General features: G+C 47.4%; 57 protein-coding genes (1 of these 57 cut by a window edge). 30 read left to right on the top strand and 27 right to left on the bottom strand.

All coding sequences use genetic code 11. The annotated features are described in order from the left end of the window. The first annotated feature begins 57 nt into the window (after positions 1-57). Positions 58-1,863, top strand: coding sequence for an acyl-CoA dehydrogenase (locus tag IC230_RS06090; protein WP_191038091.1), 1,806 nt, complete (start codon positions 58-60; stop codon positions 1,861-1,863). A 59-nt stretch (positions 1,864-1,922) separates the two neighbouring features. Here the strand turns inward: IC230_RS06090 and IC230_RS06085 are convergent, their stop codons facing one another. Then, a complete protein-coding gene (locus tag IC230_RS06085; protein WP_191038090.1) occupies positions 1,923-2,135 on the bottom strand; it encodes a hypothetical protein in 213 nt (70 codons plus the stop codon). Beyond that, complete coding sequence (locus IC230_RS06080) at positions 2,132-2,611, bottom strand: DUF6932 family protein (RefSeq protein ID WP_191038089.1); 480 nt, start codon at positions 2,609-2,611, stop codon at positions 2,132-2,134. Before IC230_RS06080 ends, IC230_RS06085 begins: the two co-directional genes overlap by 4 nt. 100 nt (positions 2,612-2,711) lie before the next feature. Between IC230_RS06080 and IC230_RS06075 the strand changes: the two genes are divergently transcribed. The 4 genes from IC230_RS06075 (at position 2,712) to IC230_RS06060 (ending at position 7,703) form a co-directional block, all read left to right on the top strand. Further along, on the top strand, positions 2,712-3,749 hold the full coding sequence (locus tag IC230_RS06075) for a YheT family hydrolase (RefSeq protein ID WP_191038088.1): 1,038 nt from the start codon (positions 2,712-2,714) through the stop codon (positions 3,747-3,749). Between the two features lie 39 nt (positions 3,750-3,788). Then, the gene (gene serA / locus IC230_RS06070; protein WP_191038087.1) at positions 3,789-5,693 is read left to right on the top strand and encodes a phosphoglycerate dehydrogenase; all 1,905 of its coding nucleotides are present in this window, start codon (positions 3,789-3,791) and stop codon (positions 5,691-5,693) included. A gap of 99 nt (positions 5,694-5,792) precedes the next feature. Continuing rightward, positions 5,793-6,869, top strand: coding sequence for an aminotransferase class V-fold PLP-dependent enzyme (locus IC230_RS06065; protein WP_191038086.1), 1,077 nt, complete (start codon positions 5,793-5,795; stop codon positions 6,867-6,869). Positions 6,870-7,022: 153 nt separating this feature from the next. Continuing rightward, positions 7,023-7,703: a porin family protein gene (locus tag IC230_RS06060; RefSeq protein ID WP_191038085.1), complete on the top strand. Its 681-nt coding sequence runs from the start codon at positions 7,023-7,025 to the stop codon at positions 7,701-7,703. Positions 7,704-7,766: 63 nt separating this feature from the next. Here IC230_RS06060 and IC230_RS06055 read toward each other — a convergent pair whose 3' ends face one another. Then, complete coding sequence (locus tag IC230_RS06055) at positions 7,767-8,294, bottom strand: DinB family protein (RefSeq protein ID WP_191038084.1); 528 nt, start codon at positions 8,292-8,294, stop codon at positions 7,767-7,769. A 53-nt stretch (positions 8,295-8,347) separates the two neighbouring features. Continuing rightward, positions 8,348-8,773, bottom strand: a complete 426-nt coding sequence (locus IC230_RS06050) for a lasso peptide biosynthesis B2 protein (protein ID WP_191038083.1) — start codon at positions 8,771-8,773, stop codon at positions 8,348-8,350. A 319-nt stretch (positions 8,774-9,092) separates the two neighbouring features. Here IC230_RS06050 and IC230_RS06045 point away from each other — a divergent pair, with 319 nt between their 5' ends. The 4 genes from IC230_RS06045 to IC230_RS06030 all read left to right on the top strand — a co-directional run bounded on the left by IC230_RS06045 (position 9,093) and on the right by IC230_RS06030 (position 13,216). Beyond that, positions 9,093-9,257: a lasso RiPP family leader peptide-containing protein gene (locus IC230_RS06045; RefSeq protein WP_191038082.1), complete on the top strand. Its 165-nt coding sequence runs from the start codon at positions 9,093-9,095 to the stop codon at positions 9,255-9,257. A gap of 28 nt (positions 9,258-9,285) precedes the next feature. Next, on the top strand, positions 9,286-11,190 hold the full coding sequence (locus IC230_RS06040; protein ID WP_191038081.1) for an asparagine synthase-related protein: 1,905 nt from the start codon (positions 9,286-9,288) through the stop codon (positions 11,188-11,190). A 197-nt stretch (positions 11,191-11,387) separates the two neighbouring features. Further along, complete coding sequence (locus IC230_RS06035; RefSeq protein ID WP_191038080.1) at positions 11,388-11,843, top strand: DUF4920 domain-containing protein; 456 nt, start codon at positions 11,388-11,390, stop codon at positions 11,841-11,843. 95 nt (positions 11,844-11,938) lie between these two features. Next, positions 11,939-13,216 (top strand): metal-dependent hydrolase family protein, encoded by a 1,278-nt coding sequence (locus tag IC230_RS06030; protein ID WP_191038079.1) that lies wholly within the window; start codon positions 11,939-11,941, stop codon positions 13,214-13,216. A 52-nt stretch (positions 13,217-13,268) separates the two neighbouring features. Here the strand turns inward: IC230_RS06030 and IC230_RS06025 are convergent, their stop codons facing one another. The 4 genes from IC230_RS06025 to uxuA form a co-directional block, all read right to left on the bottom strand. Beyond that, entirely contained in the window at positions 13,269-14,138 is an 870-nt protein-coding gene (locus IC230_RS06025; protein ID WP_191038078.1) for an alpha/beta fold hydrolase, read from the bottom strand. A gap of 9 nt (positions 14,139-14,147) precedes the next feature. Further along, positions 14,148-15,575, bottom strand: coding sequence for a glucuronate isomerase (uxaC, locus tag IC230_RS06020; protein ID WP_191038077.1), 1,428 nt, complete (start codon positions 15,573-15,575; stop codon positions 14,148-14,150). A gap of 226 nt (positions 15,576-15,801) precedes the next feature. Further along, the gene (locus tag IC230_RS06015; protein ID WP_223860363.1) at positions 15,802-16,254 is read right to left on the bottom strand and encodes a Uma2 family endonuclease; all 453 of its coding nucleotides are present in this window, start codon (positions 16,252-16,254) and stop codon (positions 15,802-15,804) included. A 58-nt stretch (positions 16,255-16,312) separates the two neighbouring features. Then, positions 16,313-17,512: a mannonate dehydratase gene (gene uxuA, locus IC230_RS06010; protein ID WP_191038076.1), complete on the bottom strand. Its 1,200-nt coding sequence runs from the start codon at positions 17,510-17,512 to the stop codon at positions 16,313-16,315. A gap of 137 nt (positions 17,513-17,649) precedes the next feature. Here uxuA and IC230_RS06005 point away from each other — a divergent pair, with 137 nt between their 5' ends. The 3 genes from IC230_RS06005 to IC230_RS05995 all read left to right on the top strand — a co-directional run bounded on the left by IC230_RS06005 (position 17,650) and on the right by IC230_RS05995 (position 21,881). Further along, a complete protein-coding gene (locus IC230_RS06005; protein WP_191038075.1) occupies positions 17,650-18,996 on the top strand; it encodes an MFS transporter in 1,347 nt (448 codons plus the stop codon). A gap of 154 nt (positions 18,997-19,150) precedes the next feature. Then, on the top strand, positions 19,151-20,143 hold the full coding sequence (locus IC230_RS06000) for a sugar kinase (RefSeq protein WP_191038074.1): 993 nt from the start codon (positions 19,151-19,153) through the stop codon (positions 20,141-20,143). Positions 20,144-20,372: 229 nt separating this feature from the next. After that, on the top strand, positions 20,373-21,881 hold the full coding sequence (locus IC230_RS05995; RefSeq protein WP_191038073.1) for a tagaturonate reductase: 1,509 nt from the start codon (positions 20,373-20,375) through the stop codon (positions 21,879-21,881). A gap of 70 nt (positions 21,882-21,951) precedes the next feature. On the opposite strand, the gene IC230_RS05990 is transcribed toward IC230_RS05995, so the two are convergent. From IC230_RS05990 to greA, 3 genes are all read right to left on the bottom strand, one after another. Continuing rightward, positions 21,952-25,659, bottom strand: a complete 3,708-nt coding sequence (locus IC230_RS05990; RefSeq protein WP_317171766.1) for a zinc-dependent metalloprotease — start codon at positions 25,657-25,659, stop codon at positions 21,952-21,954. Between the two features lie 138 nt (positions 25,660-25,797). After that, the gene (locus IC230_RS05985) at positions 25,798-26,187 is read right to left on the bottom strand and encodes an HIT family protein (protein WP_191038072.1); all 390 of its coding nucleotides are present in this window, start codon (positions 26,185-26,187) and stop codon (positions 25,798-25,800) included. A gap of 126 nt (positions 26,188-26,313) precedes the next feature. Further along, positions 26,314-26,787, bottom strand: coding sequence for a transcription elongation factor GreA (greA, locus tag IC230_RS05980; protein WP_191038071.1), 474 nt, complete (start codon positions 26,785-26,787; stop codon positions 26,314-26,316). A 389-nt stretch (positions 26,788-27,176) separates the two neighbouring features. On the opposite strand from greA, the gene fmt reads away from it, so the two are divergent. From fmt to IC230_RS05960, 4 genes are all read left to right on the top strand, one after another. After that, complete coding sequence (fmt, locus tag IC230_RS05975) at positions 27,177-28,100, top strand: methionyl-tRNA formyltransferase (protein WP_223860361.1); 924 nt, start codon at positions 27,177-27,179, stop codon at positions 28,098-28,100. Between the two features lie 78 nt (positions 28,101-28,178). Beyond that, positions 28,179-29,165 carry a polysaccharide deacetylase family protein gene (locus IC230_RS05970; protein ID WP_191038070.1) on the top strand — a complete coding sequence of 329 codons (987 nt, stop codon included), beginning with the start codon at positions 28,179-28,181 and terminating at the stop codon, positions 29,163-29,165. Positions 29,166-29,180: 15 nt separating this feature from the next. Continuing rightward, positions 29,181-29,687, top strand: a complete 507-nt coding sequence (locus IC230_RS05965; RefSeq protein ID WP_191038069.1) for a dihydrofolate reductase — start codon at positions 29,181-29,183, stop codon at positions 29,685-29,687. Between the two features lie 169 nt (positions 29,688-29,856). Continuing rightward, positions 29,857-30,375, top strand: coding sequence for a hypothetical protein (locus tag IC230_RS05960; protein WP_191038068.1), 519 nt, complete (start codon positions 29,857-29,859; stop codon positions 30,373-30,375). Between the two features lie 71 nt (positions 30,376-30,446). Here the strand turns inward: IC230_RS05960 and IC230_RS05955 are convergent, their stop codons facing one another. After that, positions 30,447-31,514, bottom strand: coding sequence for a DNA/RNA non-specific endonuclease (locus IC230_RS05955; protein ID WP_191038067.1), 1,068 nt, complete (start codon positions 31,512-31,514; stop codon positions 30,447-30,449). 157 nt (positions 31,515-31,671) lie between these two features. Between IC230_RS05955 and IC230_RS05950 the strand changes: the two genes are divergently transcribed. Then, a complete protein-coding gene (locus IC230_RS05950; RefSeq protein WP_191038066.1) occupies positions 31,672-32,910 on the top strand; it encodes a BaiN/RdsA family NAD(P)/FAD-dependent oxidoreductase in 1,239 nt (412 codons plus the stop codon). On the opposite strand, the gene IC230_RS05945 is transcribed toward IC230_RS05950, so the two are convergent. The 11 genes from IC230_RS05945 to uvrB form a co-directional block, all read right to left on the bottom strand. Beyond that, positions 32,907-33,392: a MarR family winged helix-turn-helix transcriptional regulator gene (locus IC230_RS05945; RefSeq protein ID WP_191038065.1), complete on the bottom strand. Its 486-nt coding sequence runs from the start codon at positions 33,390-33,392 to the stop codon at positions 32,907-32,909. The two genes, IC230_RS05950 and IC230_RS05945, sit on opposite strands and share 4 nt — an antisense overlap. 210 nt (positions 33,393-33,602) lie before the next feature. Then, positions 33,603-34,022, bottom strand: a complete 420-nt coding sequence (locus IC230_RS05940) for an SRPBCC family protein (protein ID WP_191038064.1) — start codon at positions 34,020-34,022, stop codon at positions 33,603-33,605. 150 nt (positions 34,023-34,172) lie between these two features. Then, entirely contained in the window at positions 34,173-35,027 is an 855-nt protein-coding gene (locus IC230_RS05935) for an IS982 family transposase (RefSeq protein ID WP_191038604.1), read from the bottom strand. Between the two features lie 143 nt (positions 35,028-35,170). Continuing rightward, positions 35,171-36,106: a bifunctional riboflavin kinase/FAD synthetase gene (locus tag IC230_RS05930; protein ID WP_191038063.1), complete on the bottom strand. Its 936-nt coding sequence runs from the start codon at positions 36,104-36,106 to the stop codon at positions 35,171-35,173. A 39-nt stretch (positions 36,107-36,145) separates the two neighbouring features. Beyond that, positions 36,146-36,871 (bottom strand): tRNA pseudouridine(55) synthase TruB, encoded by a 726-nt coding sequence (gene truB, locus IC230_RS05925; RefSeq protein WP_191038062.1) that lies wholly within the window; start codon positions 36,869-36,871, stop codon positions 36,146-36,148. Position 36,872: 1 nt separating this feature from the next. Beyond that, positions 36,873-37,715 (bottom strand): undecaprenyl-diphosphate phosphatase, encoded by an 843-nt coding sequence (locus IC230_RS05920; protein ID WP_191038061.1) that lies wholly within the window; start codon positions 37,713-37,715, stop codon positions 36,873-36,875. A 119-nt stretch (positions 37,716-37,834) separates the two neighbouring features. Continuing rightward, positions 37,835-38,173: a DUF3098 domain-containing protein gene (locus IC230_RS05915; protein WP_191038060.1), complete on the bottom strand. Its 339-nt coding sequence runs from the start codon at positions 38,171-38,173 to the stop codon at positions 37,835-37,837. A 108-nt stretch (positions 38,174-38,281) separates the two neighbouring features. After that, the gene (locus tag IC230_RS05910; RefSeq protein WP_191038059.1) at positions 38,282-39,163 is read right to left on the bottom strand and encodes a cell division protein FtsX; all 882 of its coding nucleotides are present in this window, start codon (positions 39,161-39,163) and stop codon (positions 38,282-38,284) included. A 131-nt stretch (positions 39,164-39,294) separates the two neighbouring features. Next, entirely contained in the window at positions 39,295-40,074 is a 780-nt protein-coding gene (gene truA / locus IC230_RS05905; RefSeq protein WP_191038058.1) for a tRNA pseudouridine(38-40) synthase TruA, read from the bottom strand. Positions 40,075-40,189: 115 nt separating this feature from the next. After that, entirely contained in the window at positions 40,190-41,260 is a 1,071-nt protein-coding gene (locus tag IC230_RS05900) for a hypothetical protein (protein ID WP_191038057.1), read from the bottom strand. Between the two features lie 245 nt (positions 41,261-41,505). Then, entirely contained in the window at positions 41,506-43,527 is a 2,022-nt protein-coding gene (uvrB, locus tag IC230_RS05895; protein WP_191038056.1) for an excinuclease ABC subunit UvrB, read from the bottom strand. A 164-nt stretch (positions 43,528-43,691) separates the two neighbouring features. On the opposite strand from uvrB, the gene IC230_RS05890 reads away from it, so the two are divergent. After that, positions 43,692-44,216: a hypothetical protein gene (locus IC230_RS05890; protein ID WP_191038055.1), complete on the top strand. Its 525-nt coding sequence runs from the start codon at positions 43,692-43,694 to the stop codon at positions 44,214-44,216. Between the two features lie 10 nt (positions 44,217-44,226). On the opposite strand, the gene IC230_RS05885 is transcribed toward IC230_RS05890, so the two are convergent. Beyond that, positions 44,227-45,303, bottom strand: coding sequence for a LuxE/PaaK family acyltransferase (locus IC230_RS05885; protein WP_191038054.1), 1,077 nt, complete (start codon positions 45,301-45,303; stop codon positions 44,227-44,229). Positions 45,304-45,341: 38 nt separating this feature from the next. On the opposite strand from IC230_RS05885, the gene IC230_RS05880 reads away from it, so the two are divergent. Next, positions 45,342-45,887 (top strand): hypothetical protein, encoded by a 546-nt coding sequence (locus tag IC230_RS05880; RefSeq protein WP_191038053.1) that lies wholly within the window; start codon positions 45,342-45,344, stop codon positions 45,885-45,887. A gap of 12 nt (positions 45,888-45,899) precedes the next feature. Here IC230_RS05880 and IC230_RS05875 read toward each other — a convergent pair whose 3' ends face one another. Continuing rightward, complete coding sequence (locus tag IC230_RS05875; protein ID WP_191038052.1) at positions 45,900-47,093, bottom strand: sensor histidine kinase; 1,194 nt, start codon at positions 47,091-47,093, stop codon at positions 45,900-45,902. A 345-nt stretch (positions 47,094-47,438) separates the two neighbouring features. Here IC230_RS05875 and hemA point away from each other — a divergent pair, with 345 nt between their 5' ends. After that, on the top strand, positions 47,439-48,737 hold the full coding sequence (hemA, locus tag IC230_RS05870) for a glutamyl-tRNA reductase (RefSeq protein WP_191038051.1): 1,299 nt from the start codon (positions 47,439-47,441) through the stop codon (positions 48,735-48,737). Between the two features lie 145 nt (positions 48,738-48,882). Then, positions 48,883-49,476 carry a DUF4230 domain-containing protein gene (locus IC230_RS05865; protein WP_191038050.1) on the top strand — a complete coding sequence of 198 codons (594 nt, stop codon included), beginning with the start codon at positions 48,883-48,885 and terminating at the stop codon, positions 49,474-49,476. 103 nt (positions 49,477-49,579) lie between these two features. Here IC230_RS05865 and IC230_RS05860 read toward each other — a convergent pair whose 3' ends face one another. Both IC230_RS05860 and IC230_RS05855 read right to left on the bottom strand, forming a co-directional pair. Beyond that, positions 49,580-49,984 (bottom strand): hypothetical protein, encoded by a 405-nt coding sequence (locus tag IC230_RS05860; RefSeq protein WP_191038049.1) that lies wholly within the window; start codon positions 49,982-49,984, stop codon positions 49,580-49,582. A 22-nt stretch (positions 49,985-50,006) separates the two neighbouring features. Beyond that, positions 50,007-51,242, bottom strand: a complete 1,236-nt coding sequence (locus tag IC230_RS05855; protein WP_191038048.1) for a sulfite oxidase — start codon at positions 51,240-51,242, stop codon at positions 50,007-50,009. A gap of 265 nt (positions 51,243-51,507) precedes the next feature. On the opposite strand from IC230_RS05855, the gene IC230_RS05850 reads away from it, so the two are divergent. The 9 genes from IC230_RS05850 to IC230_RS05810 form a co-directional block, all read left to right on the top strand. After that, positions 51,508-52,068 (top strand): YqgE/AlgH family protein, encoded by a 561-nt coding sequence (locus tag IC230_RS05850; RefSeq protein ID WP_191038047.1) that lies wholly within the window; start codon positions 51,508-51,510, stop codon positions 52,066-52,068. 133 nt (positions 52,069-52,201) lie between these two features. After that, positions 52,202-52,822 (top strand): porin family protein, encoded by a 621-nt coding sequence (locus IC230_RS05845; RefSeq protein ID WP_191038046.1) that lies wholly within the window; start codon positions 52,202-52,204, stop codon positions 52,820-52,822. 34 nt (positions 52,823-52,856) lie between these two features. Next, a complete protein-coding gene (locus tag IC230_RS05840) occupies positions 52,857-53,324 on the top strand; it encodes an NADH-quinone oxidoreductase subunit A (RefSeq protein ID WP_191038045.1) in 468 nt (155 codons plus the stop codon). 65 nt (positions 53,325-53,389) lie between these two features. Next, positions 53,390-53,887 (top strand): hypothetical protein, encoded by a 498-nt coding sequence (locus tag IC230_RS05835; protein ID WP_223860357.1) that lies wholly within the window; start codon positions 53,390-53,392, stop codon positions 53,885-53,887. 1 nt (position 53,888) lies between these two features. Next, the gene (locus tag IC230_RS05830) at positions 53,889-54,479 is read left to right on the top strand and encodes an NADH-quinone oxidoreductase subunit B (RefSeq protein WP_191038044.1); all 591 of its coding nucleotides are present in this window, start codon (positions 53,889-53,891) and stop codon (positions 54,477-54,479) included. Further along, on the top strand, positions 54,479-55,438 hold the full coding sequence (locus IC230_RS05825) for a hypothetical protein (RefSeq protein ID WP_191038043.1): 960 nt from the start codon (positions 54,479-54,481) through the stop codon (positions 55,436-55,438). Before IC230_RS05830 ends, IC230_RS05825 begins: the two co-directional genes overlap by 1 nt. A gap of 291 nt (positions 55,439-55,729) precedes the next feature. Continuing rightward, positions 55,730-56,305, top strand: coding sequence for a dihydrofolate reductase family protein (locus IC230_RS05820; protein ID WP_191038042.1), 576 nt, complete (start codon positions 55,730-55,732; stop codon positions 56,303-56,305). A 308-nt stretch (positions 56,306-56,613) separates the two neighbouring features. Continuing rightward, the gene (locus IC230_RS05815; RefSeq protein WP_191038041.1) at positions 56,614-57,297 is read left to right on the top strand and encodes an RNA polymerase sigma-70 factor; all 684 of its coding nucleotides are present in this window, start codon (positions 56,614-56,616) and stop codon (positions 57,295-57,297) included. A 46-nt stretch (positions 57,298-57,343) separates the two neighbouring features. Further along, positions 57,344-57,671, top strand: the 5' portion of a protein-coding gene (locus IC230_RS05810) for a FecR family protein (RefSeq protein ID WP_191038040.1). 677 nt of this gene lie beyond the right edge of the window; only the first 328 of its 1,005 coding nucleotides appear in the window; it begins with the start codon at positions 57,344-57,346; its stop codon lies off the right edge, out of view.

Here is a 57,671-nt window from a genome sequence, read left to right as displayed (position 1 = left end):
ATTTTTACTTACTCAACGGTATTCGTACCAACCAAATTCCTAACCAGATCGTCCTATATGGCCACTACGTATTTCAGCAAACGTAATCTGCAATTTCTGCTGCACGAAGTCTTTAAGGCAGAAGAATTAACCAAATACGAATACTTCAGCGCCCACGACCGGGAGACGTTCAACCTCGTGCTCGACTCGGCTACCTATATTGCGGATACGCTGATGCATCCTTACCTGAAGGAAGTTGATCGGAATCAGCCTGAACTTAAAAATGGGCAGGTCACGGTGCATCCAAAAATCAAAGAGTACCTGAAAGCCATGGGCGAAGCGGGCCTGATTGGCGCAGGCTTTTCCTTTGAACACGGTGGTCAGCAGTTACCCGAGATGATCAGTTCATGCGTCGGTTTTATTGTGATGGCTGCCAATAACGGTATGATGTACACGGGTTTGACTTCGGGAGCGGCTCACCTCATTACGTCGTTCGGCTCACCGGAACTGAGCCAGACTTACGTACCAAATATGCTGGATGGAACCTGGCAGGGGACCATGGCTCTGACCGAACCGCAGGCCGGTTCATCACTCTCCGACGTAACAACTTCGGCAACTCCCCAGTCCGATGGAAGCTATAAGATTAAAGGCCAGAAAGTATTCATCTCAGCAGGTGACCACGATGCGGCAGAAAACATCATTCACCTGATGCTGGCCCGTATTGACGGTGCCCCGAAAGGAACGAAAGGCATTTCGCTGTTTGTGGTACCGAAATACCGCAAAGATGAGCAAGGCAGTCTGGTTGATAACGACGTAACGTCAACGGGTGTGTACCACAAAATGGGACAGAAAGGCGTACCGGCCATGCACCTGACGATGGGCTCGAACGACAACACGATTGGCTACCTCGTTGGGGAACCGCATCAGGGTTTGCCCTATATGTTCCAGATGATGAACGAGGCCCGTATTGGCGTAGGTATGACGGCAGCGGCCATCGCGACAGCTGCTTATTATGCCGCACTTCAGTACGCGAAGGAACGTCCGCAAAGCCGCCGGTTAAATCAAAAAGGTCAGTTGGATTCGCCACAAACGCCGATCATCAACCATCCCGACGTGCGAAGAATGCTCTTGTTCCAGAAAGCCGTAACGGAAGGTTCGTTATCTTTATTAATCGAAGCAGCCCGGCTTTATGACATTAGTGAAGTAGCGGAAGGCCAAGAAAAAGAAAATGCGTTTCTGCTGCTTGATTTGCTGATGCCCGTAGCAAAATCCTATCCTTCCGAAATGGGCGTTCAGTCGGTGAGCCAGAGCGTACAAACGTTTGGTGGCTACGGTTTCACGGAAGACTTTCCAGTTGAACAACTGTATCGCGACATTCGGATTACGCCGATCTATGAAGGCACAACGGGCATCCAGGCGCAGGATTTATTAGGACGTAAGATGACGATGAAAGGCGGCAGAGCGCCCCAGTTGCTATTCGCCGAGATGAGCAAGATCATCGCCGAAGCCAGTACCTTTGATGACCTGAAACCATACGCAGACAAACTCAAGGCCGAAATCAAGCGGACGCAGGAAGTCGTCACGAGTCTGATGCCCCACGCTCAGAAAGGCGATATTGAGCGCTATTTGGCCGACGCTACGTTGTTTCTGGAAATGTTCGGGATCGTTGTTATTGCCTGGCAGTGGCTCAAGCAGGCAGTTGTCGCTAAGCAAACGTTGCTAACACAGAATCCAGAGAGTGACGAGCTGGCGTTTTACGAAGGGAAAATTCACACAATGAAATTCTATTTCCACTACGAAGTTCCGAAAACATTGGGGTTGGCGCAACGGCTTACGGATATGGAAGTTCTGACGATCGTGACAGAGAAAGAACTGGCACTGTAAAATGGGTAATGAAAACGACTGGAACGACTTTTTTGAAAAACACGTCGTTCCAGTCGTTTTCATTCCTGATGAACGATAACTTCATGTTTAGAACGCTCCGGAGCCATTGTTATCAGCTCATCTAACTCCTCAAAAAGCTTTCCGATTAAATGCTTATACTGTCTCACACCTAAGTCCGTACCGTGTGCCTGCTGATCAGCCAGCGATCGCTTGAAACCGGCGATCATATCCAACTGATGGCTTAGAGCCTGTGCATATTGTTGTTCATTCATTCGATATCAAGAATTAAAAATCCTTTAGAAATACCCGCAGACTTACTGCTCGCTTTGGTTCTTGTGTATAGTTTCTCCCAATTTTCAACTTGCACAATGTAATCGCTATAACGAGAATGATACGTAGCAAGTTGTTCAACCAAGTATGCATCGACGCCTTCTCGCTCCCAGTTGTCCGTCCAGTAGTAATCCAGGCGCTTCTCAAATTTACGAAAAAGATGAGACGGAATAAAACTCACAATATCAATATCTTTCGGGTTCATTTTATGCGTTACAAAGCTTCCGTCGATCCACTGCGTAAAGCCTTCACCGATTTCCTGTCGCAACATCCGGTTGTACTCTACCCATTCTTGAAAAAGTCGTTTACGCGTTTCTGACGTGGCGAATGGTTGAACAAATACAGCATAGAAATCATCAATCGTAACAAGAATTCCTTCGGCTGGCGTTAACAGCTCATTTTCATCAAAAATCAGCATAGGCTATATAATGGAGGACAAAACTATGATTTTTGGGATTTACTAAGCTTCTAAGTCTCAGAACCCTTACCTTTGCGGCTTCAATCGCCCGCGCCTGGTAATGCCGCTGATTGCCCCATCGAGTTATGTGCCGCCCGCCCGTTTGTGGAACGGCCACCTGCAAACCATTATCCCCTCGCTGTTTCGCAAGGTAGCGGTCGATTACGTCCGCGAACGTATCGAAACCCCGGATGATGATTTTTTAGACCTGGACTGGGGCATGGGGCAAGGGGCAGAGGGCAGAGGGAAAAATACAGATATCTCATGCCCCATGCCCCATGCCCCATGCCCTATCCTTACCATCCTTTCACACGGGCTGGAAGGCAGTTCATCGAGTCAGTATCTGGCGGGAATGGTGCGGCATCTAACGCAAAACGGGTTCGATTGTCTGGCCTGGCATTATCGCTCGTGCAGTGGCGAACTGAATCGGCAGGAACGTTTTTACCACATTGGCGAAACGGGCGATCTTCACTTTGTCATTCAATACGCATTGTCAAAAGGTTATTCTACGATTTACTTGATTGGTTTTAGCGCGGGAGGCAACGTAACGCTGAAATACCTTGGAGAACAGGGAAAAACGATTGAGCCAGCGATCAAAAAAGCGGTTGTATTTTCGGTTCCCCTAGATTTGATGGGGTCAGCCCGGCGGCTCGAACAGTGGGATAGTCTGGTTTACAACCATCGCTTCAACCGAACACTGAAGCGTAAAGTCATGCAGAAAGCGGCTGTCATGCCGGGCGTATTCCCGATGGACGCAGTACGTAATGCTCGCAGTATCCGCGAATTCGATAATCTGTTTACAGCGCCCATGAACGGCTTTCGGGACGTAACGGATTATTATACCCGAAGCAGTTCTTTACAGTTTATACCAACCATTGCCATTCCTACACTAATCGTCAACGCTAAAAATGATCCGTTTTTATCACCCGAATGCTTCCCGGCTACGTTAGCAAGGGAACTCCCCAACGTCTGGATGGAGTTTCCTGAACAAGGAGGTCATTGTGGATTCCCGTCAAAAAACGGCGGTACTCAGAGCACATCCTGGTCAGAAGAACGGGCGTTATCGTTTTTAACAGATTCTACTTTGACACGACAATAAGACGATTCAACAAATCGCTGAAACGGCGATTTTTTAACTATGCTTACCAAACCGCTCGAACAAACGTATTACATCATTGATTTCGACAGCACCTTTACGAAGGTTGAAGCCCTCGACGTACTAGGTGAAATTTCACTCGTTGGTCGCCCCGACCGCGATGACGCACTGGATCAGATTAAAACCATTACCGACCGGGGCATGTCAGGCGAGATTTCGTTTACCGAATCACTGAACCTGCGATTGGGTCTGCTGAAAGCCCACCGCGATCAACTACCCGCTCTCGTCGAAAACCTGATGGGTAAAATCTCCGACTCCTTTACACGGAACAAACAATTCCTGGCTGAGAACGCAGAGCACATCTACGTTGTCTCGAACGGTTTTAAAGAGTTTATCATCCCAATCGTTACGTCGCTTGGAGTTCGGGCGGAGAATGTCTTTGCCAATACGTTCGTATTTGATACCGGTGGGGCCATTATTGGTTTCGATCCTAAAAATCCACTGTCAGCCAATGGTGGTAAATCGCAGGTGATTCGGGATCTGAATCTCGACGGCGAAGTTTACGTTATTGGCGACGGCTATACCGATTATGAAATCAAAGCATCAGGTCTGGCCAATCGATTCTATGCTTTTACGGAGAATGTGATGCGTCCTCGGGTTGTGGAGAAAGCCGACCACGTAGCGCCCTCGCTCGATGAATTTTTATACCACAATAACTTGAGCCGCAGTCAGTCATATCCAAAAAGCCGGATTAAGGTTCTGCTTCTGGAAAATGTTCATCCCGTAGCTGTTCAACTCTTTGAACAGGAAGGGTTTAACGTTGAAATCCGAAAAGGTGCGCTGGATGAAGATGAGCTGATCGAAGCCATTCGGGACGTATCGATTCTGGGTATCCGCTCGAAAACAAACGTAACGGCGCGGGTACTGGAGCATGCCAACAAACTGATGACCGTAGGCGCGTTCTGCATCGGTACGAACCAGATTGACCTGGATGCCTGTACGCAAAAAGGTATCGCCGTTTTTAACGCACCGTATAGCAACACCCGCTCCGTAGTCGAATTGGCCATTGGCGAGATCATCATGCTGATTCGAAGCATTGTGCCGAAGAGTAATCTGATGCACAAAGGCGGCTGGGATAAGTCAGCGAAGAACAGTTTCGAAGTGCGTGGCAAAAAACTGGGTCTGGTTGGTTACGGCAACATCGGTACGCAACTGTCGGTCGTCGCTGAAGCCCTTGGGATGGAAGTTTATTTCTACGACGTAGTGGATAAACTCGCGCTCGGTAATGCCCGCAAATGCAAGTCACTAGACGAACTTCTGGCTGTAGCGGACATCATTAGTTTGCACACCGACGGCCGGAAGGAAAACAAGAATCTGATCAGCTACCGCGAGTTCTCCCTGATGAAAAATGGGGTTATTTTCCTGAATCTCTCACGCGGTCATATTGTCGATATTCCAGCGTTAGTAGATGCGCTCGAGCGCGGTAAAGTGTATGGAGCCGGTGTCGACGTGTTTCCCTACGAGCCAAAAACCAACAACGAGGAGTTCGTAAACGCGTTACGCAACCAGCCTAACGTTATTCTGACACCCCACATTGGCGGCAGCACCGAAGAAGCGCAGGAGAATATCGGCAATTTCGTACCGGGTAAACTCCTCGAATACATCAATAACGGCAGTACGTATGGTAGTGTGAATTTCCCTGAACTTCAATTACCACTGCTAAAGGGCGCACACCGATTGCTGCATATTCACGCCAACGTACCGGGTATTCTGGCTCAGATGAACAGCATTTTTGCCAAGTACCATATCAATATTCATGGTCAATATCTGAAAACCAATGAGCAGATTGGCTATGTAATCACCGACGTTGCTAAAGAATACGCCGATGAAGTGGTGCAGGAACTGAAAGGTATTGATAACACGATTAAGTTTAGACTTTTGTATTAAGGAGGAAAGGGAGGACGGAAAAGAGGGATGAAAGGGAATCAAACGATCCAGCTTTTCTCCCCTTCTTCCTATTCCTTCCTCTCTTCCTTCCTCCCTTCTATGAAAAACACCTACTTCACTCCCGGTCCCGCCGAACTTTATCCGTCTTTTTATCAGCATTTGCAAAAGGCTATGGATGAGCAGATTGGCTCAATCTCTCACCGTAGTCAACGCTTCCAGGATATTTACAAATTTGCCGACGATCAGCTCCGTACGTTGCTGAACATTCCGGACACGCACGGCATTTTTTTTACGGGATCAGCTTCAGAGGTGTGGGAACGCGTCTTACTGAACTGTGTCGAACACGAAAGTTTTCACCTGGTCAATGGATCATTCTCGCAGAAATTTTACGATTACGCCAACGCCTTACACAAGCATACCAACGTACTCGAAAAACCATTTGGTGAAGGTTTCGACGCGGCCGATATAGAGGTACCAGAGTATGCAGAATTAGTTTGTCTGACGCATAACGAAACATCGTCGGGTGTACAGATGCGGCCCGCCGAAATGCACAAGCTGAAACGGAAATATCCGAAAAAACTATTCTGTGTCGACACGGTTTCATCCTCCCCTTACCCCGACCTTGACTTCGGTTTGATCGATTCAGCGTTCTTCTCCGTTCAGAAAGCCTTTGGCATGCCGGCTGGTCTGGGTGTCTGGATTGCGAATCAAAGCTGCCTTGAAAAAGCGGAATACTTACAACAAAATGATACGTTGACAATTGGTGCTCATCATACACTCCCAGTGCTCTGGAAGCACTACAAAACGTATGAAACGCCCGCCACGCCGAACGTATTGTACATTTATTTGCTCGGGAAAATTGCGGAAGATTTTAACCGAACTGGTATTGATACAATTCGCAGGCAGACCGAAGAGAAAGGGCGAATGCTATATAAATTTCTGGATGCTTCAGATGCCTATGAGCCATTCGTGAAACAGGATCGGCATCGGTCGCAGACCGTTATTGTGGCAACGACCAAACAGCCGTCAGCCGACGTAATTACAGCCGCAAAAACGGCCAATATGGTAGTGGGTAGCGGTTATGGTAAGTTTAAGGAGTCACAAATCCGAATCGCCAATTTCCCGGCCGTATCTACTGAACAGATAGCGTCCTTGATTGATCAGTTGAAAAAGTAGCCGTCTAGCATACCTGTTCTTCTGATTGAGCCTTCTTGTTTAGCTGGAAGGCTTTTTTTATGGCTTAACACGACCTGTACCTCAGCAGTTACAAACCTTATTTTGGCTTTATAGTTAATAGAACAAAGCTTTTAGGGCATTAACTCAACAGTCATGAAGAAATTACTTACAACTATAACATTGCTAACCTGTTTATCGGGGGTTAGCTTAGCACAAAACCGATCGGATTCGACAGGCCGATCGAAACCACTCATCAGCGAGGAAACTAAAGACGACGTTCGTCAGAAAGCAAGCCAGACCGCCGAGAAACTGGAAGAGGAAGTCGACAAATCCCGGAGCTACCAGCAACGAAATCAACTCAGCTGGTTTGAACCGAACAACCTGTTTGTAGGAGGGGGCCTGGGTATGGGAGCTACCGACGGACAGGTTTATCTGGGCGTTAACACACGCGTTGGCTATTTTTTCCAGCCTGGTTTTGCAGCGGGATTACGATATGATTTCGACCGGCTCGTTGGCAACAAGTACCATTCCCGACAAATTGGGGCGTTTGCTCGCTACTATCCTTTTCGTACCCGTATCAGCAGTTTCATAGGAGCCAGTCTGAATAGCGGTCGTGAATTCTCCGAAAACACCGCAGCCGACACGAAGTTTAAATACACGAGCGTCGGCTTAGAAATAGGCGTAATGGCGTGGATACTTCACCGGCTGGGAGCAGAAGTAGCGTTCGAGAACAGCTTTTATAACAAGATTGATCCAACCGTAAGCCGGGGCAAAGGAGGCAGACTAAAGCTTGGTGTCAACTATTACTTTGGGACGGTAGGAAAACGTCGGTAACGTATAGACGCTATCCCAGACAAGAAATTTCAGGAAAAGGTGGTTTGAACAACCACCTTTTTTTTATGCTTTCGGCAATAATCGCAAATGATGCTGAGTATGGGCGCTCGTAAAATGAATCATCTCCCGCACGGTTAATTTGCCTAAGGCAGGATGTGGAATGATATATCCATCCAATTCACGATCAGTCCAGTTACCAAGGGCATCAAGTAGGTCTTGATAAACACTTAAAAACCGCTCCACAATTGTGCTCTTATCAACATCCATGTCTTCTGGGCGGGGAGTAAACACAGCTGGAGCTTTAACGGTCGTTTGTAAGATCTGCTGATACGTAGACGATATGGTATCGTACGTTCTTGACGAGGCATCTGATTTCCCCCATTGCAGCAACACCTCGCGGGGTCCAGTCATCAGACGGGCTATAGGTCGCGCCGATAAATAGAGATGCTGCATCACGTCTGCCACCGACCATTTCCCGTCTGCCTGTTTATACGTAAACTGATCTTCAGAAAGTCTATTCACTACGTCAACAAACGATTGACAATCAGGCAATAAACGCAGTTGCTCCTCCGTCAAGCGTACGTTTTCCATAGGGTTTTATATTAGTAACGTAGTGGGATCATTGTATCAGTTTCCTGTTCGGCTTACTGCCATCTCCAGATAGGCTGAAAACTTATCTGGGGGGTATCACCTATTAAGATTTTACCGTTTTTTTCCACCCAGGCATGCGCACTGAACCCGCTTTTTTTATCAACTCCAATAACGATTTCGGTTCCTTTATCTCTCCTCAAGAAAAATTTCAGGGCTAGCGCCTGCGGCAAACAAACAGCTAATAGTGAACCACTTACGCGCTCTATTGCCCATACGTATCGTTCAATACGCTCATTAGGTACATCTTGGATCAACGCAGGCTTTAACAGAGATGCATACAACGCTCTAAAGCGCTGAAAAGACAAAAGCTTCAAAGCTAATCGAACTGACAAAACAACCCAGAAAGCGTTAACAATCAATAGTTGTTCGGTAAAAGAATAAGAAAAGAATTTTTCAGCTCGTCTCAACCAGTTTTTCATTCGCTTTTTCAACCTGCATTTCTACCTCAAACGCATTTTATCTTAATAGCGTTCTGACAGCTAATTGCACTTGCAGTCGTTTAATGTAAACCTGTCGCAGTAATTTTTATTATATATTTTTACAAACAATAGTTACATATTTTATTTTACAATAATACAATTATAAAAATGTTCATATTATAAAAATCATTACTTTAGCTATTAACATACATAGATATGAATACTTTTAAAGTAATTCAATAATTTATATAAAAAATCTATGTGGCCACTACTATTTTCTGAATTTAATTAGACCTCAATTTTCGCAATTAGTAAAATTATGAAAGGATACAACACGGATCAGAGCAAGTACGCCAACGATGATACGTCTAAAAAAACGTATATCACTCCGCAACTCACTAAACACGGTAACGTGAAGGAAATAACCCTAGGAGAAGGTAGCCTTAATTATGATGAAGGCTCTTTAGTACAAGACCTTGAATAAGGATAAACCAGTAACTGGGTATTCTTATATGAAGCACGAAGTACAGCTATTTACCAGTCAACATAAGTCCTTTACTTTTTGTGATTTTGACTGGAAGCCAACTTCCTTTTTATCGGATCAGCCAGATAGTGAGAAAAGGGACATTTTTTTTCTGAAGTATAACCAAATTTACGTTTGGGAATGCGGTTTACACTCGGGCAAAAAAATAATTGAATCTTATCTCTATTATAAAGAAGAATTTACTGAACACATTACGTTCAGAGATTCTTCTTTTATTTTATATGACTCTGCCAATGACACAATCATAGCTGCGCGTGACTTCATGGGTAATTACCCTCTGTATTATTTTGCCTTACCAGAAGAAAACGTTTTTACGTTCAGCTTCTCCATGAATGCACTACTGGCTTCCAGGCTTTTTATTCCTGCCATTAATTACTCAAAAATTATCGAATATATAGCTTGTAATATTCATGCACTGCCTAACAATCAAACCTTTTATCAGCACGTTTATCGCCTTCTTCCTGCTTATGTACTTTGTATAAAACAAGATACGATTAATGACTTTAAACGATACGGAAAATTTGATCTGACAAAATATCAGTCCTTTACGGACACTGAGTATATCGAACGTTTTCAGCAGCTTTTTATAGAATCTGTTCAAAAAAATACAGATTCGTTCAAGAAGATAGCCGCTACGCTAAGCGGTGGTCTTGATTCTTCAGCTGTTTGCAGCGTAGCACAGTCGCTAAGAAATGAGCCTATTCATACGTTTAATTTTGCCACACAGACAGCCAAAGCTCACGAGAACGAGTTTATAGAAGCTGTAGTAAATCAGTGGCATACTATTCATCAGACAGTTGAACCAGGTTGTTCAAATTATGAAGCTATCAGGAAGTTGACGGAACTGAATGGCCAACCGTGCTTTGTATTTAATTATACGATTCAATTAGATTTAATTGAAGCAGCCAAACAAAATAACTGTGATATATTTCTGTCGGGACATTGGGGTGATCAGGTAGTGAATTACGGCACTCAATATATTCAAGAACTAGTCGATAAAGAAGAATGGGCTAAGGCGAAAATGGCAATTAAACAATCGTTTGACTATTCGTTGTCGGTCGTTAAATCTGCTGGATCAAATTCTAAAAAAGACAAGAAGAAATCAGCTAGATTATATGCGCTACGTTTACTACTGGGCAAAGAAAAAAGAAAGCAAAGCTGGTCTAACATACCACAAACACTGTGGATTCTATACAAAGAATTTGATTGCAGGCTTGAGGATTTATTTACAATTTTTAGTCAAAAAATAAGACATACGAAACAGATTACACCTCCCAAAATTGACAAACTAATTCGACCCGAAACACTAGCGGAGTGTACTAGAATGAAAGCGTTATATCCACCAGAAACACTGGATATCTCAACTACTATTAACGCTCCGATCAGCAATGCTCAAAAGCAACATTTGAACGTTATTTTTAAAGGGAATCAAACTTACGGTCAGGAGGAATATTTCGAAATATATCGACAAAATTCATTACGTTCCGCCCAGCCATTTTTCGACGCTGACTTAATAGAGCTTAGTTTGAGTATACCGTTACGTATCAAATTCGATGACGGTAGGAAGCGTGGCACACTTCGTAAAGCCCTCACCGATTACTTACCTGAAAAGATCGTTAATCGTACCACAAAAGCAATCTTTACAGACCACTACCTTCATTTATTTATAAGTCTATATGCAGATTTCGAGGCCCATACACCATCTGATCATCCGATCTGGCAGATAGTTAATAGAACAACCTTCGAGGAAAACGTAAAAATTGTACTTAACGATCAGCACCACGTACACCAGAAGCAGGTAGTTATGCCTCCGCTGGTACGTATCATTCATCTGGCTGTATGGCTAGACTACACTGAACAGCAGAAAAAATAACATCGACTTTCTACCAGCCGACTACTCGGTCTTTTAGTATCAAGTTTCTAGCGTATAAATTTCATTTTCTGATTTGTTTTAAGAATTCGTCTAAATAGGTATTTTTGGGGTAGCATCGCGTAAGGATGATCGCTAAACATAGTTATTAAAGAACTATCTGTTGACTAGGAGTACACATACTAATTAGTATAAATCTCATGAAAACATTTCTGATTACTACTTTACTGGTAGCGGTTTCGTTCGGTGTTTTTGCTCAGCAGGACATCAGCTACCACGGTAAAAAAATTACCGAAACTGGCGCCATTCCAGCTACGCAGTTAGCTACTAAAATGGGCGATAAGACGGCTATGCCTGCCAAAGTAGAAGGTACGGTGGAGTCAGTTTGCAAAGTGAAAGGCTGCTGGATGAAGGTCAAAACCGGCGATGGCCAAACCATGCGTGTTACGTTTAAAGACTATGGCTTTTTCGTTCCGAAAGACATTGTTGGTAAAACAGTTGTGGTTGAAGGAACCGCTGAAACGTCCACAACACCTGTAGCTGATCTGCGTCATTATGCTCAGGACGCGGGAAAATCGAAGGAAGAAATTGAGAAAATTACCGAACCCGAGAAGGCGCTGACCTTCGTGGCTGATGGGGCTATTGTGAAACGATGAATTATCGCTTGTGCTGGTAAAGCAAGCAGAAAAATGTATTTTGAAGGCCGTAACTACTTGTTATGGCCTTTTTTGTACCCAACCAATAACCATTTATGAGAAAACTATACCTATTGGCAGGATTATCGCTGCTGGCCTCTCCTCTCTTTGCTCAAAAAACCATTATTCACTGCGGCAATTTATTTGATGGGCTTGGGACTACCCTTCAGCCTCGGATGACAATAGTCGTTGAAGGAAACAAAATTACGGCTGTCCAGAAAGGCTATTCTGCTCCTTCTGGTAAGGATCAGGTCATTGATATGAAATCGAAAACGGTTTTGCCAGGTCTGATCGATATGCATGTCCACCTAGAAAGCCAGACGCGCCGGGGTGGGGCTATTGATGGCTTTACCAGCAATCCAGCCGACGTAGCGTACCGGGCAGCCCGCTATGCCAAAACAACTTTACTGGCAGGGTTCACAACCGTTCGTGACCTCGGTGGATCGGGTATAAACGTATCGCTACGTAACGCTATCAATGCCGGGTTGGTAGATGGGCCACGCGTACTAACTGTAGGCAAATCGATTGCCACAACCGGTGGACACGCCGACCCGACGAATGGTTATCGTAAGGATTTAATGGGTGACCCCGGTCCAGAAGATGGCGTTATCAATGGGCCGGAAGATGCCCGGAAGGCCGTTCGGCAGCGCTACAAAGATGGCTCGGACCTGATTAAAATTACAGCCACGGGTGGTGTACTAAGCAATGCGAAAGACGGCTCCGGCCCTCAGTTCACCGAAGAAGAAGTTAAAGCGGTGGTCGATGCGGGCAAAGACTACGGTTTTCCCGTAGCCGCTCACGCACACGGCGCGGAAGGGATGAAACGGGCAATTCGGGCGGGGGTGCAGACCATCGAGCACGGTACGTTGATGGACGATGAGGCCATCGAATTATTCAAAAAACACGGTACCTATTACGTCCCGACAATCATCGCGGGCAAGACAGCTGCCGATTCGGCTCGACATTTTGGGTATTACCCGCCTTTAGTAGTTCCCAAAGCGTTAGCCATTGGCCCAAAAATTCAGGCAACGTTTGGTAAAGCCTATAAAGCAGGCGTAAAAATTGCATTTGGGACTGATGCGGGCGTATTTATCCATGGCTACAATGCTAAAGAATTCGAATACATGGTTGAAGCGGGTATGCCACCGGTCGAAGCGATCAAAGCAGCCCTGATGACCAATGCTAAACTGCTGGGTATGGATACGCAGATCGGCTCAATTGAAGCAGGTAAATTTGCGGATATTATTGCTGTTGGCGAGAATCCGATCCAGAATATTAAAACGTTACAAACGGTTCAGTTTGTGATGAAAGACGGGAAGGTATATAAACAATAAAAGGAGAGAAAGGAGGAGGGGGACGAAGGGGAGAAAAGGGATATTTTTGTCCTTACTTCCTTTCGTCCCCCTCCTCCCTTTCCTCCCCCTTTATCAGCTCATTCACTCGTTTTGCTTCTTCGTGTTGAACCCAGTGGGTAGCATCCTCAAAAAAGACGACCCGGCCGTTGTCACAAAGGTCGATACTAAGCGGAGCCATCTCACGCTTTAGAAACTGATCGCGAGTGCCCCAGATCAATAAGGCTGGAACAGTGACGCGGATTGATGCTTGACGGACTGGCAGTTTTTGCAGTGCCGCCCGATACCAGTTGACCATCGCTATGAACGCTCCCGGCTTTGACCAGGCCGTTCGATAATGTTGTAGATCAGCATCGGTAAACGTACCTGATTGGCTGCTGCTACGTAGCGTTCGGGCGAGTAAAGCCCAGTTGCTTAACCGAAATATCCTTTCGGGCAAGCAGGGAATCTGAAAAAAACCAATGTACCAGCTACGTAGCATTTGCCCCAGATCGCGCCGGGCAAACCGCTGCATCACAGTCGGATGCGGAACGTTCAGAACGACCAGCCGTTCGATACGTTCCGGGTAAACAACGGCAGTCCACCAGGCGACGGCTGCGCCCCAGTCATGCCCCACGATCACCGCTTTTTGTCGGCCAGCCGCATCGATCAACCCAATAACATCAGCAACTAACGTATCAATGGAATAAACCGCAATGCCCGTTGGCTTATCACTGAGATTGTAGCCCCGCTGATCAGGAACCCAAACCCAAAAACCTGCTTCAGCTAATGTATCGATCTGGTGTCGCCATCCATACCAAAACTCTGGAAATCCATGCAACAGAATCATCAACGGCCCGTCACTCGGACCCGCCTGAACGACATGCAATTGGACACCGTTCGTTTCGATAAACGTATGTGTCATGGATCGGGACTAAAACCCAAAATACCGCTCGGCATTTCGGTAGCAGATATCCTGCACGATCTGACCAACCCAGTCAACGTCGTTCGGGAGTTCGCCATTCTCAATTTCGTTACCGAAAATGTTACACAGAATGCGCCGGAAGTATTCGTGACGTGGGTATGAGACAAAGCTGCGCGAGTCGGTCAGCATCCCGACAAAGGCACTCAACAGCCCCATGTTGGAAAGCGCATTGATTTGTTTTTCCATCCCGTCTTTCTGATCCAGAAACCACCAACCTGAGCCAAACTGGATTTTACCCCGTACTGAGCCATCGTTAAAGTTGCCGATCATCGTCGCCATGACTTCGTTGTCAGCTGGATTCAGGTTGTAGAGAATCGTTTTCGCCAGTTTATTACGATCGTCCAGCCCTCCCAAAAAGCGGGATAACGAAGCTGCTTGTGGGAAATCGCCGATGCTATCCCAACCCGTATCGGGACCGAGTTCGCGGAGTCGACGGCGGTTGTTGTTACGTAGTGCACCGAGGTGAAATTGCTGGGTCCATCCTTTTTCGTGATCCCACTCGGCAAACTGCACCAGCATGAACGATTTGAATTTCTGGATGTCGGCAGGGCTTAGTACGCTCACCCCTTTCTGCCAACCCAGAAGCAGATTCGTAAAAATGGTCTCGATTTCACTTTCGGTGTATGAGTCCGCATAGATCATTTCCAGCCCATGATCCGAGAGTCGGCATCCCATTTCGGCGAAGTAATCGTGCCGGGATTTGAGCGCGTCCAGATAGTGCGTCAGTGTCCGGATTTCGCGGTTTGTCACCTCGCCTACTTTCTGCACATAAGCCCGAAACGACACCGGATCATCGGCCGCCATGGCCTTATCCGGCCGGAAGGCAGGCAGCACTTTTACCTTAAAATTACTTTTCGCAATAGCTCGATGATGTTCCAGTGAATCCAGCGGATCATCCGTAGTGCAAACTACGCGAACGTCGAAGTGCTGAAGTAAACTACGGGCCGATAGATTTGGCAGTTGCGCGTTGCAGCTATCGTAAATCGACCGGGCTGTAGCTGGGCTCAATACGTCCGTAATGCCAAATGGATTTTTCAGCTCCAGATGCGTCCAGTGATAGAGCGGATTCCGTAGTGTGTATGGAACGGTTTCGGCCCATTTTTCGAACTTTTCCCAGTCGGATGCGTCGCCCGTACAGTAACGCTCATCGATACCGTGCGTTCGCATCGCCCGCCATTTGTAATGATCGCCGTAGAGCCAGAGTTGGGTAATATTTTCGAACGTCTTATCGGCTGCAATCTGATCAGGTGGCAGATGGCAGTGATAATCAATAATCGGCATGGGCCGGGCGTAATCATGATAAAGCCGACGGGCGGTTTCGGTTTGTAGCAGAAAATCGTCGGATAAGAATGTCGGAGCGGGCGCAGTTGTGATCATACTATCTAAAAGCAAAAGCCGGGTCGTATCTCCCGGCTTTTCGTTATTTTTTTGATGTTTTAATTAGATCGTCAGGCACAAATTGACAACCCGGCAGCACCTCAACCGGATGTGTCCAGTCCCGAATAAGCCAGTCTTTACCCGATTCGGCAATCCAGACCTTACGGGATTTGGTAAACAGCCAGACAACTTTTTCGACACCGAATTCAAGTAGTTTGGTCGTCTTCTATTCATAATAATCAAACTCAGAATCTACATGACTTAGGTTAGCTTTCGTATCAATTTCGATGGCCACTCTAGGAGGTACCCAGGCGTATTTTGTTTCATCCTGTCCCTCTAACGTCTTCAACTCAAAAACAGCTACGTCGCAGGCACGCCAATCACCTTTTTTAAACTGAACACCAATCTCGTTGCCTAAGACATCGTATATGTTTAAATCTAGAACCGACAACAAATAGGCAGATAGCCGAACGGCTAACCGACTCTGCAAAATACTCGAACTCATAAGCTGTTCAACCGTTTTAGTACCCTTCAGGACGTCTTCATAACCCGCGTAGTACACGGGTTTGCCGTCCCACATTTCATACACAAGTGATTTGAGTAATCGGGCACGCTCGGCACGACGCTGTTTCTGTTCAGGAGTAAGAGGAGGTCGCTTTGGCTTATTAATCGCTTCCATAACCACGCGGTTTAGCTACCGCAAGATAACTAATTTATCATAAATCGTTACGTAGCATTTACCGCTCGGTCGACAATCCCAGCATCAGACCACGTAGCTCGGCCAGACCGCGCAGTCGGCCGATGGCCGTATAACCGGGATTGGTACGTTTACCCGAAGTCAAATCATCGAGCATACGATGACCGTGGTCGGGCCGGAAAGGCATTTGCAGATCCGCGCGCCCTTCAGCCTGACGTCGTTTCTGCTCAGTCAATAGCGCCAGCATTACGTTAGCCATCGGTACGTCGCCTTCGAGGTGGTTGGCTTCCTGAAAACTTCCCCGCTCAAAATAGTCGTTGGCATCGCGTTGGGTGCTACGCAGGTGAATGAAGTGAATTTTTGAACCAAGTCGTTCAGCCATACCGGCCAGATCATTATCCGCCCGAACACCGTAAGAACCGGTACAAAAGCAGATTCCATTCGCAGGTGAATCGGCAGCCGCCAATAACGCCCGTGCGTCGGCTTCAGTACTGACTACGCGGGGTAAACCCAGAATCGGATATGGTGGATCGTCGGGGTGGATGGCTAAGCGAACACCTACTGACTCGGCTACGGGCACAATTTCGCGCAGGAAAGCGTACAGGTTCTGGCGCAACTCGCGATCACCTACGTCCGCATACGTAGCGAGCGCGTCGCGGAATCGCTCAACCGTATAACTTTCTTCAGAACCGGGTAACCCGGCAATGATGGTTCGAGTCAGGCGCTTCACTTCCGCATCCGTCATCGAATCGAGTCGAGCCCTCGCCCGGCGTTTCTGCTCATCGTTATAGAGGTATTCGGCGCCAACCCGCTGAAGAATATAGAGCTCAAAAGCGGCAAATTCAGTTGCGTCGAAACGTAGACCAGTCGAGCCATCGGGCATAGGATAGTCGAGATCCGTACGGGTCCAGTCAAGCACAGGCATGAAATTGTAACAGACCGTATCGATCCCTTCTTCGGCCAGGTTGACAATGGACTCTTTATAGTTGTTAATGTACCGCTGAAAATCGCCTGTACGTGTCTTAATGCCTTCGTGTACGGGGATACTTTCAACAACAGACCACGTTAGCTGGTGGTTTTCGATGACGGATTTCCGCGTTGCGATTTCGTTGCGGGACCAGACTTCGCCATTGGGGATGTGGTGTAAAGCGGTTACGATACCGGTGGCACCTGCCTGCCGTACATCATTGAGCGATACGGGGTCGTTTGGACCGAACCACCGCCAGGTTTGTTCAAGCATAAAGGAATCAGTGAGTTAATTGGTTCGTGAGTTGGTCAGCCGATCCGTTACTTTCTAAAGCACGAGCGGATCGGCTGACCAACTTATTGAGATATAAGCTATCTTTCCGCCTTTTCTCCCCTAAACCTTGATTTGTTTTGCAAACGCCGACCACTTCGGGCAGCTTTCGATGGCGCATCGTTGCCTTGCTGTTTCTGGCAACGACAATCAATTATATAGATCGGCAAGTACTCTCCTTCACGATGACCGATGAAGTATTTCGCAAAGAAATGCTCGATATAGCGCCCGATGCTACGCTCACCAAAGAAGCTACGGACCGGTTTAAAGTATTGTATGGGGATGTCGATGCGGCTTTCAAATTCGCGTATGCCATTGGTTTTCTGCTGGTTGGCTGGCTGATCGATCGCATCGGCACGAAGCGGGGATTCTCGTTGGGTATTCTGGTCTGGAGTATTGCCGCCGTACTGACGACGTTTGTTGGCAACATGACCGGTCTGCGCTGGACGCGGGCTTTTCTGGGTTTGGGAGAAGCGGCTAATTTTCCTGCGGCTATAAAAACCATAGCCGAATGGTTTCCCCGGCGCGAGCGCTCTTTTGCGAGTGGCCTTTTCAATGCCGGAACAAATGTGGGCATCATTCTGACAGCCCTTGTCATCCCGTACGTAATTCTGCAATTTGGCTGGCGGAGTTCATTTCTGGTAACGGGCCTCCTCGGTTTTGGTCTCCTGATTTTCTGGTGGTTTACCTATAGCAAACCCGAACGGAACCCGAAACTCTCCCCTGACGAGCTGGCTTATATACGTAGCGATAGCGAAAAGGTACCCCGCGCGAACGTATCGTGGGCTCGTTTACTGGGCTACAAACAGACCTGGGCGTTTGCCATCGGGAAGTTCATGGCTGACCCGATCTGGTGGTTTTTCATGTCGTGGCTACCCGATTTTTTCAATTCAAACGACGCCCTCGATCAGAAGCTTGACCTCAAAAGTTTCGGGGTTCCGTTTCTGATTATTTACGTTGTTTCAGACGCTGGCAGTATTTTCTTCGGTTGGCTCAGTACGCAGTTTATGCGGTGGGGCTGGTCAGCGAATCGGGCTCGCAAAACAACCCTGTTAATCTGCGCCTTATGCGTAGTACCGATTTTCTTTGCTGCGCAGACAAGTAGTCTGACCGTTGCCATTGCCTTAATCTCCCTGGCGACAGCCGCCCACCAGGGATGGGCCGCGAATATGTACACCTTCGCGTCTGATCTGTTTCCAAAAAATGTAGTTGCATCCGTAACGGGGATTGGGGGTATGTTTGGCGCTGTAGGTGGTATTTTGCTTGCCCTGCTGGCCGGACGTATCATTACGGCTTTTGGGTATTTACCGATGTTTATCATCGCCAGTTGCACGTACCTGCTGGCGTTAATTATTATTCATTTGGTCTTACCTAAGCTGGAGCCTGTCAAGGCCGAAGAATTAGAGAAAAGTAATCAGTTTATTTAACGAGTGACGCTCTGATAAAGGGGTTGTTTGAACTTTCTAAAATTGAACCCTAATCGTTTTTCTATCATCCCGATGGCAGAAACGCTACTAATGCAAAAAGTTAAACAGCTTCAAAACCAGATACAGTACCTCCACTCTTACGTATTGATTTGATATGAAAATTGTCACTTTTGGTGAAGTCATGCTCCGGCTCAGTCCACCGGGCGTTGAGCGGTTCACGCAGACCGACTCGTTGGGGATGCATTTCGGTGGTACGGAAGCAAACGTAGCCGTATCCTTAGCTCAATTTGGTTTACAGGCAGCCCACGTGACACGATTTCCTGACCATTCGCTCGGTCGGGCGGCAGCAGGTTACCTTCGAAAATACGATGTCAGTACCGAATACATCCGTTACGGTGACGGTCGACTGGGACTTTACTTTCTGGAAACGGGTGCTGGCAGCCGGGCCAGTCAAATTATTTATGACCGGGTCGATTCCGCTTTTGCGCGAATTCGTCCGGATGAGATCGACTGGGAAACCGTTCTGGCCGGAGCCTCCTGGTTTCACTGGACGGGTATCACCCCTGCCCTCTCGCAAGGTGCGGCAGATTGTTTATTAGCAGGTATTCAAACAGCGAATCGATTGGGCGTTCCGGTTTCAGGCGATATTGTTTATCGCAGTAATCTGTGGCAGTATGGCCGTACTCCGCAGGAGATTATGCCCGCCATAACCGAAGGTTGTACGCTTATTTTGGGAAGCAAAGGGCTTTTTTCAGAATTGTATGGCGTGATTGGTAGTTCGTTTCAGGAAGCGGGTCATGCCATGATGAAGCGGTTTCCCAATATCCGGTACATAACCGACACAAAACGGAACTCGATCAGTGCGTCGCACAATCAACTGTCGGCTAAACTATTCGATGGAAAAGAGGTTTACAAATCCCGCGTTTACGATATCCGACCCATCACTGACCGGATCGGCACGGGCGACGCGTACATCGCAGGACTTATTTATGGCTTACTGACCTTCGGCGATCTGCACCGAGCCGTTGAGTTTGGCGCAGCCGCTTCCGCCCTCAAACACACCATTCCCGGCGATGTGAATCTGGCCACTGTGTCGGAGGTGGAAACACTGGAAAAGGGCGATAGCTCAGGGAAACTCAAACGATAACTGTTAGGCATCGATCCAGGTTATTAAAAAGAACATAGCGGGCAGGGATCAACACCTTTTTTTGAAAGAAAGACCGCTTACTATGAATTTCCACCCCAGACGATAGGGTTAACGATTTGAGTTCGTAATATTGCTAAATTATAAGAATTCCAACACTAACTTTCAGTTTTAGCTATTCGTTAAGTCAACACGACTAATGCTTACTGAGCAGACTGTCTTTCGTCCAACTATGGCCAAGCTTACTCGTTCAACCCACCCCGCTCCCTCTTTTCCTGAAAAAATTCTTCAATTCGGCACCGGTGTTTTACTACGTGGTTTGCCGGATTATTTAGTACAGCAAGCTAACGCCCAGGGACGATTCGAGGGCTCTATCGTTGTTGTTAAATCGACCGATAGTCAAACAGATGAATTCTCCGATCAGGACAACTTATATACCGTGGCTGTTCGTGGAGTGCAGCAGGGTCAGGACGTAGCCGAAACAAGCGTGGTCTCGGCTATTAGTCGCGTATTAGCCGCCAAAACGCAGTGGAGCCAGGTATTGATGCTGGCCCGTAACCCAAAGTTGCAGATCATCATTTCCAATACCACTGAAGTTGGACTGGATTATGTGGAAGAAAGTATTTTTCAGAGTCCGCCCCAGTCATTTCCAGCTAAGCTAACGGCCTTTCTGTACGAGCGTTTCCGGAGCGTGGGTGGTTCGAAAGCGAAGGGATTGGTGGTCATTCCAACTGAGCTGGTTACCGACAACGGACTGAAACTTCGGGAAGCGGTTGAAAAACTGGCCCAATTCAACGAGCTGGGTAAACTGTTCACTAAGTGGCTTAAGTTTCACGTTCGTTTCTGCAATTCGCTCGTCGATCGGATTGTAACGCGTCCTACCGACGAAGCGAAGCAGGCTATCCAGCAGGAAGTGGGTTACGACGATGAGCTGCTAACCATGACCGAACCGTATCATCTGTGGGCCATTGAAGGTGACGACCGTGTTCGACAAATGCTCAGTTTTGCGGATGCCAGTACGCCCCAAATCATTATCGATGAAGACATTAATTTTTATCGGGAACGCAAACTGCGGGTGCTAAACGGTACGCATACACTCACGATGCCTTTGGGTTATCTGCTGGGCCTGGAAACCGTAGCTGATGAGATGAACCACCCAACCATGAGCAAGTTCGTAGAGTCGCTCATGCTGGATGAAATCGTTCCGACGGTGCCTGATTATGACACACCCGGTATGGATAAAGCAGCCGTTAAACAGTTCGCCCATGACGTACTGGATCGGTTCCGCAACCCGCACCTCGATCATTTACTGCTCAATATCTCATTACAGGAAACGGCCAAAATGCAGGCCCGGAACGTAGCGACTATTCAACGATATTATGAGAAATTTAATGCCGCCCCAAAACATATAGCCCTGGGGTTTGCCGCCTATTTGCTGTTTATGAAAGCAGTAAAGGAAAAAGACGGTCAGTTTTTTGGAGAGATCGCCGTAGCCAACGACGGAAAGATTACGTACCCCATTCGCGACGACAAAGCCGGTTATTTTTACGGCGACTGGAAAATTGTGAAAGCCAGTTCGCCCGCGACGGTAGAGAAATTTGTGAAAAGCGTTTTATCAGACCCAGCACTCTGGCAAACTGATCTGACGGCTTTGCCTGGCTTTGTCAGCGCTGTTACCCAGCACCTGAACGCCTTGCTCTCGAACGGTGCCGAGAAGACGTTGGCAAAGGCCGTTTCGTAAAGCGGATGATCTATAGTCTCTTTCTCAGCCCCGCCAGCACAGGTGGGGCTTTTTTATGACCAACATTTTTTTACTGCTTGATTACTTTCCAGTTAGCGACTCCGCCATCCTGCGTTTCGATACGTAGGATGTACTGTCCGGCTGGCAGTCCGCTCATATCCCACTCGTCTTGGCGCGGCCGATTCGATAAGCGCTTCTGACCAACGGCGCGTCCCTGGCTGTCCCACAAACCGAGCCCTGACAAAGGAGCAGTACCCGGTTTTAACTCAATCAGCAGCTGATTGCTCGTCGGATTCGGATAAACCATAATCCCATCCCTTACCAGCGGTTCGCTGGCTAAAAGCATGGCACTGACCACTAACGAATTTTTAACCGTTCCAACGCTACAGTTTGCGTCACTCAACGTACTGATGAACAGATTATAGTTGATAGGCTGAGTGGCTTTCAATACGTAGGCATACGGCGAAACAGCAGTCTGAATTACCTGATTATCCCAACGGACGAACCGCCAGGGAGCCAGTCCTGACAGGGTTATCGACACGCGGGCGCTATCGCCGGGAACAAGGGTTACTTTATCACTGCTCAGTTCAGCTGTAGGCGCAGCCAGGACCGTTAGTTGCAATGAGTCGCGACTACGCACCGTCGGCTCGGTAGTCTGTGCGTAAACGACGTACTGGCCGGCAGCCAGCGAAACCGGTAGTTTTGCGACCAGACCTGAACTACGTATCGAAGCGGGAAGAAGGGTTGTCTGCGTTCCCGTTTTTACAACGAATGAAAACTGGTTGGTAGCGGCCACTTCGCCATCCAGCGTAAATGCAGCCTTTAGTGAATCTCCCTGGCAGCTTGTGTTTTTAGTCAAATTATACAGGGCCAGTTTCGGTAATAGGGTTACGTCGAGCGTTGTAGCCTCGCCAGCACACCCATCTTCATAACACCGACTGCGGTACGTCGTATTGACCAATGGATTTACAACAAGCGGGTTAGCTCCCGGCAACAACTGATCATTAACAGAACCATTTTTATCACGCCAGGACCAAAGCAAATTTGAGCAGCCCGTTGCCTGCAAGGTCACGCTCTGGCCAGCTTCAATCAATTGCTTTGTGGCCGTTACGGTAGGTTTAGCCGGTTTAGTCATACAGGAAGCATATCGTATCAGTTGAAAATCGCCGTTGAACCAAACATTGCCCCGTGCATCAACCGCCATAGAACCGATTGAGCTACTGAAAGGCATATCCGTCAGCTTCTGCCAGGTTTTGCCATTGAATTTGTAGAGACCAGGCGTACCATTCGTACCGCTGACGACATACAGGATACCGGCAGGGTCACTGGCTAGAGAAAAAACAAATGAATTGACATCTCTTGGGCCGCTATAACTCGTCCAACTCTGTCCATCGAATTTCGCTAGTACCAGAGCGGGAGAAGCCGTGTTGATTTGTGAAACCCATACGTTGCCGGAGCCATCTATTGTCAGATTATCCAGAAATTTACCTAACTGGGGCGTGTTATTCATCGAAAAGACGTCCGCCGTGCGAGTTATCGTATTGTAACGTAGCAGTTCGTTGGTGGACGTAGTGTAGTCACGGAACAATACCCAGATTACGCCAGCACGTCCCACTAACTTCCTGAACTCTTTTCCTGGAAAATTATATACTTCCGTTATGTTGTCACCTGAACGCTGATACAGCCCTGTTTGTGAGTAAAAAAGACGATTGTTAGCCTCATAGCCTAAAAAATACAGGACCTGCTTGTTGGTTTGGCGTTCCACAAGACTACGTGTTTTTTCGACCCATTTACCCACCTGAAAGTAAGGGACCGGGTACCCGTTTTCATAGACATTGACGGACAGCCTGTTTGAACTCCATAGGTTGCCAGCCTGATCCATATCGACCAGTTGATCCATGTTCCCCAGTTGTCCATTCGTTGCGTCACGACTAAGCGGCTGCCAGGTAAGACTGTCCTGACTGATACGTACCAGACCATCGGCATTCGTTACGTAAGCCGCATCGGCGGTGGTGGCTACTTTCATATAACTTCCCCGGGACACTAATCCCTGAGGCCACTTAGCATCTGTTCCGCTGTTGATGAATGTCCACTGGGATGACAGCTCATTCGTGCCTGTCCTGAACGGTTGAATGCGTCGTGACACTACACCTGCCGGATGCTCAGGTGACAGCTGGTCGTTGATTTCTTCAACTTTCAGATAATACTGTGTGTTGGGTAAGAGCTTGTCAATCATCCCATTGATCGCCCATCCGTTGTGACGAACGGTTTTGGTAAACGTAGGCTTTGTAAACAGCGTATCGGTCGCTACGGTAGTCTGAATCGTCAGATTATAAATACCAGACGTATAATTGCTGATGGTGTATTGATAAGGAAATTTTAAAGGAGTCGGCTGGGTGATGTCAAACGGAACAATAACAGCATAGGGCTTATTGATCACAAATCGTCCTGTTGATGACCAGGGGCCTTTTTGTCCGGCAACAACAGCCCGAACCCGCCAGAGAACAGTGCCGGTCAACCAGGCAGGAATCGTGAAAGAAGTTTCCGAATACGTACCCTGATTAACCGGCGTTATAAACTGATCATCAATTGGGCGCACAAACTGCACCTCGTAGGCTGTGGCGCTGGCTACCGGTACTATAGATACTCGCTGATTAACTGACGTAGTAACCGTAAGCCACTGATCCTGAACGGGCGAAAATAATGTCGGAGCGGGGATGGCCCCTGGCTGTCCTATCCGAAGCTGGCAGGAAGCTGACCAGCCAGACAAGCCAAATCGGTTAACAGCCCGAACCCTGACGTAATACGTTTGGCCAACATTGAATCGACTCATGTCGTATCCATTAACCTGAGTCGTATCGCTAACCTTATTCTGAGTAGATCCGGCATCAGAAGCGATATCAAGATCATACCGCTCCGCCATCGGCTGCCCATTCCAGTATAAATAAGGGTTACCGGACAAAGTCAGCTGATCAGGCAACACCGGTACCTGACTGGGAGCCACCAGCTTCGGTAAAGTCTTAACAGCATGGTTTGTCATCAGGGCCTGACACAAGGGATGAAAGCTGAGCAAATGATTGTACCCATAGCTCATGATCGTGCCCAGCGAATTTTGTAATGATCCGGAATAGCAGTCTCCCTCGATGGTAGAGAAATAATCGATTGGACCACCGGGCCAGTAACAGCTATGGGTATGGGGTGAATCGAAACAATGCCCCAGTTCGTGGGCGATAATATGCGTATTTAGCTGTGATATGGCTTGAACACCTCCGCCGACGCCCGAAGCGCCACTTGTGTATTTCGTGAAGAGGTAGATTCGTTTGTCATACGTTATCTGCTTGAAACCGGCTTCCCACGTACTCCAAAAGAGTGAGAACAGCTTAAACGCATCAAACTCGCCCCGGTAAGGGTCTGGCTCGGTATCTTTCCAGATGTGGATATTTACCACGACCAACTGCGTATTGATCTCGCGTTCAAAAACCTTCGAGACGCGCGAAACCTGACTTAGAACGTAACGGCGAATACGGTTTGTATCCTTTTCGAACTCCCGATACGTATCAGAATCGATCTCAACGGCTAACCGGCATGTGTTACGTTCGCCCGCGGCTTCACGAGCGCGTTGGTCAGCTATCAATCGAGGCAACTGCCCCATTAATCGAACAGTACTGTCGGGTAAGTGTCGACCGTCTACACCACAGGGCAGTAGTGTTTGAGCAGATGCGTGAATGCAGGAAAGTAGCAGTAAGACGAATAAACCAAGCGTATAATTTTTTCTCACTAAAGCGGGAAGCGTCTAGAATTCGTTCAACCTTTTCTATTACGGTAAATTCATTATTGATTAAAATTTACTATCGATTCAATAAAAATGGGGCAGAAAAGTATATTTTCTGCCCCATCAACTAACAACTAATGTTTACTAAAGAAACGACCGGATTTTTTCTGCTGTTGCCGCCAGTTCTTCCTGACTCAGCTTCAGTTTGTTATGAAAATTCATGTCCGCCATTGAATTCAACGGAATCAGATGGACGTGGGCGTGAGGTACTTCCAGCCCAACAACAGCTACACCGATACGTTTGCAGGGAACAGCTTTCTCTATAGCAGGGGCAATTTTTTTGGCAAAGGCCATCAGACCCGTATACAAGTCATCATCCAGGTCAAAAATATAATCTACCTCTTTTTTGGGAATGACGAGTGTGTGGCCCACAGCCGTCGGCATTACGTCCAGGAAAGCGAGGTAGTCATCCGTTTCGGCAATCTTGTGCGACGGAATTTCCCCAGTAACGATACGTGAGAAGATAGAAGCCATGAAGGTAATGATGAATTATGAATGATAAATTATGACCGGGTCGCCGTCAGACCGCCGAAGCAAAGCGATAATTCCGCCTGATGAGATACTACGTTACCGTTCATAATTTATCATTCTTCCTTTGTTTTAACGGGCGATGTCAATGACTTCAAACTCCAGCACACCAGCTGGTACTTTGATTTCAGCCATGTCACCAACGCGCTTTCCTAACAAACCTTTGCCGATAGGTGAACCCACCGAGATCCGGCCTGCTTTCAGATCCGCTTCCTCTTCCGAAACTAACGTGTACGTCATTTCAGCACCGTTCTTCTTATTCTTGATTTTCACTTTCGACAGCACGGAAACCTGCGAAGCATCAATCGTCGATTCGTCCAGAATACGAGCGTTGGATAGTACTTCTTCAAGTTTCGATATTTTTAGTTCATGAAGCCCCTGGGCATCTTTAGCAGCGTCATATTCAGCATTTTCACTAAGATCTCCTTTATCGCGCGCTTCGGCAATCTGGTGTGCTATGGCGGTACGGCCTTTGGTTTTCAGATCATTCAACTCTGCTTTGAGCCGATTGAGTCCTTCTTCGGTATAATATGAAATTTTTCCCATGATACTTAACTCTATTACCCTTGTTTATTCATATTGATTTGGATCACTCCGTAAAAACAAAAAGAACGGTACACCGACCGTTCTGCAACCAAATTGGTTTTCTTTGCAGTCGCGTCAGCGTCGCCGTCGGATTTCCGAAGCGAGCGGTTCAGGAAAATAATAAATAGTTCGTCGCATAAACGAATTCATTTATTGCCCGGTCAGAGTCTGACGCGGTGCCTTTGACAGGCAAAAGTAAAAATACTTCCCGGCTATATCAACACCTGTCGGGCAGGTTCAATAAAAACCGAGTATACGTCTATCTATGAATTTTGAATGACGTTTACGGCTTCGATCAGCCCAGGCCCCGATCGCTCATCAATCGTCATTTACATTTATTAGTCTCAATTATGTCTCAGCCACTCCGCATCGTGTTCATGGGTACGCCCGATTTTGCCGTCACCAGCCTCCAGCGTCTCCTCGGCGCAGGTTGCCAGGTTGTTGCTGTCGTTACGGCCCCCGACCGACCATCGGGTCGTGGTTTACAGCTGACGCCTTCACCCGTTAAGAAAGCGGCTGAAGCGGCTAATTTACCCATTCTTCAACCCGAAAAACTACGCGATCCAGCCTTCCTGGAACAGTTGGCCAGTTACCAGGCTGATCTGCAAGTGGTTGTCGCTTTCCGAATGCTGCCCGAGGTAGTCTGGGCCATGCCGACCATCGGTACGTTCAATTTACATGGCTCGCTGTTACCCTATTATCGGGGTGCTGCACCGATCAACTGGGCGATCATCAACGGGGAGACCGAAACTGGTGTCACGACGTTCTTCATCGAAAAAGAAATTGATACGGGCCAGATGATTTTTCAGGATACCGAACCCATTTATCCGGATGACAGCGCCGGAACGTTGCATGACCGACTGATGGAACGAGGAGCTAATCTGGTTCTGAAAACCGTTAGAGCCATCGAAGCAGGTGAATACCCACGTACTCCCCAGCCCGCTGTCGCCGAGCAGAAACCAGCTCCGAAACTGAGCCGCGAAACAACGGAAATCAACTGGAACCAGTCGGTTCTTCAGGTTCGGAACTTCGTGCGGGGGTTGTCGCCTTACCCATCGGCCTGGACGCAGATCAACGGAAAGCAGTTTAAGATCTATGAGGTTTCCCTGGCTAATGAGTCGCCATTTGCGGCTGAGCCAGGGCAGGCTTACACGGATACTAAAAAAACGTTTTTGGTTCGGGCAGCCGACGGTTGGTTGCAGATCGATACGTTGCAGGCAGAGGGTAAACGACGTATGAGTGCCGAGGAGTTTTTGCGGGGGAATAAACTTTAGAAAGTAGCCTGGACGGCCACGTTCGGGTTCGGAAAAACGTTTGCTTGACCCGGACGTGGCCGTCCAGACTACATCTTCATGAAACTAGTTCTGATTCTTTTCTTCTTTACCGCTATCGGACACGCAACAGTCAATGCGCAACCGGAGACCTACGCAGAAAAGCTGGGGTTTCCGAAAGGTAAAAAGGTAGTCATTCTGCACGTCGATGATGCCGGCATGAGTTATGAATCGAACGTCGGAACGATAAATGCGATTGACAAAGGGATAGCCAGTTCAACTAGCGTTATGATGCCCTGTGGCTGGGTACCGCATTTTTTCGATTACCTCAGAACACATCCGAAGGTCGATGCGGGCGTTCACCTGACACTCACCTCCGAATGGAAGAATTACCGATGGTTTCCGCTGGTCGGCAAAGATAAAGCTCCGGGTTTGTGTGATGAACAAGGGGCATTCTGGCACACTGTGGCACAGGTGGTTGAACACGCATCGGCCGATGAAGTTGAAGCCGAAATTCGGGCACAGTTAGCTCGATACCGCTCGTTTGGTATTCAGCCTACGCACATGGATTCACACATGGGTACGTTATTCGAGCCAAAATTTCTGCCACGATACGTCAAACTGGCGATGGAAGAGAAAATTCCAATTCTATTTCCGGGCGGCCATGCTTCGCTGATTATCAAAGCCAATAACGTACCGGCTGATCGGCAGCAATTAATTAAACAAGTTGGCAAACAACTCTGGGACGCGGGCCTGCCCGTTCTGGACGATCTGGATGGCAGTATTACCAGCCACAATTTACCAGCGGGTGCAACAAACGAAGCTTTACAGAAATTTAAAACGCAGAAATTCATTGAGCTTCTTAATTCAATAAAGCCAGGATTAACGTATCTGATCATGCACTGCACAGATCCTACGCCAACGTTCGATCAAATCAGCAGTTCAGGTCAATCCCGCAAAGGCGACATGTTGACCATGATGGACCCGGCTCTGAAAGCGTTTATCGACAAAGAAGGCATCATCGTGACAACCTGGCGCGAGTTAATGGAACGACGTAGTAAATTGTGAATGAGTGAATTACATATGAAAATAAGTCTCATTGCTGCTGTAGCAAAGAACGGAATTATTGGTCGCGATAACGACATGCCCTGGCATTTGCCGGATGATTTTGCGTTTTTCAAACAGAAAACCAGTCATCATGCCATCATTATGGGACGTAAATCGCTGGAAGCGCTTGGAAAACCGCTACGTAACCGCACCAGTATTGTTATTACTCGGAATCCAGCCTTTACGGCTGAAGGCGTAACCATTGTTCATACGCTGGACGAAGCGATTGTCGAAGCCCAAAAGGTGGATGAACAACGCTACCAGTCCAACGAAATCTTTGTGATTGGTGGCGCTGAAATTTATAAAATGGCTATGCCTATTGCCACTACGCTCTACCTGACCGAAATTCACCAGACGTACGAAGGCGATACGTATTTCCCGTCGTTTGATAAACATGAATGGCGGGAAATCAGTCGTCAACATCACCCTACCGATGGTCGACACGCGGCTTCGTTTGATTTTGTGGAGTATGAGCGAATATGAGTTTTTTCACAGGATTTAAAGAATTAGCGCATGGTTGCTGCCGAACATTGGGCATGCTTGGATCGATAAAGGCAAATGTAGGTCGTGTAGTTATCTCGATTTTTGTTATGCGGAACAGGCTAATGAATAACACCTGGATATATTCGCTGATTCGCTAGCGCTATAAATCATGAAATACCCACGTCAATTATCGGCGGGAGCCAACAATGCCGTTATCGCACTATCAGATACCGAAGTCGCCAAGCTGTTTACAGGTGACACGCGCTCTGATATAGGGTCTGAGGCTGAAAAAATGAAATTTGCAAACGTCATCAACGACTTAGTTGTCAAGTTCGTCCGATTGGACTATAGCGATGAACTACAGGCTGAAATGCTAATTATGGAGCGGATACGTCCAATTGACTATCGAGCCTATGAGATTGAACGTCGGGAATTGTGGTATGACGTATTTGCTCACGAACTGGAACAACTGCATAAATCGGGGTTCGTCCATCGAGAGTTAAAACGTCCATCCGATCTTGATGGGCTGGCTTTCGACAATATTCTACTGACTGAACAGGACCTTCGGCTTATCGACGTTGGTATTTCTGCGTTGAAGAGTCAGGTTGGTAACCGAATTTTTAACAAGTATACAGAAATCGAACAAGACGAATTACACCGTTTCCGAGATTACTTCCTGAATAGATAAAGGCAGCATTGCAGGAAACAGCCAAAGCACATCGTCAATGCCGGTCAGTTAAGCTGACACGACAAAAATGCTTAATAGCTAAACCACTCCTCCACCATGTCGCTCCGGCTTTTACTTTCTAGCTGCCGTTCGAGATCATCAGGAAGTTTGGGAAAGAAGTCGATGCCGGTTACTTTTTCAATCTGATCGACCGGCACGACAAATTGCTTGATCGAGCTATCGGATGGCTCGTTTTTGAGCAGGAAGCCAATCATCCGAATGTCGGGTTTGTTGCAGTATAGAATTACTTTATAAAATTGCTCGGGTACGCTTATCTCATTATTCCGGCCAATGGTCGGTAATCCAGGTTTTAGTACGGGACCTGTTAGTACGTATAAACCGTTATCACGTACGGCCCACCTCCGAATCTGCTCTTCCAGCTCCTTCCAGATACCACGATTGAACTGCGGTACTTGGGGCGTAATGTTGCTCATGAAGAACGTTTCCCGCATGATCCGTTGCGAAAACTTAAAATCACCGGCTGGTGCTAAATGACCTCGATCGTAGCCGGAACGGGTATAATCGGAGGAGAGAGCCGTACCATTTACGACCGATAGATCGGGCTGAAATTGTTCGTTTTTACGTTCGGCATCGCCAGTAATTTCATAATCCAGCAACGGATACGCTACCCAGTCGGCATCTTTGTACTCGTCGCGGTACCGTAGCGTAAAACCTTCGTGCCGAATAACCTGATCGCCGGGCTGAACGGCAGGAAGCAAAAAGTCGACTTGCTTCTCGAAATCAAACCGTATCGTTCTCGACGGTCGTGTCGACGTAGTGTTGCCCCCTTTGTCACTAACCTCACTTTGATCCGATACGTTACCCCCCTGATCATCCGTCGCTACGTCGGTCGACGGATCAGATTGTCGAGGTTCAGGGGCTTTGTAAGGGTTATTCTCTTCCCTTTCTGACCTGGATTTCCCCAACCCAATTACCTGCCGTAAGTCATTCCAGAAGGCAACTACAGGTTTGGTCTGGCCGCCATAATGCAGAAAGAGACCAATGAGAAAGAAAATTAACAGCAGAATAAGCGTATTACCGCGCAAACGAAATCCCCGGCGACGATAGGTATTAACCGAAAATCGTGGTTTGAAGTGCATAGACACAAACTTACGAAAAGGAAGGTGTTGTTTACCGATAACTAACGAATAAAGCAGCAGAACGGATTTTTTCAAGGCTGTATTATTGACATCAGACTCGCTAAAGTATACACATGATCAGGGCGAACTACAACCGGCAAATCACTGTTCCGGTTTTATGTCCTCGTTGAATATTACCGTAATTGGTGGCGGAGCAGCCGGTTTTTTCGGTGCCATCACTGCCGCCGAAACGTTTCCAGGTTCTACCGTTACCATCCTCGAAAAAAACCGCACGGTTCTGAATAAAGTCCGTATTTCAGGAGGAGGTCGTTGCAATGTGACCCACGCCTGTTTCGATAACCGACAGTTAATAAAACATTATCCACGGGGCGACAAATCGTTACGTTCGCTGCTGACTCAGTTTGATGCTGCTGCTACCGTCCGCTGGTTCGAGGATCGGGGCGTGCCGCTCAAAACGGAAGCCGATGGTCGCATGTTCCCGACAAGCAATACGTCCGACACCATTGTCGATTGCCTCCTTACGACAGCCCGTCGATTAGGCATTCAGGTACGGACCAGTTGTGGTGTTTCAACCCTATCGCGCAGCAACTCACCTACGCAGCAAGCTGGCTGGACCTTGAATCTGTTAAGTGAGGAAACGCTGCAGACCGATCGTGTTTTAGTGGCTACGGGTGGTTATCCACAGCTTTCGGCCTACGGCTGGCTTCCCGAACAAACCGAGCCCGTGCTGTCACCGGTTCCGTCTTTATTTACGTTCAACGTTCCCGACAGCCATTTACTCCCTCTGGCAGGCGTTTCGGTACAGGATGCCAAGGTGTCTATTGTTGGAACGAAACAGGAGCAGCGAGGCCCATTACTGCTCACTCACTGGGGGTTTAGTGGTCCGGCGATACTACGTTTATCGGCCTGGGCCGCCCGTGACCTGGCCAATGTTCAATACCGCTTTACGCTCCGGATAAACTGGGTGCCCACGCTGAACGATCAGCAGTTACGCAATACCTTACAGGATTTTCGTCAGCAAAACGGTCGTAAGCAGGTCGTCTCGCAAAACCCATTGGGTTTGCCTACCCGGCTTTGGCAGGCACTAACGGCAGAAGCCGGTATTTCAGACATGCAACGCTGGGCCGACCTTCCGGCCAAACCGCTAAACCGGCTATCTGAACGACTAACGAACAGTCCGTTTCAGGTCGTAGGCAAGAGTACGTTCAAAGACGAATTCGTTACGTGTGGCGGAATTGACTTTGATAGCCTGCATCCGCAAACCCTTGAAAGTAAAGCCCATAAGGGTTTATTTTTTGCGGGCGAAGTGCTGGATGTAGATGGTATCACAGGAGGATTTAACTTCCAGAGTGCCTGGACGACTGGCTACGTAGCGGGGAAACATATTGGCCTTTAGTCAACTTTAGTTCTTTCTGTAATTGCATCAGGTTGTCGCAACAGGGCAATGAGTTTCTGATTAAAATCGGAGGTAGCCGTGCCAAGTATATTGAAAAAATTGGCGTCAAACTGCTCCACGATTTTTATCGCTTCCTTAATAACCACCTTGCCAGCATCTGTAAGGGCTACCGTTTTGGCACGGGTATCGGTCGAATGCTCATGCCTTTGTAACAAGCTTCTGGCTTGCAAGGTCCGCAATACAGTTGATGTTGTCATCGGGTCGATTTTGGTATGCGCTGACAGAATGATTTGAGTTACCTCCTGTTGATTTAGCGTGAGCCAATGAATACTAGCCAGTAAAACGTACTGCGAGTGGGTCAGACCAAACGGTTCAAGCGCTTTTTTTATTTCCCGTTGCCATAAATTCGTTACCTGCCACAGCAGAAAACCCGGACTATCTTCAGCCCGTTCGACACTAAATGGATTATCCATTGCTTTCATTTGGTAGCATTTTAGACTCGATTAAGTTAAAATCATCTGTCTGAATTTCGATGAAACCGGATCGAAAGACGGCTCCCCAAGATTTTTTGTTCCAGATAAAATGAAGTTGATCAATTAACGGGAGAAGTAGTGTTTCCACGCACTCATAAAACCACGCATTTCTTCTGTAACGTATAAACGTATTGGCCATCTAGAGGTATTTTGTCATACTTATAGTTTTGACGCGGCTATGATTTGCTCCCGCATATCGCCTGGTAAACCCTCGACAATTTTTTGAGCCACAACTTTTCTCCATAGAAAACCTAAAACGCCTTCAACCTTCATTGTCGTTGTGATTTTTAGTCCATGTGGTGTTTCTTCAAATGTATGCTCACCATACATTGTTGCTAACGGAAAATTGGTCTGATCGACAAACTTCTGGTTTTCAATTGTTTCAGCTATTCCAATTTTCAATTTTGGCCCCCCTTTGGGTTGGAACTTAAAATGGTTGCCCTGTTCGAATTTCCCTTCAAGCTTTGCAAATTCAACTCCTTTGTCCCATGTATGCCAATTGTTGACATCGGATAACAACTTCCACATTTGCTCTTTTGTCACTTCTCTTGTCGTGATTGAATACGATTGTGCCCACATAATCTTAATTTTTAGTAAACTATTATATTATCAATACAAATATAATATGTTTACTTATAATATACAACTCTAATTAGGCAATCGTTTTTCAGATTTATAATTAGGTGGAAGTCAGAAGACGAGTTGATTAATAAATGCTTACTAATTAATCTAAGTTGTATGATACAAGTTTGTTTCGAGTGTATAGGCCAGTAAAAACAAGACAAGTTTGATTAGAAAGCCCGCTTCCGTGACGGCATGAATCTTTTGAGGAAACCGCAACTTGACCTGACTAAAGGCCTGCTCGATTGCCTGACGACGCATTTTCTTGTAAGCTGCTACCCAAATAGGATCAACCCGATGACTGTTACTCTTGCGTTGAATTTGCAGATAAATCTGCTCACCATCAGCGTAGAGTTCTTCCTGTTTGTAATCTGTATAGGCCGAATCGCCAAATACCTCGCTACCCATTGGCAAGTGCAAATGCATCAATTGAAGCGCGGTTACATCCGCGTATGAACCGGGAAGAACAAAAAACTGCACTGGTTGCTTAGTACTTGTAGTGACTACTTGTACCCGGAAACCATAGAAAAAACGTCGTTTGGAGGCAATTTTGCCTCGGTACTCTTCTCCCTTGACCAGCCGCGAGCGGCTGATACGAATATTATCACAAACCGGTACGGGAAACGAATCAATCACGTGCTGACTACTCAAATTGAGGGCTTTGAAGAAGTCAGCTAGATAATAAAACAAGGCACTCAGAGTGTGAGCCAGTCGATGCAACCGTCGATTAAAGGCCGACTTTTCCAGCATGCCAATCCCTTGCTTGTCGGTCATATAGAGCATGGCCGAAGCTTGGTTTCCCCCAAAGAAGCGAGCCGATATAATGGCGGTAGTCAACACGATGCTGTCAGGCACTTTGGGTTTTGCTTGTGGCTTAATGGAGCCTGGATGATTGGTTTCCAGAAAGAAATCATCCAGAAATCGGACCGCCGAAGCGGCAGTAAATTGCCAATACTTTTTCAGACATAGTCGGAGCGGGTTACTGATGTTTTCGCACCTCAAAGGTACTTCTTGCCCTTGGCTATGTCTTTTCGCTTGTATTCGCATCAAGCTACTTTCATACAACTTAGATTAATTAGAGAATTATAAGCATTATTTTAAGGAAACTATCTGCCGTTCTTAAGTATGCCTCTAGCTGTTTCCTCGTCTTGCTTAAGTTGCGCTACCAGCGCAGGCAAACCATCAAACTTTTGTTCCGGGCGCAGAAACTCTCGAAACTTTAGGGTCATGTGCTCCCCGTAAATATCTTTATCAAAGTCAAAAATATACGTCTCGATCGTCTGATTAGTACCCGCCACGGTCGGCCGGAAGCCGATATTGAGCATTCCGGCGAGGGTTTCTCCCGCATATTCGACATCAACCGCGTAGACGCCATTGCCGGGAATGAGTTTGGCCGGATCATCGACCTGCAGGTTAGCCGTCGGAAAGCCAATCGTCCGGCCGAGTTGCCGCCCTTTTATGATCGTGCCGGTTAGACTATACGGACGTCCCAGGAACTGGTTAGCGGTATGCACATTTCCAGCATTCAACGCCGTCCGGATTTTGGATGAACTTACGCCCACAGCGTCTATGTCCTGACGAGGAATCTCTTCAACGTCAAAACCATACTCGCTTTGGTGCGCTTTAATGTAATCGAATCCCCCTTCCCGATCGCGACCAAAGCGGTGATCATAACCAATCACCAGTTTTTTCGTTCCAATTTTCTCAACCAGAATTTGCTGGATGTACTCCTCAGACGTTAGTTGGGAAAATGAGCGCGTAAAGGGAATAATAACCAGATGATCGACCCCCGCCTGATCGAGCAGTTCGATTTTTTCGTCCAGCGTAGTCAGTAACTTCAGATTGGTGCTATCGCTTGAAATAACCGTGCGCGGATGTGGCCAGTACGTAATGAGCACCGATTCGCCCCCGTTCAGTCTGGCAACTTCCGTTAGTCGGGTCAGAATCGTCTGGTGGCCGCGATGAACCCCGTCGAACGTCCCACTGGTGACAACAGCATTGGGCAGTGGCTGAATATCCGAAATACCTCTGTAAATAATCATTTGTAATTGATCGCCAACAGTCGTCAGTAAGTCCGTTACCTACTCTTGATTGCTGGCTGACGACTGTTGATTAATTGTCCGGCACGTTTCAATAAAGTCTTCCAGGGTGTGCGCGTCTTCTACCCGGAAATTACCGATACGGGTTCGGCGCAAACTACTCATATACGCTCCATTGTTCAGCAGTAACCCCAGGTCACGTACCAGGCTGCGAATATACGTGCCTTTGGAGCAAACAATACGAAAGTCTACTTCCGGGAAGCGTTCGGTATTGACTTCAAACGTGGAGACAGTCACTTCGCGTGCTTTGATGCCACCCTCAACCCGATCGGCGGTTTCGCCCCGTCTGGCTTTTTCATAAAGTCGCTCACCATTTACGCGAACGGCCGAATAAATTGGAGGGACTTGCAGGATAATACCAGTCAATTGGCGAGCGGCTTCCTGAATCTGCTCAGCCGCAATGCCGGTCGTATCAAATTCCGCATCGAACGTAGTTTCCAGATCGACGGAAGGCGTAGTTTTTCCCAGAACCAGCGTACCGGTATATTCTTTCTCCTGCGCCTGGTACTGGTCGATCTGCTTCGTCATCTTTCCAGTGCAAAGAATCAGTAGCCCCGTAGCCAGGGGATCGAGCGTACCGGCATGACCAATTTTTTTGAATTTACAGGCGTATTTAAGCTTATTCGCTACGTCGAACGATGTCCAGGTCAGCGGTTTATCAATTAAAATTACCTGACCGGGATCGGATGGAGGGGTTAGTTGTTCCAACTTACAATACGTCTAATTTGACGCCAGCCGCCATTAAGCCTAATAACAGCAATCCTACGACAATACGGTAATAGCCAAAGACTTTGAAACCGTAGCGCGTCAGAAAACCAACGAAGCCACGAATCGCCAGCATACCAACCACAAAGGCGATAACGTTACCGATAAGCAGCGTCTGGTAATCGGCGGGTTGCAGTAATTTATAGGTTTTGAGCAGTTTATACCCCGACGCAGCTGCCATGGTTGGTACAGCCAGAAAAAACGAAAATTCAGCGGCCTGAGCACGAGTCAGTCCCTGAAACATACCGCCAATGATCGTTGCCGCTGACCGCGAGACGCCCGGAATCATGGCGATGCACTGAAAGAATCCGATACGTAACGCGTCTGGTACGGTTACCTCGCCATCTTTTGGTTGCCGACTGACAATACGATCGATAAAAAGCAGTATAATCCCGCCGACTAGCAGCGAGATGGCCACTACCGTTACGTTCTCGAGCAGAGAATCAATGAAATCGTTCAGCAAAAAACCAATAACGGCCGCCGGGAGAAACGCAATCAGCAGTTTACTATAGAAATCCACCATCGGCTGCAATTGAGGTGGCACTGAGTTCAGGTAGCTGGGCGCTACGTAATCTGCCGTGCGATTGACTAGAAAACGGCGGTGATAAAGAACCAACACCGATATAATGCAACCGAACTGAATATCGACGGTATACAGTTTCGTGAATTCGTTACCAGCAATACCGGCCAGCGATGAGTAAATAATCATGTGGCCCGTTGAGGAAATCGGCAGAAACTCGGTTAAGCCCTCAATGATCGCCAGCGCAATCGCGTGAATTAATTCCATTAAGCAGGTTATATAATGACAAAACGGTCCGCCGTAGCGGTTATAGCGTTGCAAAGTTATCAGTGGAAAGCTTTACAATGCTATAATCGTTACGGCGGACCGTTACATAGTCGGCTCTTTTATGCTTTTGGCCGGGCAAGAATGGCGAAAAATTCAACAACAAAGCCGCCCATCACCACAATCGGGCCGAGCGTCAGCCCTAAAAACCCGAATCCAAATTCTTCTTTGTCGAGGCTCATGATAAAAAATCCAGCCAGAATAATTCCGATACCGGCCAGCATCAACACGTAGTTCTGCTGACCGAAAGGTAAAGCTGCTGACGTTGACGGACGGGTAGGTTCTGATAACGTTGATCGAATCGGTGCCATTTTAGGCGATGCCGATGGCGTAACCGGTGCTTTTTTGGCGGCTTCTTCGCGAGCCAGCGTTGCCGAACTATATTGTTTATCTTTTGCCATGTCCTTGCTGTGTTATCAATATATCATGAACTATGTAAAATGAATAATGACTTTCCAAAAGCTGGTTTTATTCATTCTCATCGTCCATCACGCCTATTCATTTGTCCATCAATAAAGTTCATCTAACGTTAGGCCCAGATACCGGTGGACGGCCTGAAACGTACTCAAAAAACCAATTAGAATCCCTAATCCTACCAGACCCGCCATTAGAGCAATCACTTTTTCAAGATCCTGAAAAGTGCCCAGTTCAGGCAAGTTATGTTTAGCGACTTCCCACCCAATCAAGAGCAGTCCGATGGCAATAACAGCTGCCAGAAAGCCCTGCCACATCCCCCGACCCAGAAAAGGTCGGGTAATAAAACTGTTTGTAGCACCAACCAATTGCATGCTCCGAATCAGCAGTCGTTGTGAATGAATCGCCACCCGAATGGTATTGTTCATCAGCACCACGATGATCAGCAGCAGGGCTAGGGCAAACGCCGACATCACAATATAAATTTTCGTGATGTTTCGGTTGATGTTGTCGACCAGGTTTTCCTGATAAACAACCTCAAACACGCCATTGATCTGCTCCAAATCCTGTTTTACTTCCTGTAGCTTTGCTTCGTCGAAATACGCTTCGTTAAGCTTTATCCGGTAGCTGTCACGCAGCGGATTTTCACCCAGAAATTTCGAAAAATCTTCTTTTGTTTCAGCAATAAACTCTTTGGCGGCCTCGTCTTTTGTAACCAGGGTCACCTGAGGTTCGCCATTGGTTACCAGCACATAAGGTTGTTCAGCAATCGTACGCGACAGGTTTCCTACTTTTCTTGAACTGAGCCCTTTGTCCAGAAAAGCCCGGACTTCATAGTTCTCACGGATATACGTTACCAGTTGCTTCGACTGAATCGCCAACAGTCCGCAGAAACCAATTAAAAACAAAGCCAGGGTTAAACTGAATAAAATAATACCGCTGGGATACGCACCTACTGTTTTTTTCGTACGAGCCATTTAAGGGGTTCGTGTTATGAGACAAAAATAATGGATTCAACCGGTGAACGGCCGAATTTAACAAAATTTAGCAAAAGGGCATAGAGTACGGGGTAAATGGCAATGGGGGTTGGACACTTTATGAACTCCGCTCACCCCTTTGCGCCAGGCCCTTTACCAAATGCTTGCCGTATGTCTGCTGGGTAGCCAACCTCAACCAGATACAGGCCGTTTGCTGGCGCTGCCCTACCCGCCACATTCCGGTCGCGGGCCAGGATGATCTGCTCGAAGCGATCGAGGCTCAGGCGATCCTGCCCTATGTCGATCATGGTACCGACGATTGTACGGACCATCCCCCACAGAAACCGATTTGCTTTAATGTGAAACGTCAGGCAATCGTCATTTGTATACGACCAATAGGCAAAATCAAGTCGACAGTGAAAGTTCGTTACGTCAGCGCGCGCTTTGGCAAAACTCTGAAAGTCGGTATGTTGGAGGAGTATCTGGCAGGCCGCATTCATTTTCTCTATTTGTAACAATGGGCGAAAATGAAGGGTCAGGCCACTGTGGAATGCGCTTTTGTGCCGGGTGATGTGGTACTGATAGTAGCGGGAAATAGCCGAAAACCGGGCATGGGCCTTTTCCGGAACCGCAACGATCCGATGTATGGCAATGTCTTCGGGTAGAATGCAGTTCAGGGAATAAAGAAAGGTTTCTGTTAGCGGTAGTGGTTCCGGCACATCGAAATGAGCGAATTGCTGCTGCGCATGAACGCCCGCATCCGTGCGTCCGCTTCCCATTACGTAAATTGGCGTGCCAAGTCGTTGGGTCAGAGCCGCTTCGAGCGTACTTTGCACGCTAATTCCATTTGCCTGAGTCTGCCAGCCATGATAAGCCGTACCGCGGTACGATAATTCAATAAAATAACGCATCGGGCACAAAAATACCGCTTAATCAGGACTTGTCGGTGTTATTTCACGAACCCTGCATAGCCACTGCCAAAGCGGTACCTGGCTGTTCCTTCTAGCTGACGGATCGGGCAGCCAGTTATTTTGTATTGTTCCTCAGCGAGAAATCATAGATTTTCAGCGATGAGCCGAACTCGCTGCCTTTGTTGTACAGAAAGGCATATTCACCCGCTGCTACGTCCTGCTCGAAGTACAGTTTGTATAGCGTATTGCTGATCTTTTTGAATCGAAAAGGGACTGCCCCCGTGCCAAAACCGGACTCGCTTGTGTAAGACGATTGTCGCCCAATGACGACTTCGCGACCCCGTCCGCTCACCTTAGCTCGAATCATGACAAAATCATTGGGGCTGGCCACGCCATCGAAGACGGACTCAGCCACATTGTTCATCGTTTTTCGATTGGCTCCGCTAAAAACCAGATAAAAAACCGGACGATTATCTTCAACAACCATATTGGCCGACTTATTGGCCAATCCCACACGCTGGGTAGTGCCTGTTATCCCCATCGTATAGTTATTGGCAACAGCCTCACCTACACTTCCGGTCTTGGTCTGGTTGGTAGTAGTTGGTTCCAACTGCATGTATTGTGGTTTAGGCGTTTTATATTCCTCATAATAAATACCCGGTTCAGCAAATCGATTACGCGTGGCGATGGGCAATGTTTCAGGATGTGGCGGCAGAGCGCCTGCAATCAGGTTCGGATTAGCACTTTGCTGCTGCGCTCGTTTAGGCACCATCATCACCTTCACCAGTTGGTCAGGTACTTTGGCATTTTTGAGCGTAATAATATCATCCGTTGACAGATTGAAACTGGTCTCGCTGTACTGAATTTTTTTGGTAATGATCTCGCGGGACACTTTACCCGCATACAGATCGATGATGTCCTGATTCCGAAGCGTAGGCAGGGGCGATGACGCCAGCATCATAGCATCCACAATCGGGTCAGGAACGGTAGCCTGCTTAAGCTCAATCAGTCCGTTCGTCGACATATTAAACCGAGAAGCACTGGCCTTAATTTTGTCTAAAACCAGGTCGCGGGCGACTTTAGCTCTGACCATATTAATGATACTCTCATTCGTGATCACTTCCTGCGCTATTGCCGTTGCAACAGTGAATGTCAGTCCAATTAGGAGGCAAATAGATTTAAACATGATAGTGTGAAATAAGGAATGGAACCAGGCGCCGATAGACACTTTTTTGAACCATTAATTGCGCTTAAAAACCTGTAATCATTCCTTAATTCGACCCTTATAGCCAGAGGTAACAGCCATTCATCATTTATTTGTCTGGGTGCATTACTACGTCCTATGGAAGCGTAACCACTAAAATGCAATGAGGTGACACAGTTGCCTGCATCACCTCAGTATTCTTGGTACTACGTATCTTACATTGAAAACTAAGCCGTCTCTTTCTTCAGCTTGTCCCGCAGTTGAAATAATTCATCGCGCAAACGGGCGGCTTCCAGAAAGTCAAGGTCTTTGGCAGCTCGCTCCATTTTCGACTGGGTTTCGATGATGACTTTTTCCAGATCGCCTTTCCCCATGTACCTCACCACAGGATCGGCAGCAATACGAATTTCGTCAGGCTCAACGTAAAAATGCTTGGGTTTCGAATCGGCCACTTTGGTCTGACCCATAATCGATTCGCGCGACTTCAATACCGTTGTCGGTGTGATTCCGTTATCGGTATTGTATTCCATCTGAATCGCCCGGCGTCGATTGGTTTCGTCGATAGCTTTCTGCATCGAACCGGTAATACGATCGGCATACATAATTACTTTTCCGTTAGCATTCCGGGCCGCGCGACCGATTGTCTGAATCAGGGATCGGATGTCGCGCAGGAATCCTTCTTTGTCCGCATCCATAATGGCAACCAACGATACTTCGGGCAAATCCAAGCCCTCACGTAACAGGTTGACACCCACCAGTACGTCGAAATTACCTAGCCGTAAATCGCGCAGGATTTCAACTCGATCAAGCGTTTTCACTTCGGAGTGGATATAACGCGTTTTGATGCCTACCCGATCGAGGTATTTCGTCAGTTCTTCGGCCATCCGTTTGGTCAGCGTCGTTACCAATACGCGTTCGTTCTTTTTAACCCGGCTATCAATCGACTCCAGTAGATCATCGATCTGATTCAGACTTGGGCGCACTTCGATTTCAGGATCGAGCAGACCCGTTGGCCGGATAAGCTGTTCAACGACTACACCCTCGCTCTTGCGAAGTTCATAATCAGAAGGCGTGGCCGATACGTAGATCGTCTGGCTCGACAGATCCTCGAATTCCTGAAACGTAAGCGGTCGGTTATCCATTGCCGATGGAAGCCGGAAACCATAATCAACGAGGGCCGTTTTACGCGAACGGTCGCCCCCCCACATGGCCCGGATTTGTGGAATCGTTACGTGGCTCTCATCAACCACCATCAAATAATCATCCGGAAAATAGTCGAGTAGACAGAACGGTCGCTGCCCCGGTTGCCGTCGATCGAAGTAACGTGAATAGTTCTCGATACCCGAGCAGTAACCTAATTCACGCATCATTTCGAGATCAAACTCCGTACGTTCCTGAATACGCGTGGCTTCCTGCTCCCGAAACTCCGACTCGAAGTAACGTACCTGCGCCACCATATCGTCCTGAATCTCATGAATAGCCCCATTCAACGTATCACGACCCGTTACGAAAAGGTTTGCCGGGAAGATCGTAACCAGATTCTCATCCGACATTTTCCGGCCCGTCGAAGGGTCAATACGCTGGATGGTTTCAATTTCGTCGCCGAAGAAAATAACGCGATACGCAAAATCAGCGTAGGCGACGTACAGATCGACGGTATCACCTTTAACGCGGAAATTTCCCCGCTGGAACTCGCCTTCTGTACGACTGTAAAGTATGCTTACTAACTGATGTAAAAACTGGTTGCGACTCATCTGTTCGCCAACGCCAATCCGCACTACGTTCCGTTTAAATTCCTCGGGATTACCCATGCCGTAAATACACGACACCGAGGCCACCACAATCACGTCGCGTCGACCGCTCATCAGGGCCGACGTTGCCGCCAGTCGTAGCTTATCGATCTCCTCGTTGATGGCAAGGTCTTTTTCGATATACGTATTGGTTGTAGCGATGTAGGCTTCCGGCTGATAGTAGTCGTAATACGAGATAAAATACTCGACTGCATTTTCAGGGAAGAATTGCTTGAATTCGCCGTAAAGCTGAGCTGCCAGCGTTTTGTTATGGCTCAGGACGAGCGTAGGACGATTGGTTTGAGCAATGAGGTTGGCTATTGTAAATGTCTTACCAGAGCCCGTCACGCCTAATAGTACCTGCGATGGTTCACCTTCGTTTATACCCTTAACCAATTTTTCGATGGCCTTTGGCTGATCGCCAGTGGGCTGGAATTCTGAGGTTAATTTGAAATTCATTCGTGCCGTTTATAATCTGGCTAATTTACGAAGATTTAGGATGGGCAACAAGGGGTATTTCTGAAAAATATATACCTTAATTTACCGGCGAAATCATACCCTCTCCACTTAGAGGTAATCTGTATAGCAGGATTGTCAATTGTCGACATTCACATAACTCATTCATGGAAAATAATCACACGAACACTATTGACTACGTCCGTAAACAACCTGTCTGGGCTTTTTGTCTGCTCTCTTTTTTCACCGGTGGCTTGTATACGATTTACTGGTTTTTCAGAGGCTGGCGTTTCCTGAGAGATTTATACGATCTGGATGTTTACCCGTTCTGGCGAGCCGTATTTTCCATCTTTTTTGTCCACACATTTATGGACTACATCAACGACATTGCCGTTGAAAAAGGGCATCCCGGCAGTCAAACCAATGGCTATGCATCGGGATTTGTGGTTGTCGCCATTGTGCAGCGTTTTTCGGCTCGTGTAGTGCCGATGCAGTATGCCGCATTGCCTCTTTTGCTGATGCCGTTTCTGTTTCTGATCCCTACTGTAAAGCAACTGAATTACATCTACGAACAGGATCACCCCAACGCCTATCTTCCGAGCTTCAGTGCCGCAGAAGCTTTTATCCTTCTACTTGGCGCTGCAGTTGTCGTGCTGGGGGCAATTGGTACGCTGATGGGCGAAATCCATTAGCTCGCAATCTTTACAAAATCATCAGATTACAACCCCGAACATCCGAATTATCGAACCGACCGATGACGCGAAAATTAGCTTCTTCGTCTACATACTGGCCCAAATCCTGCGTTTCGATAAACGAACACGAGTCCAGATTGGCCAAGTCTACTACGTTAATACCACCGGTTCGAGTGTAATTGTCAGGATAGATCAGAAATGGATCGTTGATATCCCGCAGAAACACACGTAGCGTCGAACTGGGCTGGAACACACCCTTGCCATGCGAATATGCCTGCGAGAGTAATTCCGTCATACCGTACTCTGAATGAACCGTTTGTATACCCAGCCGACTCATCAGAATTTCGTGTACTTCTTCCCGTAACAATTCTTTTCGGCGACCTTTCATTCCACCCGTTTCCATAACGATCAGGTTCGGAAGCTGCCCCAGAAACGATAAATCCTGGCCTGATTCAGCCCAATCGAGCAATCCGAACGTAACGCCAATGAGCAGAATCTTTTTCGCGTCGGACTTCTGAGAAAGGCGACGAAGCCGTTCCGTCAGCTCCTGATGGTTGTGGAGAAAAAAACCGGATTCATCTGAATCGTTTTGGTCCATAAATCGCTGAACCATATACACGAGCGAGGAGTTATTTCGTTCAAGGTAAGATGGTAGAAGCGCCAGAATATGAAAATCGCGGAGTGAACCATAGGTTTGCTCGAAAATCTGCGTGCTGATGGCATCATAAAGCGCCGGATCAGGTACGTAGTGACGACTGGTCTGTTCACCTGTAGTGCCGCTGCTGGCAAAAGTCAACGTATCAAAAGAGTTAATATCGGCTCCGGTCAGCACCGTATGGTTTTTAAAGAAACTGATTGGCATGAATGGCACCCGGCGTAAGTCCGTAATCTGTTCAGCCCGAACATTGAGGTGATGCAGGTAATTGCTGTAAACCGGATTGTAAAGTGCCTGATACCGAAAAACGGCTAAGGCCAGCGACTCAAACGTACGCGGGTCGTGAAAATGGCGGCTTAGGGTTAGAATTTGCTGCCGAAGTGCCTGTCGAAGCAATTGAGCCTCGGGCGAAAGCGTTAATAAAAAAGACAAAGTAACAAAAGCGTTTATTGATCAACGAATACAACAGTATGCGACGGCAACTAATTCAACCGTATCTCTTTCTGTTAGGCATGGGCCTAATTCTATCCTCCTGTTTTAACGAACCCAATTATTCTGACGTACCGGCGATTGATTTCAAAGGTATCGATCGGTATACAATCGCGGCTGGGAGAGGTGTAGGTCAAGGAAAACGAGATTCGGTGGTGATTACGATTGGATTTAAAGACGGGCAGGGTGACTTGGGTATTGGCCTGCCTCCCTCCAATGCAGATACGCTTCGCTATAAGTCCAACGGCGGCTGGGGCAATTACCAGATCAAGACATTCCGACTCGTAAACAGGCAGTATCAGGAGGTTCTGCTATCGGTTAACAACGCCTTGTATTTTCCGGAACTAACAAAAGGTAAACCCAGAGGGGCCATTGAAGGGACTCTCGATTTTACGCAAATTTTTCAGTATGGTACCAGTTACAGGCTCTTTCCTACCAAATTTCAAATTAAAATTCGGGATCGCGCTCTACAGGAAAGCAATGTTATCGAGACGGATACCATTACACTCCCTTATTATGAAAACTAGCCCCTTTTGTGGTTAGTCAGCATTCAGTACAATCCGAAAGGTTGTTCCTTTACCAACTTCTGAACTTTTCACGTACAGCCTGCCATCGTGGTACTCTTCCACGATGCGCTTGGCTAAGGTTAATCCCAGCCCCCAGCCGCGTTTTTTGGTACTAAAACCCGGCGAGAATACTTTTTGCATGTTTGCCTTCGAGATGCCTTTTCCCGTATCCGTAATATCAATGGCAACTTCCTTGTGCGGTAATGGCATAATCTTCAGTCGCAGTTCACCCGTACCTTTCATGGCATCGACGGCATTCTTGCAGACGTTCTCGATCACCCACTCAAACAGCAATTTGTTGATTTTAACCATCTGATTCGGTGGCAGCTGACTAGACAGGCTCATTTTTACCTTCGTTGAAATACGTCTCGCCAGATAGTCCGTAAACTGCTGCACGACATCATTCAGGTTCTCTTCTTTTAGCGTTGGTACGGAACCTATGCTCGAAAAACGGGCGGTAATCGTTTCCAGTCGTTGTACATCCTTCTCGATTTCGTCGGTTATCGATCCGTCAAACTGATCAGGGTCAGAACGCATATACTCCACCCACGCCATGAGCGACGACATCGGCGTGCCTAACTGATGAGCCGTTTCTTTCGCCAGACCAACCCAAACCCGGTTTTGTTCCGCCCGCCGTGATGAGCTGAACGCCAGGTAAGCCAGTACCCCCAAAGCCGTTAGAATGGCCAGCAAAGCGTAAGGAAAATACGTTAGCTGACGTAATAATTTTGAGGTACTGTAATAAACTAAACCCTGCTGCCCATCTCCTATGTTAACAATTAGAGGTGAGTGTTCTTTCCGCATTTCAATAATCGTTTTCCGTAGAAAGGGTTCCTTTTCCTCATCCGTTGTACCTTCGGGAAAACCTACATTTAATTCACCAGCTATTTGATTGTTCGGATTCACATAAATAACTGGGATTGACTTATTAGCCTGTAAAATTTCGCTTGTAACAAAGGTCAGGTCGCCCGCGTCGGGATGGCTCGATCCGTACAAATAGCCTATGGCGCTTGCATAAAGCTGCACATATTGCTGCTCCCGGGTTTCCAATTTGGTAATGAGCCGATCCGTATACAGTAGCGATCCTGTTCCGACCAGCAACAGATTAAGCGCTACTATAATTTTCAGAATATTATTCTGACTATAAATGTCAAATGACTTTAGCATATCATCGTGCTACCTATTTCGGCCAAAATCGCTGAAAGACCTTCATAAATAGCGTTCATCATGGTGTAAAAATAGAATGAATAAGCAACCAATCGGCTTAAGTCTCCGTATTCAGCTCATATGGAACCAATGTATCCCTCTGTTAACGTTAAAAGCGCTTTAATGGTGTAAAATCGAACGTCTGACTGACGGTTCTTGTTTCAAATATGAATAGGATTGAGCAAAGACAGCACTCATCTATTTGGATGAATTCTAAATAGCAAACCGATCAGTCAGGACATATCTATGTCCGGCAATTATGCTGTAATTTTGTAATGGCTGATGCCGATTAGTACCATTATACCAATGTTAGACACCTTCAAAGCAATTAGTTTGTCCCACAAAACAGCACCTCTTCAGGTGCGGGAATTAATTGCACTTAACGAAGATGAAGCCAAGCGACTTATGCTCCGGCTTCGGGATTTTTTTGGGCTAACTGACCTACTGGTTATCTCGACCTGTAATCGAACAGAAGTGTATTACGCTTTTGAACAGGATCTTAATAATGATATCGCCCGGCTGTTGTTGATCGAAAAAGGATTGACGAATACAGACAATTATTTGCCTTATTTCCAGTTTTTCGATTTGCATAACGACGCCGTTCGACACTTATTTGAAGTTTGCGTCGGTTTGCATTCGCAGGTTGTAGGCGATATGCAGATTCCTAATCAGGTGAAACAGTCGTATCAATGGTCAGCCGATTTAGAAATGGCTGGTCCATTTTTGCACCGGCTGATGCATACCATTTTCTTCACGAACAAGCGAGTAGCCCAGGAAACCCCGTTCCGGGATGGGGCCGCGTCAGTTTCGTATGCAGCCGTCGAATTGATTGACGAGTTGGTTGGTGAACACCAAAGCCCTAACGTACTGGTAATTGGTTTAGGCGAAATTGGAACAGACGTCTGCAAGAACTTAGAAGCCCGATCTGGAGGAGTGTGGAGCCGAGCAAATATTACTCTCTGCAACCGAACCCAGGCGAAAGCTGAAGCGCTGGCTGATCAACTCGGTTTTCGGGTAGCTAACTTCGCCGACCTAACCGATGAAATTCGGCGGGCTGACGTGATTATCTCGTCGGTCATGCTTGATGACCCCCTAATCACGCCCGAGTTGTTGCAGGACATAAAGGTCCTTACGTTCAAATATTTTATTGACTTATCCGTACCACGTAGTGTTGATGCGGCTGTTGAACAGATTCCCGGTGTATTAGTTTACAACATCGACAATATCCGCAAACGCGCTGACGAAGCTCTTCAGCAACGCCTGGCGGCCATTCCACAGGTCGAGTCAATTATCAAACAGGCCGTAGCGGAATTCGGCGACTGGTCGAAGGAGATGGTTGTATCGCCAACGATCAATAAACTTAAGAACGCGCTGGAACAAATCCGTCGCGATGAAATTGCCCGGCACCTGAAACATTTAACTCCCGATGAGTCGGAAAAAATAGACAAGATTACGCGAGGGATCATGCAGAAAATTATCAAACTGCCCGTGCTTCAACTCAAAGCAGCCTGTAAACGGGGTGAAGCCGAAACCCTTATCGACGTACTAAATGATCTGTTTGATTTAGAAAAACAGACCGCCGACGAGCCCAAACGTAGTTATTAGTCCCGCGATATTTCAATCATCAAAACTCCCGATTCGGCAACGACTCGGGAGTTTTCTATTTTTGTCATGCTGACGAAGGAAGCATCTTCGGATGAGCAAAAAATAGCTGAGAGAAGATGCTTCCTTCGTCAGCATAACAAAAATTATGACCCGACTCATCAATGCCCTTTTTCGTCTGTTTCTTGTCGCTGTAGTCGTAGCCGGATTGATTGCGATCTGGGAACAAATTCGGGGCAATGATTACCTGAGTCGTTTTCGACGTGGCGACAAAACAACGCAAAGCATCATTCTGAAAGAAGTTACGTCGCTGGGGAAGCTGGAGTTAGTGAAATATACGTTCAAGGATATTGTTGAGCATGAGCAAGTCAATACGTTCCTACCCAATGCCAATGCGGTTCTCATTGTGGAAGGAGAAGCTACAGGCTGTATCGACTTAACTCAGATTGCCCAGACTGATATTGTTGCCGATGGTGACTCAGTTACAGTGCAGCTACCCAAGCCTGAACTCTGCGGCTGGAAAATTAATCACGACCGTTCACGGGTTTATGATACCCATTTTTCATTCCTGAACGAATCGCAGTTGGTCAGCGATGCTTATCGACAGGCAGAGCGTCAGGTTCGGCAATCAGCGTTAACAGGTGGTATTCTCGATCAAACCCGACACAACGCCGACCAAATGCTACGTCCTCTGCTGGAACGTATCTCGGGCAAGAAAATTAGACTAAAATTTCGAGAATAAAACATAGTTGAACCACAGAGGCACGGAGAACACAAAGCTACTGTAATGCCAAAACTTTGTGTTCTCCGTGCCTCTGTGGTCAATTGATATATTTCGGATAGCGTCAGTTCAGTTTATACCACTCTACTTTTTTTAACGGTGCACGTCGGAAAGCGGCTCTTGATTCTCCAGTTTGAGGGCCGTAATTCTTCTCAAGATAATCCAGTACCACTTTTTCGGATTCACCCAAATCCCAGAGCTTGTGGTATTTCTGCATCCAGCGGATGCGCTCCACCCAGCCTGCTCGTGTGAAACGATGCTGTAGAATCAATTTTGAGGAATGACAGGCCGTACACTGGGACTTCACCATCATCAGGTTTGAATCATCTATCAATCCCGTTTCCTTGTCAATTTTTACGGTATCCGCCCTAGCCGATATTGGGGCCATCCGGTTCAGCTGAGATGGACGAAAGCTAACCAGCCCGACCAATACACACCCGACAAAGAAAATAGCTGTTATAAATTTCATTACGTTGCAGGATTTAGCCTGTTTATACCGCTTTTACGGCGATTCGATGACAGGCATTGTTAAGATAACCGCCGGGATTCCATTGGGGAATTACCATGGGCTGCATTACACCTTTATTATCGGTAGCCCGCACCCACACTTCATAATAACCCTGTTGTGGGAACGTAACGTCGGCGGTCCAGTGCTGCCAGGCCAATCGGTTTTTAGGACGTTCCAGTTTCGCTTTTTGCCACGTAGTGCCGTAATCAACAGACGTATGCACTTCCGACACGTCCCGATCTCCCGCCCAGGCATGACCCCGTAACGCCAGGGTTTTCTTAATGTCGATCGTGGCCCCCGTTTTTGGATACGTAATGAGCGACTTGACCGGCATCGACTCGATGATGCGGAAGTTTTCAGGTGTTTCAGGAATTTTTTCACCGGGTTCTACCGGTCGGATCGGCATTTTGTAGCTATGCCCTTCCATCTTGGCGCCATCGTGAATTTTGTTACGTACGGCAATCGTATGCAGCCATTTCCCCGATACTGATGCGGGCCATCCGCCAATAACTAACCGAAGCGGGTAGCCATGTTCCAGCGGAATATCCCGTCCGTTGACAGCCCAGGCAATCAGTGTTTCATCCTCAAGCGCTTTTTTGATCGGTACTCCTCGTGAAATAGCTACTTTCGTTGGGTCCTGACTTAAGTGCGGGTCGTTTCCGTAATAACCGATGTAAACCGCATCATCTTTCAGCCCGACATCCGCCAGAATATCTTTCAGCCGAACGCCCGTCCATTCAGCGCAGCTAACGGCTCCCTGATCCCACGGATTGCCCGTTGTCTGGGGCTCGTATCCCGATCGGCCGTTTCCTCCGCACTCCAGCACTAACTGATACGTATAATTTTTGAATCGCTTCTTCAGATCACTGAGGCTATACGTTTTTACGGTTTTTACCGACTCTCCATTTATAATAAGCGCCCATTTCGTTAAGTCAGTTGGTGCCGCTGGAATCAGGCCATTGTTGCGGACAAACATCTTTTCAACGGGCGTAATGGCATCATCCAATAAATGAACGGGTGTTTCAACATTCCAGGGCTTATCACCCAGCACCTTCATATCCGGGCTTTTCCCTTTAAGCGGGTCATAATCAAAGGCTAATGGTACGTAATGCGGGGGTATTTTCTCAGCGAAAACTACTTCAGTGCCGACTAAAGCGGCCAGCGTAGCTAATGCACTTTTTTGCAGAAAACCTCGTCGGTCATGAATCTGATTTTGCATTGATTCTTTTTCGTATTTTACGATCAGGAAATTTTGGTAACTTATCACTCGATTGTGCGTCTCACCAGACAAACGAAAGTAATACCCTTTGCAAAATTAACGCTCGCATTGGTGAAACCACGTAATCCAGTTTATTTCATCGGAATTAACGGATGTACCGTAAGAACATTTTGCTGGCCCGAATAGTGTATTTAAGAGTTTTTAATCAATATAGCTTTTGAAAAAGCGTTTGTTTATAAGAATTTGTCAAATGCCCTGATAGCTTATGAATACGACCCCATCAACCGTCAAGAATGGAGATCTGCTAATCGCCGAACCGTTCATGGGCGACACAAATTTTGATCGAAGTGTGGTACTGGTTTGCGAACACAGCCCATCAGGTACGTTTGGGTTGGTGCTGAATCAACAGACGGATATTCACCTGGGCGACGTAATCGAGGACGTACATCCCGACCTTCCTTTATTTGTTGGTGGTCCGGTACAGCAAAATACGTTGCATTTTATTCACCGCCGTCCCGATTTGATCGATGGGTCAACCCGCTTGATCAATGGTTTATACTGGAGTGGTGATTTTGACCAGGTCAAACAGGCTATCAATCTGGGTACGCTCACGGAGCGCGATGCTCGCTTTTTTATTGGTTATTCTGGCTGGAGCGAGGGTCAGCTAGACGCTGAATTGCTTCAGAAAGCCTGGATCATCAGTCGCACCACAACCGACTTTCTGTTCGATACACCTACGAAAGAATTTTGGCGGGGCGTATTAAAGCAAATGGGGGGCGAATACAAGTCCATTGCCCATTATCCAGTCGATCCACGGCTCAATTAATTGGTTCATTGACTTCGCTCGGCAACGTAACGACCGCTTCTTAACTTTTTTTAACCAATTTTGTGCGGTCTCGAGTCCAACCCTTCGGTACTATTACGTTATCGAAAGGTAAACGCTCTTTTAAACGTTCTGTATGCATACGTATCGATTACTCTTTTTTCTTTTTTCAATTACCTTATCTGGCGTCGTATCGGCGCAGAGCAATAAACCTGTCGGTGGTCATTTTGGGGTAAAAGTTGGCGCTAACTTCACACAAATAGCCATTTCGGGCGCGAGCCAAAACATTCCTAAACGGGCGCTGGAACCCCATCTGGGTGTTATGTATCGCTATCGGTATAATCGGCTTGTAGTTCAGCCCGAAGCATTGCTTTCTGTCAGAGGGGGTACCTTTCAGCAGGAAGTAGCAGGCAGTACCACAGGTGCCCGTACAACCAATGGGGTTTCCTATTATTACGCAAGCCTTCCAATTTTACTAGGGTTTATTCCAACGGAAGGGTTGACGATACAAGCCGGACCCGAGTTTAGTTATGCCCTCAATGCTGGCCAAACGGGTGGACCTGGCGCGAAGAGTGATTTTGGCATAGCCGCGGGCGTGCATTATGATTTCCTGGACATGCTCAACAAATTCAGCCTGCACATTCGATACGTTCATGGCCTGACCAACATATCGCCCGAAGCCACAGCGATTTACAATAACCGAAATCTTCAGATCGCTCTGGTATACAATATTTTTCCGAACAAGAAGAAAAAGTAGAGACGCAAATATGCGTCTCTACACAACCAAACTTATGCTTTCCGATTTTGGTATTATTCTCCTGTTTATTTTGGGCGCTTTCGCGTTCATAGCCATCGTGCTGTTTGTAGCGCGGATGCTACGTCCGCACAGACCGAATGTCGAGAAAAACAGTACGTATGAATCGGGGGAAGAGCCAATAGGTAATGCCAACGTACAGTTTAATATCCGGTTCTACGTAGTAGCGCTGGTTTTTGTGTTGTTCGATGTGGAGCTGGTCTTTCTGTTTCCCTGGGCCACCGTATTTGGGCAGGCCAGCCTCATCAAGGCTACTGGCGGACTGTGGGGCTGGTTTGCCCTGACAGAAGCCGTACTTTTCGTTGTCATTCTGGCATTAGGACTCGCTTACGTCTGGGCGAAAGGGTATCTGGACTGGGTGAAGCCACAGCCGAAAATCCCAACGATCGAGACCAAGGTACCGGCCAACTTGTATAAACAGGTCAACGAACGCTACAAACGTTGAATCGCTTTCTATCTTGTTGCTGGTTGATAAACGTATTCTTTATCAGCTCATTATCAACCTGTTTATTGGCTCAACAACTGGCTGTTGATGCCTATTGGGTAAAGATTGTAACAACAGAAGGAAATCGCTTCAGTGGTGTATTGAGCGATATTGATAATTCGCATCTCTACCTCACGCAGGAACGAAATACCTGGCGAACGGATGATGGCCGGATTCCTATTGATCGGATACGCAAGGTGGCTATTCGTCGAAAAAATCAAACGCCCGCAGTGATTACAGGCGCGGTTCTGGGGGGATTGTTGGTCGGTTATCTAGCTAATCAGTCTTTGCGCACGAATCAGACTCGCAGTCCTGTTTCACATGGATTAACCCTTACCTTTGCGATAGCAGGCGGAGCAGCCGGAGGGGTAGTGATTGGTTCTGCCGTTGGCAGGCTAACGCGTCGGGTTATTCGACCCTTACAACTGGTCGATCCGGCAACGTTTCTCCTTCGTCAGTTGGAACCCTTTAGTGTTCGCTATCAACAAGATTTCATGTATCGATTACCCAAACCGCTTCAGTAATATGACTCCCGACTCAACATCCAATAAAACCGGCGAAGCCAGCGTCATTTTGTTGCATTCTGAAGAACTGCTGAACTGGTCGCGCGAAAAATCGCTGTGGCCGCTGGGTTTTGGGTTGGCTTGCTGCGCCATTGAAATGATACAGACGTTTGCCGCCAGTTATGACCTCGAACGCTTCGGCATTTTCCCGCGCCCTTCCCCCCGGCAGGCCGACATTATGATTGTGTCGGGCACCGTGACGTATAAGATGGCGGATCGAATTCGGCGTCTTTATGAACAAATGCCTGAACCGCGCTACGTCATTTCAATGGGTTCCTGCTCAAATTGTGGCGGGCCGTACTGGCAGCATGGTTACCACGTCGTGAAGGGCGTTGATCGGATTATCCCAGTTGATGTGTACGTACCTGGCTGCCCTCCCCGCCCCGAAGCCTTGATCGACGGTTTTCTGAAATTACAGGAAAAAATCCGGACCGAGCATCCTTTGCTTGACAAGAGGACATTGGACCAACAACAGCTGGAAGCCCAACAGCTTGTATCTTCGTCAGAGAAATCGGTTCAACCCGATGACCAGGACCTTTCGACCCCGATCTGATGAATGCTCTGTCTACGGCCCTTCAGCAAACTCTTCGGTCAGCCAAATTGCTATGGCTTCTGTATGTTATTACGTTGGTTCTGGGCCTGGTGGCAGCCTTACCGTTTTACAATACACTCAAGGTAGAAGACCAAAATTCGCTGGCTTTCCTGGATTTGCTGAACGGGTTCGACTACACCATTTTTTCGGATTTCATGCACCGCAGCAAACGGGTCATTGCTCCCCTGATGAGTGTTAGTCGCTGGCTGGGGCTAGTGTACGTATTTCTGAGTATATTTTTCGCGGGCGGCATTCTGGCTCGCTTTACGCAGTTTACGGCGTTACGTTCTCCTGAACCTTTCTCGGTCGGCATGTTCTGGCAAGCCTCTAGCTACTACGTCGGTCGGTTTTTGCGATTGTTTGGCGTTACGCTCCTATTTGTCATTATTGGGGGTGGCCTTTGGCTGGTGTTGGGCACGTTGATCGGCGTTGCCTTGAGTGATACGTTCACCGAACGTGGTCAGTTCTGGATTGGCCTCATATTTTTCATTCTGTTTGCCTTAACGGCTACCTTTTTTCTCTGCATTGGCGACTACGCCAAAGTGTTGATGGTTCAGGAAGATGAGCACAAAGCCTTCCGCGCCTTTGGCCGGGCGGGGCGGCTGGTGCTACGTAACGTTGGCAAAACGTACGGTTTGTATTTTCTGCTGATTCTGATCGGAACCGGTTTCTTCGGCATTTATTTTCTGATTGACGACGCGATTCTAATGAGCGGCTGGCTCACGATTCTGCTCATGCTCGTTGTTCAGCAAACACTGATTTTCGCTCGGGTTGGCCTGAAAGTCTGGTCGTTGGGGACAGCTTATGCCATTTACCAAGTCCTGCCGAAACCCCAGCCAATAGCTCCTCCCCAACCGACACCTGCCCCTGTTCAGGAATCAACTCCAGATGAGGAAACTCCTCCGTCAATACTGGAATAATCTCCCGACTTATAATCCAGTTATTGACTCGCGACTAAGTCTGTAAAGGCTTTACAGAGCCTGTACCACGTGGATAATGTTTAGTCTAAAAAGCGTCTCCACCACTTTACAGACTTGGTCACAAGCCGATAAATTATCACCGTTCCGGCACGGTCAATCGTTGCGGGCCCGGCTTCGGTTTGGACAGTTGCAAATGGTCACAAAAACGCCCTTATATTGTCGCGATTACCCCTCATGAACGTACCTCGTTCAGTTTAACTTTGTGCAAACAGTAAACGAATAACAAACAACATGAGAAAAATCAGAATTATAGAACATACCTCACTGGACGGCGTAATCCAACACGAAAACGACGAAAACTTCGCGCACGGCAATTGGCAGGCAGCCTATCGAAGTCCGGATGGATTAGAGGCTGCTCTGGAGGCACAGGGCAGCCCCTTCGATCTGCTGCTTGGCCGACGCACTTATGATAGTTGGTCCGACTACTGGCCGAAGGTCGGGAATACTTCCATGGCGAACAGTCTGAATGCTGCGACGAAATACGTGGCGACCCACAGGCCAGACAACCTCGAATGGGGCCCTGTCGAGGATTTAGGCTCGGACATTCTGGCGGGCATTCGTGGCCTCAAATCAACCGATGGTCCTGATCTGATTGTCTGGGGAAGTTCAACACTGACGTCGGTGTTGCTCGATCAAGGACTAGCCGACGAGGTTGTGCTGCTTGTCTACCCGATCCTGCTGGGCCGGGGCAAACGCTTTTTTTCGGAGAGTGCCGACCCACGCGAACTTTCTTTGGTCAGCACGAAGGTTACATCCACGGGCGTGCTGATAAACACGTACCGACATGTTGGATCGCTGCGGACCTAAATCTGCTTTATAAGTACCAGACTGTTTACGAACCTACTCACGAATCAATAACGTAGGTTGTGACTAATTTATCACAGAGAAACGGTCGACCGCTGCTATCCTATATTTATATCATAATAATCTCACTATCAGCATCATGTCGGAGGTATGAACTAATGGTATACCTCCGACATTTCCCATTATCCAACTCAATTCCTGCCTTTTAAAAGCCGTATATTTTACTTTCTGAAAAATATTTTTCAGAGATAGTGAGGTAATAAAGTCCAAACTTGTCTATGTTAAGTACCACCCGCTTAACGGAAGTTTGTATGCAGCTATTACCGTTAAACAACAATCCGCGTAAAGCCGATAGTAGTCCTTTATTTTCTGTAACTCATCAATCCGAATCCGAAGCAAACGTAACGGACGATGAGCTTGTATTCAGACAGTTATTCGCACAGGATGCCAAACAAGGTTGCGCATTGCTGTTCCGACGCTACTACACCAATCTGGTTAATCATGCGGTTCGGTTTGTCTATTCAAAAGAAGTCGCCGAGGATTTAGTAGCCGAAGTGTTCACCAACTTTTGGCAGGATCGCCTTTTTGAGCAGATCACTACGTCCTACCGGGCTTATCTCTACAAGGCCGTTCGCTATCGGGCGTACAATTACCTGCGCTGGGAACTCCACAAGTCGGATTCTCTCGAATCGGCCAATGACCAATCCATGCCTGCGTCGCTGCAACCCGACCAGGTGCTGCACTATAGCGAACTCCACCAAAAAATTGAGTCGGTCATTCAGAACCTGCCTCCCCAGTGTCAGCGCGCTTTTCTGCTCAGTCGTATTGAAGGAAAAAAATACGCTGAAATCGCGCAGGAGATGCAGATCAGCACGAGTGCTGTCGAAAAACTGTTGATCAGAGCCCTTAGCAAACTACGTCAGGAGTTAAAAGCGGAGTGGTTTATAACGGTCATTCTGTGGCTTTCGATCAGCGCTTCCTACGTATGTATATGAGGTCATCAGGCCGCCACTTGTCTAATCGACAAACCATGAATTAGCTATGAATCCGTCGCTTACCAAAAAAGTGATCTTTGATTTTTTCGATGGAAAGGCTACGGCTATCCAGCGAAAATACGTGGAAGCCTGGCTGGCTGATGAGGCTAATCAGGAAACGTACTATCAGTATTTAGATGAATGGGAAAGTCAACGGCCTCAGTATCCTGTTGATGCAGAAAAAGCCCTGGCCTCTTTTCAGTCGGTTCTGGATAACTCGGAACGGGTTGATACACCGGTCAAAACCCTGAAAACGATACGTCCGGGCTGGGCATTCAATTGGCGAGGCTGGAGCATTGCCGCTTCGATCCTACTTGTAGCACTGTTGGGCGGGT

The organism is Spirosoma validum, assembly GCF_014699035.1.
GTDB lineage: Bacteria > Bacteroidota > Bacteroidia > Cytophagales > Spirosomataceae > Spirosoma > Spirosoma validum.
This window is presented reverse-complemented; position numbering and strand designations above follow the sequence as displayed.

What these genes read in the sequence shown, in the direction of transcription:
- IC230_RS06090 (WP_191038091.1), top strand. Translation starts at nt 58, where the DNA reads ATGGCCACTACGTATTTCAGCAAACGTAATCTGCAATTTCTGCTGCAC.
- IC230_RS06085 (WP_191038090.1), bottom strand. Translation starts at nt 2,135, where the DNA reads ATGAATGAACAACAATATGCACAGGCTCTAAGCCATCAGTTGGATATG.
- IC230_RS06080 (WP_191038089.1), bottom strand. Translation starts at nt 2,611, where the DNA reads ATGCTGATTTTTGATGAAAATGAGCTGTTAACGCCAGCCGAAGGAATT.
- IC230_RS06075 (WP_191038088.1), top strand. Translation starts at nt 2,712, where the DNA reads ATGCCGCTGATTGCCCCATCGAGTTATGTGCCGCCCGCCCGTTTGTGG.
- serA (WP_191038087.1), top strand. Translation starts at nt 3,789, where the DNA reads ATGCTTACCAAACCGCTCGAACAAACGTATTACATCATTGATTTCGAC.
- IC230_RS06065 (WP_191038086.1), top strand. Translation starts at nt 5,793, where the DNA reads ATGAAAAACACCTACTTCACTCCCGGTCCCGCCGAACTTTATCCGTCT.
- IC230_RS06060 (WP_191038085.1), top strand. Translation starts at nt 7,023, where the DNA reads ATGAAGAAATTACTTACAACTATAACATTGCTAACCTGTTTATCGGGG.
- IC230_RS06055 (WP_191038084.1), bottom strand. Translation starts at nt 8,294, where the DNA reads ATGGAAAACGTACGCTTGACGGAGGAGCAACTGCGTTTATTGCCTGAT.
- IC230_RS06050 (WP_191038083.1), bottom strand. Translation starts at nt 8,773, where the DNA reads ATGAAAAACTGGTTGAGACGAGCTGAAAAATTCTTTTCTTATTCTTTT.
- IC230_RS06045 (WP_191038082.1), top strand. Translation starts at nt 9,093, where the DNA reads ATGAAAGGATACAACACGGATCAGAGCAAGTACGCCAACGATGATACG.
- IC230_RS06040 (WP_191038081.1), top strand. Translation starts at nt 9,286, where the DNA reads ATGAAGCACGAAGTACAGCTATTTACCAGTCAACATAAGTCCTTTACT.
- IC230_RS06035 (WP_191038080.1), top strand. Translation starts at nt 11,388, where the DNA reads ATGAAAACATTTCTGATTACTACTTTACTGGTAGCGGTTTCGTTCGGT.
- IC230_RS06030 (WP_191038079.1), top strand. Translation starts at nt 11,939, where the DNA reads ATGAGAAAACTATACCTATTGGCAGGATTATCGCTGCTGGCCTCTCCT.
- IC230_RS06025 (WP_191038078.1), bottom strand. Translation starts at nt 14,138, where the DNA reads ATGACACATACGTTTATCGAAACGAACGGTGTCCAATTGCATGTCGTT.
- uxaC (WP_191038077.1), bottom strand. Translation starts at nt 15,575, where the DNA reads ATGATCACAACTGCGCCCGCTCCGACATTCTTATCCGACGATTTTCTG.
- IC230_RS06015 (WP_223860363.1), bottom strand. Translation starts at nt 16,254, where the DNA reads ATGGAAGCGATTAATAAGCCAAAGCGACCTCCTCTTACTCCTGAACAG.
- uxuA (WP_191038076.1), bottom strand. Translation starts at nt 17,512, where the DNA reads ATGCTTGAACAAACCTGGCGGTGGTTCGGTCCAAACGACCCCGTATCG.
- IC230_RS06000 (WP_191038074.1), top strand. Translation starts at nt 19,151, where the DNA reads ATGAAAATTGTCACTTTTGGTGAAGTCATGCTCCGGCTCAGTCCACCG.
- IC230_RS05995 (WP_191038073.1), top strand. Translation starts at nt 20,373, where the DNA reads ATGGCCAAGCTTACTCGTTCAACCCACCCCGCTCCCTCTTTTCCTGAA.
- IC230_RS05985 (WP_191038072.1), bottom strand. Translation starts at nt 26,187, where the DNA reads ATGGCTTCTATCTTCTCACGTATCGTTACTGGGGAAATTCCGTCGCAC.
- greA (WP_191038071.1), bottom strand. Translation starts at nt 26,787, where the DNA reads ATGGGAAAAATTTCATATTATACCGAAGAAGGACTCAATCGGCTCAAA.
- fmt (WP_223860361.1), top strand. Translation starts at nt 27,177, where the DNA reads ATGTCTCAGCCACTCCGCATCGTGTTCATGGGTACGCCCGATTTTGCC.
- IC230_RS05970 (WP_191038070.1), top strand. Translation starts at nt 28,179, where the DNA reads ATGAAACTAGTTCTGATTCTTTTCTTCTTTACCGCTATCGGACACGCA.
- IC230_RS05965 (WP_191038069.1), top strand. Translation starts at nt 29,181, where the DNA reads ATGAAAATAAGTCTCATTGCTGCTGTAGCAAAGAACGGAATTATTGGT.
- IC230_RS05960 (WP_191038068.1), top strand. Translation starts at nt 29,857, where the DNA reads ATGAAATACCCACGTCAATTATCGGCGGGAGCCAACAATGCCGTTATC.
- IC230_RS05955 (WP_191038067.1), bottom strand. Translation starts at nt 31,514, where the DNA reads ATGCACTTCAAACCACGATTTTCGGTTAATACCTATCGTCGCCGGGGA.
- IC230_RS05950 (WP_191038066.1), top strand. Translation starts at nt 31,672, where the DNA reads ATGTCCTCGTTGAATATTACCGTAATTGGTGGCGGAGCAGCCGGTTTT.
- IC230_RS05945 (WP_191038065.1), bottom strand. Translation starts at nt 33,392, where the DNA reads ATGAAAGCAATGGATAATCCATTTAGTGTCGAACGGGCTGAAGATAGT.
- IC230_RS05940 (WP_191038064.1), bottom strand. Translation starts at nt 34,022, where the DNA reads ATGTGGGCACAATCGTATTCAATCACGACAAGAGAAGTGACAAAAGAG.
- IC230_RS05930 (WP_191038063.1), bottom strand. Translation starts at nt 36,106, where the DNA reads ATGATTATTTACAGAGGTATTTCGGATATTCAGCCACTGCCCAATGCT.
- IC230_RS05920 (WP_191038061.1), bottom strand. Translation starts at nt 37,715, where the DNA reads ATGGAATTAATTCACGCGATTGCGCTGGCGATCATTGAGGGCTTAACC.
- IC230_RS05915 (WP_191038060.1), bottom strand. Translation starts at nt 38,173, where the DNA reads ATGGCAAAAGATAAACAATATAGTTCGGCAACGCTGGCTCGCGAAGAA.
- IC230_RS05910 (WP_191038059.1), bottom strand. Translation starts at nt 39,163, where the DNA reads ATGGCTCGTACGAAAAAAACAGTAGGTGCGTATCCCAGCGGTATTATT.
- truA (WP_191038058.1), bottom strand. Translation starts at nt 40,074, where the DNA reads ATGCGTTATTTTATTGAATTATCGTACCGCGGTACGGCTTATCATGGC.
- IC230_RS05900 (WP_191038057.1), bottom strand. Translation starts at nt 41,260, where the DNA reads ATGTTTAAATCTATTTGCCTCCTAATTGGACTGACATTCACTGTTGCA.
- uvrB (WP_191038056.1), bottom strand. Translation starts at nt 43,527, where the DNA reads ATGAATTTCAAATTAACCTCAGAATTCCAGCCCACTGGCGATCAGCCA.
- IC230_RS05890 (WP_191038055.1), top strand. Translation starts at nt 43,692, where the DNA reads ATGGAAAATAATCACACGAACACTATTGACTACGTCCGTAAACAACCT.
- IC230_RS05880 (WP_191038053.1), top strand. Translation starts at nt 45,342, where the DNA reads ATGCGACGGCAACTAATTCAACCGTATCTCTTTCTGTTAGGCATGGGC.
- IC230_RS05875 (WP_191038052.1), bottom strand. Translation starts at nt 47,093, where the DNA reads ATGCTAAAGTCATTTGACATTTATAGTCAGAATAATATTCTGAAAATT.
- hemA (WP_191038051.1), top strand. Translation starts at nt 47,439, where the DNA reads ATGTTAGACACCTTCAAAGCAATTAGTTTGTCCCACAAAACAGCACCT.
- IC230_RS05865 (WP_191038050.1), top strand. Translation starts at nt 48,883, where the DNA reads ATGACCCGACTCATCAATGCCCTTTTTCGTCTGTTTCTTGTCGCTGTA.
- IC230_RS05860 (WP_191038049.1), bottom strand. Translation starts at nt 49,984, where the DNA reads ATGAAATTTATAACAGCTATTTTCTTTGTCGGGTGTGTATTGGTCGGG.
- IC230_RS05855 (WP_191038048.1), bottom strand. Translation starts at nt 51,242, where the DNA reads ATGCAAAATCAGATTCATGACCGACGAGGTTTTCTGCAAAAAAGTGCA.
- IC230_RS05850 (WP_191038047.1), top strand. Translation starts at nt 51,508, where the DNA reads ATGAATACGACCCCATCAACCGTCAAGAATGGAGATCTGCTAATCGCC.
- IC230_RS05845 (WP_191038046.1), top strand. Translation starts at nt 52,202, where the DNA reads ATGCATACGTATCGATTACTCTTTTTTCTTTTTTCAATTACCTTATCT.
- IC230_RS05840 (WP_191038045.1), top strand. Translation starts at nt 52,857, where the DNA reads ATGCTTTCCGATTTTGGTATTATTCTCCTGTTTATTTTGGGCGCTTTC.
- IC230_RS05830 (WP_191038044.1), top strand. Translation starts at nt 53,889, where the DNA reads ATGACTCCCGACTCAACATCCAATAAAACCGGCGAAGCCAGCGTCATT.
- IC230_RS05825 (WP_191038043.1), top strand. Translation starts at nt 54,479, where the DNA reads ATGAATGCTCTGTCTACGGCCCTTCAGCAAACTCTTCGGTCAGCCAAA.
- IC230_RS05820 (WP_191038042.1), top strand. Translation starts at nt 55,730, where the DNA reads ATGAGAAAAATCAGAATTATAGAACATACCTCACTGGACGGCGTAATC.
- IC230_RS05815 (WP_191038041.1), top strand. Translation starts at nt 56,614, where the DNA reads ATGCAGCTATTACCGTTAAACAACAATCCGCGTAAAGCCGATAGTAGT.